Source organism: Stenotrophomonas sp. BR163, assembly GCF_047520985.2.
GTDB lineage: Bacteria > Pseudomonadota > Gammaproteobacteria > Xanthomonadales > Xanthomonadaceae > Stenotrophomonas > Stenotrophomonas sepilia.
In genome coordinates this window covers 69,750-124,606 of sequence record NZ_JAXBRE020000014.1, presented here as the reverse complement: position 1 = coordinate 124,606, position 54,857 = coordinate 69,750, and the positions used below count along the sequence as shown (strand labels likewise).

Below are 54,857 nucleotides of genomic sequence, written 5' to 3'. Positions count from 1 at the left end.
CGGAAAGCGCGATCCCGCGTGCCAGCGAACTGGTCTGCTACACCCGTGCCGGTGCCGAGATCGGCGTGGCATCGACCAAGGCCTTCACCACCCAGCTGGCGGCACTGTTCCAGCTGACCGTGGTGCTTGGCAAGCTGCATGGCCGCATCGACGCGGCGCAGGAAGCGGACTACCTGGAGCAGCTGCGCTTCCTGCCGGGCAGCGTGCAGCACGCCCTGAACATGGAGCCACAGATCGCCGCCTGGGCCGAGCGTTTCGCGCGCAAGAGCAGCGCATTGTTCCTGGGCCGCGGCCTGCATTACCCGATCGCGCTGGAAGGCGCGCTCAAGCTCAAGGAAATCTCCTACATCCATGCCGAGGCCTACCCGGCCGGTGAGCTGAAGCATGGTCCGCTGGCGCTGGTGGACGAGGACATGCCGGTGGTGGTGATCGCGCCGAACGACAGCCTGCTGGAGAAGGTGAAGTCGAACATGCAGGAAGTGCGTGCGCGTGGTGGCGAGCTGTTCGTGTTCGCCGACCAGGACAGCAACTTCAACGCGTCCGAAGGCGTACATGTGATCCGCACGCCGCGCCATGCGGGCGTGCTCAGCCCGATCGTGCACACCATCCCGGTGCAGCTGCTGGCCTACCACACCGCGCTGGCACGCGGCACCGACGTGGACAAGCCGCGCAACCTGGCCAAGAGCGTGACGGTGGAGTAAGGCATTCCCGGATCTGTGGGATGCTGCATGCGAAAGGGGCCTGCGAGGCCCCTTTCGTTTGTGCCGGACGCAGTGCGAAGTGGGACAGCTGCCGGGCGTTCTGTCCGTCGTCGGCAGCAGGCAATCATTCTTTAATGCGCGAAGCCGCCTGTATTCAGCGGCGGTTTCAGCCACGGTGCCATTCTCTGGATCGTCAGTTGGTTCCCACGACGAACTGTCCTATCGATGCCGGTAGTGACCGAGGGTCGCAGTCGTAGAATCGATCTGGCCGAGGTTCGGGTTGAGCGATTGAACCCGCCTCGTTCGCGTTGCAGCACATCGTCTGCCGAGTCATTCCAAGCGGCAGCCGGGTGCGCCAGACGTGCGCTGAAAGGTCTGTTCCCGGGGAGGGGGCGTATCGGAAGAGCACACTTTTTGACTTAGTGACCTGCACCAGGAAACAAGAATGAACGTCCGCGAACTCCTGCAATCCAAGAAAGAAGCTGTCATCACCATCGATGCCGAAGACACGATCGGTGCCGCCGCCCACAAGATGAGCGCGAACAGGATCGCTGCGCTGGTGGTGATGAAGGACGATGCCCCGGTCGGCATCATTTCCGAGAAGGACATCGTGCGCACCCTGGCCGACGACGGCCCGCAGGCCGGCCGCCGGGTGATTTCCAGCCTGCCGTCCACCGGTCTGGAGGGCATTGCGCCGGAAGCCACGCTGAAACAGGCCATGTCGTTGATGACGTACTCGCGGCGCCGTCATCTGATGGTCACCGAAGGCACCCGCCTGGTCGGCATCCTCAGCCTGGGCGATATCGTGAAGAACCTGCTGGGCGAGCTGGAACTGGAAAAGGCCGTGCTGCAGGACATCTACATGGCCGCCCACTGAGGGCCGCAGCGCTGGAAGCAGAGAAGCCGGGCATTGCCCGGCTTCTTCATTCACGGCGCCGGTGATATCAGAAAGTGACCTTCACCGAATCGGCGCTGTAGTTCGCCGGCCCGTGATAGACCACTTCGATGTTGTTGCCATCGGGGTCGAGCACGAAGGCGCCGTAGTAGCCCGGGTGGTAGGGGCGTTCGCCTGGCGCGCCATTGTCGGTACCGCCGGCGGCGATCGCGGCAGTGTGGAAGGCATCAACAGTTGCGCTGTCGCGGGCCTGGAAGGCGAGATGGTGGCGGCCGGTCAACTGGCCGGCGGCGGCACGGCTGCTGGCGCTGGAAATGAACAGCTCGTCGGCCCAGAAGAAGTCTGGCCCTTCGCCGCCCAGTGGGATGCCGATCGTATCGAACACTGCCTGGTAGAAGCGGCGGCTGGCGGCCAGGTCACGCACCACCAGCTGGATGTGGTCGATCAGGCGGCCACGGTGCAGTTCCATCGTTTCCATACGAACCTCACAGAAAAAGGGGACGGAGGGGATTAAGTCGCTTCCAGCACAATAGTGCCAGAAACGGCTTAATCCCCTCCGTCCCCTTTTCGGGGTCAGACGTTGGCGATGATCTCGACCCAGTAGCCGTCCGGGTCCTTGATGAAGGCCAGGTTCTTCATGCGGCCGTCGGTCAGGCGCTTCTGGAAGGTTACCCCGAGGTCCTCGAAGCGCTGGCAGGCCGCCTCGATGTCCGGCACCGACACGCAGATGTGGCCGAAGCCGCGCGGGTCGCTGTTGCCGTCGTGGTAGACCGCGCCGTCCTGGGTTTCGGTGCCGTGGTTGTGGGTCAGTTCCAGCACGCCCGGCAGGCCGGCCATCCACAGGCGGCGCTGGCTGTCGTCTTCCGGTACCACCACGCCGGCCGGGAGGTAGGCCAGGAAGTACAGGCTGAACTGGGCCTCCGGGAAGTCGCGCTTGTCGATCAGCTGGTAGCCGAGCACGCGGGTGTAGAAGTCCAGCGAGGCGGTGATGTCCTTCACCCGCAGCATGGTGTGGTTGAATACGAAGCCGGTGGTTTCGGCCGGGGCCTGGGCGGCGACGCCGGGGACATCGCGCAGGGCGGGAATGGTCATGGGGGGAGGTCCTTCAGACAGGGCCGTTGCCGGCCGGATGGGGGCATTCTACCGGCCAGCACCTGACGGTACCGCGACGTACAATGGCCGGATCGCACCGTTCCGTCCTGACAACGATTGCCCGCCATGTCGCAGCGTGAATGGGTGGCCGCCGCCATCCGCAAGATTGAAGCCGATTTCAACCGCTCCGCCGATACCCACCTGATCCCGCTGGCGCTGCCCGGGTTCGAGGGCATCGATGTGTACCTGAAGGATGAGTCGAGCCATCCCACCGGCAGCCTCAAGCACCGGCTGGCGCGCTCGCTGTTCCTGTATGCGCTGGCCAATGGCTGGCTGCGCGAAGGGCGACCGGTGATCGAGGCGTCCAGCGGCTCGACGGCGGTGTCCGAAGCCTATTTCGCGCGCCTGCTCGGCCTGCCGTTCATTGCAGTGATCCCGGCCACCACCTCGCCTGAAAAGATCGCCGCGATCGAGTTCCAAGGCGGCCGCTGCCACCTGGTCGAACGCGCCTGCGACCTCAACTGTGATTCGGAAAAGCTGGCCCGTGAAACCGGTGGCCACTTCATGGACCAGTTCACCTACGCTGAGCGCGCGACCGACTGGCGTGCCAACAACAACATCGCCGAGTCCATCTTCAAGCAGATGGCCGAAGAGCCCAGCCCGGTTCCGGAATGGATCGTGTGCAGCCCCGGCACCGGCGGTACCGCCGCCACCCTGGGCCGCTATGTCAGCTACCGCCGCCACGACACCCGCATCCTGTGCGCGGACCCGGAAGTGTCGGTGTTCTTCGACGGCTACCGGGCCGCCGTGGCCGGTGAACAGGACTGGCGCGACCTGACCTGCAGTGGTGGTTCGCGCGTGGAAGGCATCGGCCGGCCACGGGTGGAGCCGAGCTTCATCCCGACCAGCGTCGATGCGATGGTCAAGGTACCCGACGCACTGAGCCTGGCCGCGATGCGCCATGTCAGCCGCCAGCTCGGCCGCCGTGTCGGTGGCTCGACCGGCACCAACTTCATCGGCGTGCTGCAGGCGGCGCAATGGATGCGTGAGGCGGGCCACCAGGGCAGCATCGTCAGCATCCTGTGCGACAGCGGCGAACGCTATGCGCAGAGCTATTACGACCCGGCGTGGTACCTGCGCCAGGGTATCGATGTCGACGGCGCCGATGCGCAGCTGGCCGCTGCGGTGGCCGGGCAGGGGTTGCCCGAGCTGCCATGGTGCAGCCTGGAAGCGCTGTAGCACGGACGAAGCTCGCGCCGGGCCATGCCGGCGTCCGCGACGGTGTCTCAGTACCCCGCTGCGGTGAAGGCGTCTAGCACCGCGTCGCGAAGCGCATCAGGCAACGCCTCGATGTCCATCGCACGGTCATCCAGGTGCAGGGTGGGATCCAGGATGCTGGCGCGGCCCTGGGCCAATGCCTGCAACCACAGCAGCACGCAGATCACGAACTCGCGTTCATGGCCCAGCTGCAGCTGGCTGGCGCCGCGCTCGATCACTTCGAACGGGTACCACTCCTGGCTTTCATTGAACGTGCCGCCCTGCTGCAGCACCGCCTGCAACTGCTGCAGGTGGCGCGGGGCGTCGTCGCCGGCATCGCACAGCGCGGCGATCCAGGCCAGTTCGGCCGCGCTGGCAGACAGTGCCAGCGACCGCGCCGGTGAGGCGGATGCAACTGCAGCCAGACCATCCATGTAGGGCCTCGTTCGGTACGTGCCGCTGCGGACTCCCCCGCACCCAGAGCTTCGGCGGGCGCGCGTAAGGCCGATGTGAATGCCGTGCCCCCTTGTCAGCGATGCCTGGCAGCGCCATATCTACCGGGCTGCCCGCCTGCCGGGCCCGTACCCTGGAGACCTGCCGTGACCGTTGCCAACCCCCTGCTCGATTTTTCCGGCCTGCCGCGCTTCGAGGCGATCCGCCCCGAGCACGTGGCGCCGGCGCTGGATGTGCTGCTGGCCGAGGCCGAAGCCGCCGTCAGCGCAGCCGAGCAGGTGCAGCCGGTCACCTGGCAGACCTTCGTGACCCCGCTGGACGATGCCACCGAGCGCCTGTGGCGCGCCTGGGGCCTGGTCGGCCACCTGCAGGGCGTGGTCAACACCCCGGAGCTGCGCGAGGCCTACAACAGCAACCTGCCGCGGGTGACCCGCTTCGCCAGTGCGCTGGGGCAGAACCTGGCGCTTTACCGCCAGTACCAGGCGCTGGCCGCCAGCGCGGAGGCGGCGCATTTCGATGAAGCCCAGCGCAAGGTGCTGGACAACACCCTGCGCGACTTCCGCCTGGGCGGCGCCGAGCTGGCGCCCGAGGCGCAGCAGCGTTTTGCTGCGATCAAGGAAGAACTGTCGGCGCGGTCGGCAAAGTTCTCGCAGAACGTGCTCGACGCTACCGATGCCTGGTCGCTGATCATCGAAGACGAAGCGCGGCTGAAGGGCCTGCCGGAAGACGTGAAGGCCGCCGCGCATGCCGCAGCACAGAAGGACGGCAAGGCCGGCTGGAAACTGACCCTGCAGATGCCGTGCTACCTGCCGGTGCAGACCTGGGGCGAGGACCGCGACCTTCGCGAGATCCTGTACCGCGCCAGCGCCCAGCGTGCGTCCGAATTCGGCGATGACGCACTGGACAACAGCGGCAACATCGATCGCATCCTTGCCCTGCGCGCCGAACTGGCTGCGTTGCTCGGCTTCGATTCGTACGGCCATTACTCGGTGGCGACCAAGATGGCGCAGGACCCGGCCGAAGTGCTCGGTTTCCTGCGTGACCTGGCCGCGCGTGCCAAGCCGTTCGCCGCCAGGGACCGCGCCGAGCTGGAGCAGTTCGCGCGCGAACAGCTCGGCATCGACAGCCTGCAGGCCTGGGACCTGGCCTTCGCCGCCGACCGCCTGAAGCAGGCGCGTTACAGCTATTCCGAGCAGGAGGTGAAGCAGTATTTCACCGAGCCGAAGGTACTGGGTGGCCTGTTCTCGGTGATCGAGCAGCTGTACGGCCTGCGCGTGCAGGAGGACAGCGCGCCGGTGTGGCACGAGGATGTGCGCTTCTTCCGGTTGGTCGATGCGCAGGGCGCGCTGGTTGGCCAGTTCTACCTGGACCTGTACGCCCGCGAGGGCAAGCGCGGCGGGGCGTGGATGGATGATTGCCGCAACCGTCGCGTGCGCACCGACGGCAGCGTGCAGACGCCGCTGGTCTACCTGGTGTGCAACTTCGGCCGCGGTGCCAACGGCAAGCCGGCCACCTTCAGCCACAACGAAGTGACCACGCTGTTCCATGAGATGGGCCACGGCCTGCACCAGCTGCTGACCCGCATCGGCGAACTGGGCGTGGCTGGCATCAACGGGGTGGAATGGGATGCGGTGGAGCTGCCCAGCCAGTTCATGGAGAACTTCTGCTGGGAATGGGACCACCTGCAGGCGATGACCGCGCACGTGGACAGTGGCGAGCCGCTGCCGCGCGCGCTGTACGAGCGCATGCTGGCCGCGCGCAACTTCCACAGCGGCATGGCCACCGTCCGCCAGCTGGAGTTCGGCCTGTTCGACATGCTGCTGCACAGCCAGTTCGAACCAGCGCAGGGCAGCGTGCTGGCGCTGCTCGATCGCGTGCGCGCGGAAGTGGCGGTGAACCACCCGCCGGCCTGGAACCGCTTCCCGCACCAGTTCAGCCACATCTTTGCGGGCGGTTACGCCGCGGGTTACTACAGCTACAAGTGGGCCGAGGTACTCAGCGCCGACGCCTATGCCGCCTTCGAGGAAGCGCCGCAGGCACTGGCTGAAACCGGTGCACGCTTCCGTGATGAGATCCTGTCGCGCGGTGGCAGCCGCCCGGCGGCGGACAACTTCAAGGCCTTCCGCGGCCGTGCTCCGCAGATCGATGCGCTGCTGCGCCACTCGGGCATGGCGTAAGGCGTCGGGTAGGTGCCAACCTTGGTTGGCACTTCACCGCCATCCACGCATGGCGTGGATCTACCGGAATGCCGGCCAGCGGCCGGCACTACCGGTGGCAGGTCATTCGGCGTAGATCATCTTCCGGGTCATGCCGCCGTCGACGATGAAATCCTGGCCGGTGCTGAAACCGGACAGTGATGACAGCAGGTACACGGCCAACGCACCGATGTCCTCCGGCTGGCCGACGCGGCCGACCGGGTGTTGCGCATGGTCGGTGGCCGAATACTCCTGTGCGTGTCGGCGTGAGGGTGCCTGCCACTCGCTGGTGCCGATCCAGCCCGGGCTGATGCTGTTCACCCGCACCGCCGGGCCGGCGCTGATCGCCAGCGCATGGGTGAACGCCACCAGTCCGCCCTTGGCTGCGGCATAGGCTTCGCTGTGTGCTTCGGATTGCCAGGCGCGGGTCGAGGCGATGTTGATGATCGCACCGGCGGCGCTGGCGGTCAGCGCCGGCAACGCATGCTTGCTGCACAGGAACGCGCCGTGCAGCGAAGACAGCCGGCGCTGCCACTCGTCCCAGTCCATGTCCTGCAGCAGCGTGCCGTGCGGGCTGGCAATCCCCGCGTTGTTGACCAGGCCGTCGATGCGGCCGAAACGCTGCAGGGCCACGGCGATGAAGGCGCGCACGCTGGCTTCGTCGGTGATGTCCAGGCGCTGGAACACGGCATCCTCACCACGCTGCCATTCCGCCAGGCACGCCTCGCCGGCCTCCACGTCGAGGTCGCCGATCAGCACGCGGCCACCGGCGCCGAGCACGGCCTGCGCGATGCCACGGCCGATGCCGTTGGCGCCGCCGGTGACCAGCACCACCTTGCCCGACAGCGGCGCAGCCGGCCAAGCGGCAATCGGCGGCACCGTGCTCACGACAGGTCTTCGCCACGCAGGCGGCGATGCCAGCCGTCCACGCCGATGCGGTCCAGGGTCTGGATGTTGCGCTCGACGATCACGTCCGGATCCGGATAGACGTCCACCGCGCGCGCCACGCTGTCTTCGCGCAGCAGGTGCAGGGTGGGGAAGGGCGCGCGATTGGTGTAGTTGCTGGCGTCGTCCGCGGCCACGCCGTCGAACTGGTAGTCGGGGTGGAAGCTGGCCACCTGCAGGATGCCCTGCAGGTCCAGCGCCTCGATCGCCGCGTCGGCGTTGTCGAGGAAGTCGTTGTAGTCGAGGAAATCGGTCAGCACCTGCGGATGCACGATCAGCGTGGTATCGATCTGCTCGGCCGGCGTATCGCGCAGCAGGACCAGTTCCTCGGCCAGCTGCTCAACCAGAGCTTCCGTCGTGGTCGCATCGCTGAGCACGATGCGGACCTGGTCCTTCACGTAGACCGCCTTGGCGAACGGGCACAGGTTCAGGCCGATGACGATGCGTTCCAGCCACAGGCGGGTGGCGGCGATCGGGTCCTCGGTGGGCAGTTGGGCGTCGGTCATGGCGGGCACGTCGGCTGGGGGGAGGACATTGTAGGCGCGTCGCTTGCAACGCGCCGTCTTACCGCAGGTGCCGGCGCCGGGCCATGCCCGGCGGCCAGATCAATCGCGGAAATTGTTGAACTGCAGCGGCAGCTCGAACTTGCCGGCCTTGAGCACGGCGATGGCGTCCTGCAGGTCATCACGCTTCTTGCCCTGCACGCGCAGCTTGTCGCCATTGATCTGGCTTTCAACCTTCAGCTTGGCTTCCTTCAGCGCAGCGGCGATCTTCTTGGCGATCTTCTGCTCGATGCCCTGCTTGACGGTGATCTTCTGCCGGGCCTGGGCCAGGTTGGTCTCGATGTCGCCGAACTCCAGGCTGAGCACGTCGATGCCGCGCGCGGCCAGGCGTGCACGCAGGATGTCGTTCATCTGCTTGAGCTGGAACTCGGTCGGCGCGAACTGGTTGATCACATCGCCATCGCGTTCGAACTTGGCATCCACGCCCTTGAAATCGAAGCGGGTGGCCAGTTCGCGGTTGGCCTGGTCGATGGCGTTGGTCAGTTCGTGGGTGTCGACTTCGGACACGACGTCGAAGGAAGGCATGGGCGATGCTCCGCAGGATTCAGTGGCAGCCATTCTATCGCGAGGGCCCCATGCCCGCCCTTTGTAGAGTCGAGCCATGCTCGACTGCTCTTCACAAGGCAGTCGAGCATGGCTCGACTCTACAATCCCGTGCGGTCGGCGATAATGGGCCATGAACGTGCAACGCTCCCCCTCGCGCGCAGTGGCCTGGATGGTCGCTGCGGTCGCCTGCTTCTCGCTGATGGATGCTGGCATGAAGCAGCTGTCGGCCAGCTACCCCACCCTGGAAGTAACCTTCCTGCGCGGCGCGGCCTCGTTGCCGTTCGTGCTGGTCTGGGTGCTGGCCAGCGCCGGGCCGCGTTCACTGGTGCCGCGCCGCTGGGGGCTGCACCTGCTGCGTGGTGCGCTGGGCATGGCGATGATCGGCTGCTTCGTGTTCGCCCTGCGCGACCTGCCGCTGTCCACTGCCTACACCATCTATTTCGTTGCCCCGCTGCTGATCGCCGCATTGTCGGTGCCGCTGCTGGGCGAGCGGGTCGGGCCACGGCGCTGGGTCGCCATCGGGATTGGCCTGGTCGGTGTGCTGGTGGTGCTGCGGCCGGGCGTCGATGGCTTCATCTCGGTGCCGGGGCTGATGGTGCTGGCCGCGGCCACCGCCTATGCCATTGCGGCGATCACGGTCAGCCTGCTGACCCGCACCGATACCTCGCAGTCGATGGTGGTCTGGTTCCTGGTGATCATGGCCATCGGTGCCGGGCTGCTGGCCCTTCCCGGCTGGGTGCCACTGCAGCTGGCACATGCGCCGCTGATCGGTGGCATGGGCCTGGCCGGGGCGCTGGGCCAGATCGCCCTGACCAGGGCCTTCCAGCTGGGCGAGGCCTCGATGATCGCGCCGTTGGAGTACAGCGGGCTGGTCTGGGTGATCGGTTGGGACCTGACCTTCTGGGGCCAGCTGCCCGATGGCTATACCTGGGTGGGCGCGGCAATCATCGTGGCTTCGGGGCTTTACCTGCTGCACCGCGAGCGGGTGAACAGGCAGGAGCCGCCGAAGCCGCTGGATCATCCCTGAACCGGGGTAGGGCCGGCCGGCAACCCCTTGCGCCGGAGGCACTGCTGCAGGTGCTGGCCAGCGGCAGGCACTACCGTGGGCAGCGGCTTAGAACCAAAAGGAATAACATTCTGGCCCATGGCGCGGGCGCGCGACCGCCTGCGCTGGTAGGCTGCACGCCCCCTTCCGTCACCCAGCCGGTGAGCCACGCCCGTGATCGAGTTCCAGCGCCTGCACAAATCCTATGCCGTTGCCGGCCGCGAGATCAGCGCGCTGCAACCGTTGGACCTGACCATCGAGGCCGGTGAGGTTTTCGGCATCATCGGCCATTCCGGCGCCGGCAAGTCGACCCTGATCCGCATGATCAACCGCCTGGAAGAACCCAGCGGTGGCCGGCTGCTGATCGGTGGTGAGGATGTCACCGCGCTGGACGCGGACGGCCTGCGCGCGCTGCGCCGGCGCATCGGCATGATCTTCCAGCATTTCAATCTGCTGTCGTCGCGCACGGTGGCGGGCAATGTCGCCTTCCCGCTGGAACTGGCCGGCACGCCGAAGGCGGAAATCGACGCGCGCGTGGCCGAGCTGCTGCAGACCGTGGGCCTGGAAGCGCATGCGCAGAAGTATCCGGCGCAGCTGTCCGGTGGCCAGAAGCAGCGCGTCGGTATCGCCCGCGCGCTGGCGACCCGTCCGCAGATCCTGCTGTGCGACGAGGCCACCAGTGCGCTCGACCCGCAGACCACCGCTTCGGTGCTGTCGCTGCTGTCGAAGATCAATCGCGAGCTCGGACTGACCATCGTGCTGATCACCCACGAGATGGACGTGATCCGCCGTGTCTGCGACCGCGTTGCGGTGCTCGATGCCGGCCAGATGGTCGAAACCGGTCCGGTCACCCGGGTGTTCCTGCACCCGCAGCATCCGACCACGCGCCGGTTCGTCAGCGAGTCGGAGCATGTGGACGAGGGGGCGCTGCACCGTGATTTCGATGCCGTTGGCGGCCGTATTGTGCGCTTGACCTTCCTCGGTGGCGACACCTACGAACCCCTGCTCGGCAGCGTCGCGCGGCAGACCGGGGTCGACTACAACATCCTGTCCGGCCGTATCGACCGGATCAAGGACACCCCGTATGGCCAGCTGGTGGTCGCCCTGGTGGGCGGCGACCAGTCCGCCGCGCAGGCTGCCTTCGTGGCCGCCGGCGTGCACGTCGAGGAGCTGCGTCGATGATCATTGCTGCTGCTGGCGGCTTCTTCCGTCACCTGGATGCGGGCAAGTGGGCCGACATCGGCCAGGCCACCCTCGACACGCTGCTGATGCTGCTCGGTTCGCTGCCGCTGACGCTGGCCATCGGCCTGCCGCTGGGCGTGCTGCTGTACCTGTTTGGCGCGCCACAGATGAAGCGGAGGCCGTTCGCCTATGGCGCGCTGGCACTGGTGGTGAACCTGCTGCGCTCGGTGCCTTTCATCATCCTGATGATCGTGCTGATTCCGGTCACGTTGTTCCTGATGGGAACCTCGCTGGGCGTGCGCGGCGCGATCGTGCCGCTGGTGATCGGCGCAGCGCCGTTCTATGCGCGCCTGGTCGAGACCGCGCTGCGCGAAGTGGATCGAGGCGTCATCGAGGCGACCCAGGCGATGGGCGCCACCACCTGGCAGCTGGTGACCCGCGTGCTGCTGCCGGAAGCGCGCCCCGGCCTGATCGCCGGTGCCACCGTCACCACCGTGGCCCTGATCGGCTTCACTGCGATGGGCGGTGCGATCGGTTCCGGCGGCCTCGGCGACCTGGCGTTCCGCGATGGCTACCAGCGTTCGCACACCGACGTGGCCCTGGTCACCGTGGTCCTGCTGCTGGTCCTGGTGCAGCTGCTGCAGATGCTCGGCGACCGCCTGGTCGCGCATTACAGCCGCAAGTAACCGCTACGCATGCCGGTAGCCGGCCAGCGGCCGGCTCTACCCCATTGCCTGGAAACGGTAGTGCCGGCCGCTGGCCGGCAATTCCACGTGCGGTCAACGCGCGTTCGGTACTTCGTAGCCCAGCTTGCCGACCTGCTCCGGGTGCTGCGGCACGCGCTTGAGCTTGTCGGTGTTCACGCCGTACTCGTCACGCAGGCGCTCGGCCAGCTCCTTGTACAAGGCTTTGTCCATGTCCGGCGTGCGCGAGAAGATCCACGCCATCTCGCGGCCCGGGTAGCCGATCAGTGCCCACGAATAGTCCGGGGCGACGTCCAGCACCCGGGAGTGGGTCGGCACCACGCGGTAGAACCAGGTGCGCCAGCCGTGGTTGCCGCTGTCCGGGTCGACGCTGGCGCGTGCGCGGATCTCCTGCAGGGGTTCGCCGAAGCCGTCGCGGTAGCGGTAGGTGATGCCGACCTTGTGCTCGTCGCGCAACTCGTACTCGTTGACGCTGGCGACGTGCCCGCGTTCGATGAAGTTCGGCACGCGGCCGATCACGTACCAGGTGCCCATGAAGCGCTTGAGGTCGATCGGGGCATCCGGATCGGCGCGCGGGGCGCTGGCACGGGGTGATGGCGGCTCACCGACCGCCATGGCGGGGCCCGCCAGGGACAGGGCCAGCAACACGGCGCAGAGCGGGCGGATCGAAGTCATGCGGGAGCGGGCTCAGGAGGGCTTTGCCTGAGCATGGTCGACTGAGCGTGCGCGATCCGTCAATGGTGTCGCAATCTGTGAGAAGGGGCTTGCCCAAGCTGTGTTGCATTGTCTACCGGAGAAGGCTCATGAACACACGTTCCGTCCGTCACCCTGCAACTGAACGCATCATCGAACGCGCCGACCCGCGCCTGCTGCGTGGCGTGCGGCAACTGGCGCTGGCCGGACTGGCGCTGGTACTGGTCTGGCCAGCGGCACGTGGCAGCAGCGCGTGGTTGGGCTGGCTGCCGATGTGGCTGATCGGCATGCCGCTCGCGGCCTGGTGGGCGCTGTTGCGCTTCCCGCTGCCGCGCCTGTCGCGGCTGCCGAAGGTGCGGCGTACCGGTGGACAGGCGCGTCGCCGGTGCGGCCCGGCGGCCACGGCCTGACCTTCGACACGGGGGAGGCCGCGGCATTCCGTGCTAGCGTTCCACGGCTTATGACTGCCTGGAGCTGCAATGTCACGACTCGCTTCCGCCTGCCTGTTGGCCGGCATGATGACCGCTGCCTCGGTGGGGACCGCCGTGGCCGCTGAAGATACCGACCGCTACGCCTGGCTGGAGGACGTCACCGGCGACAAGCCGCTGTCCTGGGTCAAGGAACAGAATGCCAAGTCCGAGGCGCGCCTGGCGCAGACCCCGGCCTTCAAGCAGATGGAGACCCGCATCCGCGAGGTGCTCGACTCCGATGCCAAGATTCCGGGCGTGCAGAAGATCGGCGACTACTACTACAACTTCTGGAAGGACCAGCAGCACGAGCGCGGCCTGTGGCGGCGCACCACCCTGGCCGAGTACCGCAAGGCGTCGCCGCAGTGGGAGACCGTGCTCGACCTGGATGCGCTGAACAAGGCCGAGGGTGAGAACTGGGTCTGGCACGGCGCCGATTGCCTGCGCCCGGATTACAGCCGTTGCCTGATCGCGCTGTCGCGCGGCGGCGCCGACGCCGACGTCACCCGCGAGTTCGACCTGGCCAACAAGACCTGGATCAAGGACGGCTTCTTCCGTCCGGAGTCGAAGGGGGGCCTCAACTGGGTCGACCGCGACACCGTGTTCGTCTACACCGACTTCGGTGCCGGCACGATGACCACGTCCGGCTATCCGCGCGTGGCCAAGCTGTGGAAGCGCGGCACGCCGATGACCTCGGCCACCGTGGTGTACGAAGGCAAGCCGGAAGACATGTACATCGCGGCGATGCACGATGACACCCCGGGTTTCGAGCGCAACCTGGTCAGCCGTACGCTGGCGTTCTACAACAACGAGCTCTACCTGCGGGGCGACGACGGCACGCTGACCAAGATCGACGCGCCGAACTCGGCCGAGAAGGGCCTGCACAAGCAGTGGCTGACCCTGGAACTGCGCGATCCGTGGACCGTGGGCGGCAAGACCTATGCGTCCGGTTCGCTGCTGGCGACCAAGCTGGACGACTTCCTGGCCGGCAAGCGCGACTTCGAGGTGCTGTTCACACCGACCGCGACCACCTCGCTGGCCAGCGCCACCTGGACCAAAAGCCACCTGGTGCTGAACGTGCTGGACGACGTCAAGAACCGCCTGTCGGTGCTGACCCCGGGCGCCAATGGCTGGCAGACCAGCCGCTTCGTCGGCGCCCCGGCCTTCGGCACGCTGGGCGTGGCTGCAGTGGACAGCAATGACAGCGACGCGGTGTGGCTGACCGCCACCGACTACCTGACCCCGACCACGCTGGCGCTGGCCGAGATCGGCCAGGCCCCGGAAACACTGAAGACCATGCCGGCCTTCTTCGACGCCAAGGGCAAGGTGATCGAGCAGCACTTCGCCACCAGCAAGGACGGCACCCGCGTGCCGTACTTCGTGGTGCACGACAGGGCGATGAAGCTCGATGGCTCCAATCCGACGTTGCTGTACGGCTACGGTGGCTTCGAGATCTCGCTGACCCCGAGCTATTCCGGAGGCATGGGCCGCGCCTGGCTGGAGAAGGGCGGCGTGTACGTGGTGGCCAACATCCGTGGTGGCGGCGAGTACGGCCCGCGCTGGCACCAGGCGGCGCTGAAGCAGAACCGCCACAAGGCCTACGAAGACATGGCCGCAGTGGCGCGGGACCTGGTCAAGCGCAAGATCACCAGCGCCAAGCACCTGGGCGTGCAGGGCGGCAGCAACGGTGGCCTGCTGACCGGCAACATGCTGACCCAGTACCCGGAGCTGTTCGGTGCGGTGGTGGTGCAGGTGCCGTTGCTGGACATGAAGCGCTACAGCCACCTGTTGGCGGGTGCCTCATGGATGGCCGAGTACGGCAACCCGGATACCAGTGACTGGGAGTTCATCAAGACCTTCTCGCCGTACCACCTGTTCAACGCGAAGAAGAACTACCCGCCGGTGCTGTTCACGACCTCGACCCGCGACGATCGCGTGCACCCGGGGCATGCCCGCAAGATGGCGGCGAAGATGATCGACGCCGGCAAGGACGTGACCTACTACGAGAACATTGAAGGGGGGCACGGCGGCGCCGCCAACAACGCGCAGGCCGCGCACATGTCGGCGCTGGCCTACAGCTTCCTGTGGGAGCGGTTGGGCGGCAAGTAAGCAGAACGGAAAACGCCGCCCCAGGGCGGCGTTTTTCTTTATCCGGTGGTGCCGGCCGCTGGCCGGCAAACCGGGAATGCGTGGATGATGCCGTTGCCGGCCAGCGGCCGGCACTACCGTCAACGTGATCCCTGCCAACGCTTCAATCCGCGCGCAATCCGCGCCACCGCCTCCTGCAATCGCGGTACCTCCTGGGTATAGGCCAGGCGCACGTGCTGGTTGGCACGATGGAAGCCGAAATCCAGGCCCGGGGTGAACGCCACGTGCTCGCTTTCCAGGAAATGCGCGCAGAATGCCTGCGCGTCGTCGGTGAATGCACTGACGTCGGCGTACAGGTAGAACGCGCCCTGTGGCTCGACTTCGATACGGAAGCCCAGCTCACGCAGTGCGGGCAGCAGGAAGTCGCGACGCTGGCGGAACGCGTCGCGGCGCTGCTCGAAGATCGCCATGGATTCCTCGCTGAAGCAGGCGAGCGCGGCGTGCTGGGCGATGCTCGAGGCGCTGATGTACAGGTTCTGCGCCAGCTTCTCCAGATCCGGTACTGCGGACGGCGGCGCCACCAGCCAGCCCAGCCGCCACCCGGTCATGCCGAAGTACTTGGAAAAACTGTTCAGTACGAATGCGTTGTCGTCCACCTGCAGCACGCTGGGCGCGTCCAGGCCGTAGGTCAGGCCGTGATAGATCTCGTCCACCACCAGGTGGCCTCCCCGCGCGTGCAGGGTCTGCGACAGTGCAGCCAGTTCGTCGGCGGAGAGCACCGTGCCGGTCGGGTTGGCCGGTGAGGCAACCAGCGCGCCGACGCTGTCGGCATTCCAATGCTGTTCCACCAGGGACGGCGTGAGCTGGTACGCAGTGTCCGGGCCGACCGGCACCAGCTGTGCGCCGCCTTCGACGAGGCGCAGGAAGTGGCGGTTGCACGGGTAGCCGGGGTCGGCCAGCAGCCAGTGGCAGCCGGGATCGACCAGCAGGCTGCTGGCCAGCAGCAGCGCACCGGACCCACCCGGGGTGACCAGAATGCGTTCAGGATCGATGTCCAGACCGTAGTGGCTGCGATAGAAACCGCTGATCGCCTGGCGCAGCGCCGGCAGGCCACGCGCGGCGGTGTAGCGGGTGCGGCCGGCGGCCAGTGCAGCCTGGCCGGCACGCACGACCGGTTCGGCGGTAGTGAAGTCCGGTTCGCCGATTTCCAGGTGGATCACATCGTGGCCGGCCTGTTCCAGCGCCTGCGCGCGGGCCAGCAGGGACATCACGTGGAAGGGAGCGATTTCATGGCTGCGCCGGCTGTAGCCCGGCGTGTGGGGCAGGGTACTCATGGATCCATGGTACGCCGGTCGGCATGGCCCATGACGATCCGCAGGGTTGCCGCTTGGCTGCGATTGGGGTCAGATCCCCTTTCGGGAAAAGGGATCTGACCCCGCCGAAGACCATTGCATTGATGCGCCAGGAACCCTACTTCATGAAGTCCACCCTCTGCCTGTTGCTCGCCAGCCTGATGACCACGACTGCTACCGCCGCCACTCCGCCCGTTCCGCCGGACGCCGCCAGGCATCCGCACGTGGTCAAGGCGCCGTTCGGCGCGACCCGCAACGATGACTATTACTGGCTGCGCGATGACAAGCGCGCGGACAAGGACATGCTGGCCTACCTGCAGGCCGAGAATGCCTACGCCGACCAGCTGCTGGCACCGCTGAAGCCACTGGAAGACACCCTGTACAAGGAGATTGTCGGCCGCATCAAGCAGGACGATTCCAGCGTGCCGGCGCGCGAGCGCGGCTACTGGTACTACAGCCGTTTCGAGACCGGCCAGGACTACCCCATCCACGCGCGCCGCAAGGGCAGCATGGAGGCCGCCGAGGAAATCCTGCTGGACGTCAATACGATGGCTGCCGGCAAGGGCTACTTCAGCGTCGGCTCGATGGAGGTCAGCCAGGACAACCAGTTGCTGGCCTGGGCCGAGGATGATGTCGGCCGCCGCCAGTACACGATCCGCTTCAAGGATCTGGCCACTGGCAAGGCGCTGCCCGATGTGATCACCGGCAGCTCCGGCGACCTGGTCTGGGCCGACGACAACCGCACCGTGCTGTATGTCGAGAACGATCCGGAAACGCTGCTCACCGTGCGCGTGAAGAAGCACGTGCTGGGCACTCCAGCCAGCGCCGACACCGTCGTCTACGAAGAGAAGGACGACAGCTTCTACATGGGCATCGGCCGCACCCGCGACGATCGTTTCATCACCATCGGCGTGCACAGCACAGTGTCCTCGGAAGAGCGCTACGCACCGGCCAGCGATCCGACCACCTTCACCGTGCTGGCCCCGCGCCAGCGTGACGTCGAGTACGACGCCGACCACTACGACGGCCGCTGGGTGATCCGCACCAACGACGGTGCGAAGAACTTCAAGCTGGTCACCGCACCGACCGATGCCACCTCGCGTGCGCAGTGGAAGGACTGGATCGCGCATGACGATGCGGTGTTCATCGAAGGCTTCGAGCTGTTCGACAGCTACACCGCCATCGCCGAACGTTCCGAGGGCCTGGAGCGCATCCGCCTGCTGTTCAAGGATGGCCGCAGCGACTACGTGAAGGCCGACGAGCCGGCGTACTCGATGGGCCTGGGCGACAACACCGAGGCCGATACGCCGTGGCTGCGCTACGTCTACACCTCGATGACCACCCCGACCACCGTGTTCGAACTGAACACCGCCACCGGCGAGCGCCGCCAGCTGAAGGTGCAGCCGGTGATCGGCTATGACGCCTCGAAGTACGAAACCGACCGCGTCTGGATCACCGCGCGCGATGGCGTGAAGGTGCCGGTGTCGCTGGTCTACCGCAAGGGCTACCAGAAGGATGGCAAGGGCGCGCTGTTCCAGTACGCCTATGGCAGCTACGGGATGTCGATGGACCCGTACTTCAACCAGACCGCGGTGAGCCTGCTCGACCGCGGCGTGGTGTATGCCATTGCCCATATCCGCGGTGGCCAGGAAATGGGCCGCGACTGGTACGAGAACGGCAAGCTGCTGCACAAGCAGAACACCTTCAACGACTTCATCGATGTCACCCGCGGCTTGGTCGCACAGGGCTGGGCGGCGAAGGATCGCGTCGCTGCGTCCGGCGGCAGCGCCGGTGGCCTGCTGATGGGCGCGGTGGCCAACCAGGCCCCACAGGATTACCGGGTGATGGTGGCGCAGGTCCCGTTCGTCGACGTGGTCACCACCATGCTCGACCCGACCATTCCGCTGACCACCAACGAATACGATGAGTGGGGCAACCCGGAGCAGAAGCCGTATTACGACTACATGCTGTCTTACTCGCCCTACGACAACGTGAAGCAGCAGGCGTACCCGGCGCTGTTCGTGGGTACCGGCCTGTGGGATTCGCAGGTGCAGTACTGGGAGCCGGCCAAGTGGGTGGCCAAGCTGCGTGATCACAACACCGGCCCCTACCCGATCCTGTTCCGCACCAACATGGAAGCCGGCCACGGCGGCAAGTCGGGGCGCTTCCAGCGCTACCGCGAGCTGTCCGAGTCGTACGCGTTCGTGCTGCAGCAGCTGGGCATCGCCCAGCCGTAACGGCGAAGGGGTGCCGGGCGTTGCCGGGCACCCCGAACCGTTATCCTTGCGGCCATGAGCCTGCCCGAGCCCTCCGCATCCCGCAATACCGCCACGCCACCGCGCGTGGTGCGTTTCCGCTGGGCGTGGTGGCTGCTGGCCTACGTCAGCCTGGGCACCGGCATCGTCGGCATCTTCGTGCCAGGCCTCCCGACCACCGTATTCATCCTGATCTCGGCGTGGGCTGCATCACGTGGGTCCGAACGCCTGCACACCTGGCTGCTGCAGCACCCGCGCTTCGGCCCGGCCATCGCCAACTGGCAGGCACATGGTGCGGTCAGCCGCTACGGCAAGTGGATGGCCACGATCACCATGGCGGTGTGCGCCTGCATCATGCTGTGGTGCGTGCCGGTCGCCTGGGTGAAGTGGTTCTCGATCGGCAGCATGACCGTGGTGGCGATCTGGCTGTGGACGCGGCCGTTGCCACCGCCCGCGGATTGAGCGCCTGCGGTAGTGCCGGCCGCTGGCCGGCAACCCGATCCCCTGCACGAACCGCTCAGCCGCCAATGGCTATACTCGGGGCATGAAGATCCCCCATCGAAACGCCATCCTGATTCCGCTGGCAGCGGCCTCGCTGCTGCTCCTCGCCGCCTGCGGCAACAAGGGCCCGCTGGTACTGCCGCAGAAGCCGGTGCCGGTGGAAGAAACCGTCGAACCGGCCGCCGAGCCCGCCACCGAGGCGACCCCGGCCGAGGCCCAAGGCGCCGTTGCCCCGGCCACGACCGTCGACCCGGCTGCAACGCCCCCCCAGCCGGCACCCGCGCCAGCGAAGAAGGCGGGCAGCGGGAATGAGTAAGGCCGGTTCCAAGGCCTTGCGCTTCAGCAAGATGCATGGCGCGGGCAATGACTTCGTAGTGATCGACCTGCGTGACGGCACTGCGCCGCCCACGCCTGAACTGGCCGCGCGCCTGGCCGACCGCCACACCGGCGTCGGCTGCGATCAGATCCTGACCATCGAGGCGCCGCGTGCGCAAGGCTCGGTGGCCTCGTACCGCATCTGGAACGCCGACGGTTCCAATTCCGAGCAGTGCGGCAATGGCGCGCGCTGCATCGCGGCCTGGCTGGTGCGCGAGGGCAGTGCGCAGGGCGATGCGTTCGTCATCGACAGCCCGCTGGCCAGCCATGAAGTGAAGGTGCTCGGTGATGGGCAATTCGCGGTAACCATGGGCGTGCCCGCGTTCGAGCCGGCCAACGTGCCGCTGATGGGCTTCGCCCATCCGCGCGAGGAATACCTGCTGCCGCTGCAGGGGGAGAGCGTCCGCTTTGCTGCGGTGTCGATGGGCAACCCGCATGCGGTGATCGAAGTGGGCCTGATCGATGCCGCTCCGGTTGAACGCGTGGGTTCGCTACTGCAGCAGCACGCGTCGTTCCCGCGCTCGGTGAACGTGGGCTTCGCCCAGGTGATGGGCCCGGCGCACGCCCGCCTGCGCGTGTTCGAGCGCGGTGTCGGCGAGACCCTGGCCTGCGGCAGTGGCGCCTGCGCCGCCGCCGTGACCCTGATGCAGCGCGGCCGCCTGCAGCGCGATGCGCGCATCAGCCTGCCCGGAGGTGACCTGCGCATCCAGTGGCCGGGCGATGGCCAGCCGGTGGTGATGGCGGGCCCGACCGCATTCGTCTTCGAAGGGGAGTGGATGGCATGACCGAAACCGTCGACAAGCTCGGGGCCCATGAAGTCGCTGCCTGGTTGCGGCGACATCCCGGCTTCCTCAAGCAGTTCCCGGACCTGGCCCTGACCCTGGTGGTGCCGCGCGATGACGGCCCGACCGCATCGCTGGCCAGCTACCAGCTGGAAGTGCTGCGCGAGAAGAACCGCGAGCTGGCACGACGGTTGGCCGACCTGGGCGCCACCGCCCAGGTCAATGAACGCCTGGCAGTGCGCACGCACCAGCTGACCCTGGCACTGATGAAGCAGGACAACGCGGCCGATACCCTGCGCGCGATGGCCGCATCGCTGCAGGAAGACTTCGCCGGCGACCTGGTGCGGCTGGTGGTGCATGCGCCGGTGGCCGGGCTGGAACAGGCTGACTGGCTGCAGGTGATTGCTGCCGATGATCCGCAACTGGGCCCGTTCCGCGATTGCCTGAACGACGGCGAGCCGATCTGCGGCCGCCTGCAGCCGGAAAAGAATGCCGTCCTGTACGGCGTGCGCAGCGAGGAAGTGCAGACCACCGCGCTGCTGCCGTTGCCGGGCGTCGGCCTGATCGCAGTCGGCAGCCACGACCCGAACCGCTTCTACCCGGGCATGGGCACGCTGTTCCTGCGCATGATGGGCGACGCCCTGGCCACTGGCCTGAAGCGATTCCACGACTGAGCAGGACCGGACGACGATGAGCGCGGTACAGGCCTTCCTGCAGCACCTGCAGGTGGAGCGGCGGATGTCGGCGCATACGCTTGACGCCTACCGCCGCGACCTGGACGCGCTAGCGGTCTGGACCCAACCGCGTGGCGTAGCGGTGGAGGCGCTCGATGCCGATGCGTTGCGCCAGTTCGTCGCCGACGAGCATCGCCGCGGCCTGTCGGCCAAGAGCCTGCAACGCCGCCTGTCGGCCTGCCGCAGCTTCTATGCCTGGCTGCTCAAGCACGGGCGCATCGAGGTCAGTCCGGCAGCGACGCTGAAGGCACCGCGCGCGCCGCGCCGGTTGCCGCAGGTCCTTGACGCCGATGAGGCGGTGCAGCTGGTCGAACTGGAGCCGGAAGGTGAGCTCGGCCGCCGTGACCGCGCGCTGCTGGAACTGTTCTATTCCTCCGGCCTGCGCCTGAGCGAAGTCTGCGCGCTGACCTGGCGCGACCTGGATTTCGACAGCGGGCTGGTCAACGTGCTGGGCAAGGGCAACCGCCAGCGCCGGGTGCCGTTCGGGCGGCCGGCACGCGAAGCGCTGCAGGCGTGGCGTGCCGAAAGTGGTGGCGGCCCGGCCTCGCCGGTGTTTCCTGGCCGCAACGGGCCGATCAGCCCGCGTGCGGTGCAGATCCGCATCCGCCAGCTGGCGCAGCGCCAGGGCCTGTTCAAGCAGGTGCATCCGCACATGCTGCGGCACAGTTTTGCCAGCCATATTCTCGAATCGTCCGGCGACCTGCGCGGTGTGCAGGAGCTGCTGGGCCATGCCGACATCGCCACCACGCAGATCTATACCCACCTCGATTTCCAGCACCTTGCCAAGGTCTACGACGCCGCGCATCCGCGCGCGAAGCGCCGACGCAGCAGCGAGGGCAGCGGAGAAAGCTGAACGTTGCCCCTGCGGTGGCCGGTCGCGGGTGGCTTGAAGGGCGCAGCGCAGTCCCCACCTCTGGTTCTGTCACCCCGGAGGCATCATGGACCCCAGTCAGAACCCCAACGTTTTCCACGCCACCACCATCGTCTGCGTCCGTCGCGGCGAGCACGTGGCCATTGCCGGCGACGGCCAGGTCACGCTGGGCCACACCGTGATGAAGGGCAACGCGCGCAAGGTGCGCCGCCTTGGCCGCGACGGCCAGGTGCTGGCCGGTTTCGCCGGTGCCGCCGCCGATGCCTTCACCCTGTTCGAGCTGTTCGAGGCCAAGCTGGAAAAGCACGGCCAGCTGCAGCGCGCTGCGGTCGAGCTGGCCAAGGATTGGCGCACCGAGCGCCGCCTCGGAAAGCTTGAAGCCCTGTTGGCCGTGGCTGACAAGGAAACCTCGCTGATCATCAGCGGCACCGGCGATGTGATCGAACCGGAGGACGGCATCATCGCCATCGGCTCCGGTGGCTCGTATGCACTGTCGGCCGCGCGCGCGCTGATGGCACATACCGAACTGGATGCGCGCACGATTGCCAGTGAAGCGATCGGCATCGCCGGCGACATCTGCATCTACACCAACCGCAACGTGGTGGTCGAGGAGCTTTGAGGGTCGTGCCGGCTGCTGGCCGGCAACCTCATGTCCCCCGCACGCGTGCCTGGTTGCCGGCCAGCGGCCGGCACTACCGACAATGAATCCGTGAGCACATCCATGTCGAAGATCGAAGTTTCCTCCGCCACCATGACCCCGCGCGAGATCGTGCAGGAACTGGACCGGCATATCGTGGGCCAGCACGACGCCAAGCGTGCGGTGGCCATCGCCCTGCGCAACCGCTGGCGCCGCATGCAGCTGGCGCCGGAGCTTCGCAATGAAGTGATGCCGAAGAACATCCTGATGATCGGCCCGACCGGTGTCGGCAAGACCGAGATCGCGCGCCGCCTGGCTACGCTGGCCAACGCGCCGTTCGTGAAGGTCGAAGCCACGCGCTTCACCGAAGTGGGCTACGTCGGCAAGGACGTCGAGCAGATCATCCGCGACCTTGCTGATACCGCGGTCAAGCTGTACCGCGAACAGGCCAAGGTGCGCGTGCGTACCCAGGCCGAGGAACGCGCCGAAGACCGTATCCTCGATGCGCTGCTGCCGCGTCGTAGCGGCGGCATCGGTTTCGATCCTGAAGTCGCCCGCAACGAACCGTCAGCGCAGGACAACGAGACCCGCATCAAGTTCCGCAAGATGCTGCGCAACGGTGAGCTGGACGCGCGTGAGATCGAGCTCGACCTGGCGGCCAATGTCAGCATGGACATCATGACCCCGCCGGGCATGGAGGAAATGGGCCAGCAGCTGAAGTCGATGTTCGCCAACCTGGGTGGCGGCGCGAAGGCGCACAAGCGCACGCTGACCATCAAGGCTGCGCGCCCGCTGCTGATCGAGGAAGAAGCCGGCAAGCTGGTCAACGAAGACGATATCCGCACCGCGGCGATCGAGGCCTGCGAGCAGCACGGCATCGTCTTCATCGACGAGATCGACAAGGTTGCCAAGCGCGGCGACAACGTGGGCGGTGGCGATGTCTCCCGCGAAGGCGTGCAGCGCGACCTGCTGCCGCTGGTGGAAGGCTCGAACGTGTCCACCAAGTACGGCACGATCAAGACGGACCACATCCTGTTCATCGCGTCGGGCGCGTTCCACCTGGCCAAGCCCAGCGACCTGATTCCGGAGCTGCAGGGCCGTTTCCCGATCCGCGTGGAACTGGGTGCGCTGAGCAAGGGTGATTTCGTGCGTATCCTGACCGAGCCGAAGGCTGCGCTGACCAAGCAGTACGAAGCGTTGCTGGCCACCGAGGGCGTCAAGGTCAGTTTCACCGCCGATGCCATCGAGCGCCTGGCCGAGATCGCGTTCCAGGTGAACGAGCGCCAGGAAAACATCGGCGCGCGCCGCCTGCATACGGTGCTGGAGCGCCTGCTGGATTCGCTCAGCTACGAGGCACCGGACCGCGATGGCGAAACCCTGGCCATCGACAGCGCCTACGTCGATGCACACCTGGGTGAGCTGGTGCAGGACCCGGACCTGAGCCGCTACATCCTGTAACGCCCGATCCGGCCGGATCCCTCGCCACGGCGAGGGCCCTGACTCCATCCGCTGCAACAGAAAAGGCCGCCGCAGGGCGGCCTTTTGCGTTGGCGCTCAGCACGATTGCCGGGCGCGGTAGTCCTGCAGTACCTGGTCGATCACCGCGCTGGTGCGGGCAGCACTTACGCCGGTCGAGGGCGAACGGCCGCTGCCGCGCAACTCGTCCACCAGATGCGCGATCAACGGTTGCTGGATCGACGACGGGTTGGGAATGTCGAAGGTCTGCACACCGGCTTCGGTCTCCAGCATCACCGGTGCATCCTCGAAGGTGGCAAAGCGCAGCTGGCCGCGGTCGCCGGTGATCTCGACCTCATCCTGGCGGCGGAACGCGCAGAAGCTCCATTGCGCGATGCCATGCACGCCTGGCCCGATGCGGAAGCACATCGAGACGCTGTCCTCGGCGGCGTAAGCGCCGGCCAATGAACTGGCCAGGCCGCGCACATCGCTCAGCGGCCCCAGTAGATGATCGAGCAGGTCCAAGGTGTGCGAGCCCAGATCGACGAACAGCCCGCCGCCGGAGATCGCGGGATTGGTCCGCCAGAAGTCCGGCGATGCGGCATTCACCGAATGCGGCCGATGCAGGGTGGCGCGAACGCTGCGCGGTGTACCGATCGCGCCGCTGTCCAGCAGCTGCTTCACCTGCGCGAATCGGGGCAGGGCGCGGCGGTAGTAGGCGACGAACACGGGCACGCCACGGCGTGCACTGGCTTCCAGGATGCGCTCGCATTCGGCGAGGTCCAGGGCCATGGGTTTCTCGATATAGACCGGCTTGCCCGCCGCAATCGCCTGCAATGCGTACTGCATGTGCGTGGAGGGCGGTGTTGCAACGTACACAGCGTTCACGTCCGGATCGCCGATCAGCGCGTCGGCATCCGTGTACCAGCGTGGCACCGCGTGGCGCCGCGCATAGTCTTCGGCCAATGCGGCATTGCGGCGCATGACCGCCGCCACCCGTGAGCCGGGTGTGCTGGCCAGGGCGGGGCCGCTCTTCTTCTCGGTGACGCTGCCGCAGCCGATGAAGCCCCACACCACGTTGTCCAGGATCATGGGTCTGTCCTCACATTGGGGCTGCGGTGGCGGCAGCGACCCCGCTCATGCTTCGGGCAGCGGCTCGGGCACGGTGCCGGGAACGAACACGCCGTCCTTCACGTAGGCGGCCAGGGTCATGTCCAGTGCGAGCATGCCATCGCGCTTGAGGTCCATCAGTTCCGGTTCGACCATCGCACCGTGCAGTACGCCCAGCACGGTGGCATGCAGCATGCGTGCGGCGATCTTCGGGTCTGCACCCTCGCGCAGCTGGCCCAGGTCCTTTGCCCGGCGCAGGGCACGTTCCATCCGGTCCAGTCCATCGCGGAAACCGGCCTGCTGCAGTTCGGTCAGCACCCGGGTATCAGCCGACGCATCGCTGCGCAGCATGATCTCCATGGTCTTGCGCAGGCGCTCGTCCTCGGACAGTTCGATGAACGAGTGGATCATCACCGCGCGCAGGTCGTGCACCGGCGTGTCGCGCTGGTCGGTCGAGGTGCGCTCCAGCTCCTGCATGAAAGGCAGATGCACGCGCTCGACGATCGCGGCCAGCACCTCGCTCTTGTTCTTGAAGTGCCAGTAGACCGCACCGCGGGTATAGCCGGCGCGGGCACCGATCATCTCCAGCGTGGTACGGGCCACGCCGTGTTCATGGAAGCAGGCTTCGGCGGCGTCAAGGATGCCTTCCCGGGTTGCCTGGGTGTCCTCTTTGGTCTTGCGGGCCATGGATGGGTACGAGTGCGGGTGAAACGTGGCTGAATTGTACCGGTTTACAAACAAACAATCATGTATGTATATTTCGCTCCCATCATTCCCGTCGTGTGCGTGGCAGGCCGGTCAGGCTCCCACTCTCCGCTGGTGAGCGTTGCCTGCTGGCGCTTTCGGCCTGTATCAGCGCGATTTGAGATTCCTTCCCCTAAGAGCCTTTCCGTCATGTTGCTGAGCCGAATCCGACCCTTTGCGCTGTCGCTGGCGATCGCCGCGACCGTGGCTGCCTGCGGCGGCCAACCCCAGGCCCCCGAGCAGGGCCCGGGTGATGTCACTGTGGTCACGCTGAAGTCCGAGACCGTGGGCCTGACCCGCGAACTGCCGGGCCGTACCAACGCCTTCCTGGTCGCCGAAGTGCGGCCGCAGGTCAATGGCATCGTCGCCAAGCGCCTGTTCACCGAAGGTGGCATGGTCAAGGCCGGCGAGTCGCTGTACCAGATCGAGGACGCCAGCTACCGCGCCCAGGCCAACAGTGCCCGCGCCCAGCTGGCCCGCGCCGAGGCCACCGCCAACGCCGCCCGGCTGAGCGCCAAGCGCATCACCGAGCTGGCCAAGGTCGATGCGGTCAGCCAGCAGGACCTGGAAAATGCCGTGGCCGCGCAGAAGCAGGCCGAGGCGGATGTCGGTGCCGCGAAGGCATCGCTGGACGCAGCCAACGTCACCCTGGGCTACGCCCGCATCACCGCGCCGATCAGCGGCCGCATCGGCAAGTCCAGCGTCACCCAGGGTGCGCTGGTCAGCGCCGGCCAGGCCAATGCACTGGCGACCGTGCAGCAGCTGGATCCGATCTATGTCGACCTGACCCAGTCCTCCGCCGAACTGCTGCAGCTGCGCCGCGAACTGGCTGCCGGCCGCCTGCAGGATAACCAGGCGCTGCCGGTCAGCATCCTGATGGAAGACGGCAGCACCTTCGAGCACAAGGGCACGCTGGAGTTCTCCGAAGTCAGCGTCGATCCGGCCACCGGCAGCTTCGGCCTGCGCGTGAAGGTGGACAACCCGGACGGCCTGCTGATGCCGGGCATGTACGTGCGTGCGGTGATCGGCGGCGGCGTGCGCAGTGATGCCGTGCTGGTGCCGATGCAGGGCATCGCCCGCGATCCAAAGGGCGACACCACCGCGATGGTGGTCGGCAAGGACAACAAGGTCGAAGTACGCCCGGTCAAGGTCAGCCGCACGGTTGGCGACAAGTGGCTGGTCGAGGACGGCCTGAAGGCCGGTGACAAGGTCATCGTCGAAGGCCTGCAGAAGATCGGCCCCGGCATGCCGGTCAAGGCCACCGAGAAGGGCGCTGCTCCGGCCAAGCCGGCGGCAGCCGCCCAGCCTGCCGCCCCGGCCGGCGACGCGAAGTAAGCGGAGAACTCCATGGCACGCTTTTTCATCGATCGACCCATCTTTGCGTGGGTGATCGCCATCATCATCATGCTCGCCGGCGGCCTGGCCCTGTTCAAGCTGCCGGTCTCGATGTACCCCAACGTCGCACCGCCGGCGGTGGAAATCAGCGCCACCTACCCGGGTGCATCGGCCAAGGTGGTCGAGGACTCGGTGACGCAGATCATCGAGCAGAACATGAAGGGCCTTGATGGCCTGATCTACTTCTCCTCCAACAGCTCGTCCAACGGCCAGGCCACCATCACCCTGACCTTCGAGAGCGGCACCAACCCGGACATCGCCCAGGTGCAGGTGCAGAACAAGCTGCAGCTGGCCATGCCGCTGCTGCCGCAGGAAGTGCAGCGGCAGGGCATCAACGTGGCCAAGTCCAGCTCGGGCTTCCTGAACGTCATCGCGTTCGTGTCCGAGAACGGCAGCATGGACGCCAACGACATCGCCGACTACGTCGGTTCCAATGTCGTCGACCGCCTCAGCCGCGTGCCGGGCGTGGGCAACATCCAGGTATTCGGTGGCAAGTACGCCATGCGCATCTGGCTGGACCCGAACAAGCTGCATACCTATGGCCTGTCCGTCGCGGAAGTGACTGCGGCAATCAAGGCACAAAATGCCCAGGTGGCGATCGGCCAGCTCGGCGGTGCGCCGTCGGTGAAGGGCCAGCAGCTCAACGCCACCATCAACGCGCAGTCACGCCTGCAGACCCCGGAACAGTTCCGCAACATCATCGTGCGCGGCGCGCAGGACGGTGCCGAGCTGCGCCTGGGTGATGTCGCCCGCGTCGAACTGGGTGCCGAGTCCTACGACTTCGTCACCCGCTACAACGGCCAGCCGGCCAGCGGCCTGGCGGTCACCCTGGCGACCGGCGCCAATGCGCTGGATACCGCTGCCGGCGTGGATGCTGCGCTGGACGACATGAAGAGCTTCTTCCCGGCCGGATTGAAGGCCGAGATCCCGTACGACACCACCCCCTTCGTGCGCGTGTCGATCAAGGGCGTGGTGCAGACCCTGCTCGAAGCGATCGTGCTGGTGTTCGTGGTGATGTACCTGTTCCTGCAGAACTTCCGCGCCACCCTGATCCCGACCATCGCCGTGCCGGTGGTGCTGCTGGGTACCTTCGGCGTGCTGGCGATGCTGGGCTTCTCGGTGAACATGCTGACCATGTTCGCGATGGTGCTGGCGATCGGCCTGCTGGTGGACGATGCCATCGTGGTGGTGGAGAACGTCGAGCGCATCATGTCCGAGGAAGGACTGTCGCCGCTTGAAGCGACCCGCAAGTCGATGGGCCAGATCACCGGTGCGCTGGTGGGTATCGGCCTGGTGCTGTCGGCGGTGTTCGTGCCGATGGCCTTCATGAGCGGATCCACCGGCGTGATCTACCGGCAGTTCTCGGCCACGATTGTCTCTGCAATGGCGTTGTCGGTACTGGTGGCGATCGTGCTGACGCCGGCACTGTGCGCGACCATGCTCAAGCCGTTGAAGAAGGGCGAGCATCATGTTGCCCACCGCGGCCTGGCCGGTCGCTTCTTCAACGGTTTCAACCGCGGCTTCGACCGCACCAGCGAAAGTTACCAGCGTGGTGTGCGCGGCATCATCCATCGTCCGTGGCGCTTCATGGGCATCGTGGCGGCACTGTTCGTGCTGATGGGCGTGCTGTTCGTGCGCCTGCCCAGCTCGTTCCTGCCCAACGAAGACCAGGGCGTGCTGATGGCGCTGGTGCAGGCCCCGGTCGGCGCCACCCAGGAGCGCACGCTGGAATCGATCGCGGCACTGGAAAACCACTTCCTGCAGAACGAGAAGGATGCGGTGGATTCGGTGTTCTCCGTGCAGGGCTTCAGCTTCGCCGGCATGGGCCAGAACGCCGGCATGGCGTTCGTCAAGCTGAAGGACTGGAGCGAGCGTGACGCCAACAATGGCGTGATGCCGATCACCGGTCGTGCGATGGCAGCCCTGGGCCAGATCAAGGATGCCTTCATCTTCGCCTTCCCGCCGCCGGCCATTCCAGAGCTGGGTACCGCTTCGGGTTACACCTTCTTCCTGAAGGACAACAGCGGCCAGGGCCACGAGGCACTGGTGGCCGCACGCAACCAGCTGCTGGGCCTCGCTGCGGGCAGCAAGAAGCTGGCCAACGTGCGCCCGAACGGCCAGGAGGACACACCGCAGTTCCGTATCGACATCGATGCGGCCAAGGCGACCTCGCTGGGGTTGTCGATCGACCAGATCAACGGCACGCTGGCCGCTGCGTGGGGCAGCTCGTACATCGACGACTTCGTCGATCGTGGCCGCGTCAAGCGCGTGTTCGTGCAGGCCGACCAGCCGTTCCGCATGGTCCCGGAGGACTTCGACCTCTGGTCCGTGAAGAACGACAAGGGCGAGATGGTGCCGTTCAGCGCGTTCGCCACCAAGCACTGGGATTACGGTTCGCCGCGCCTGGAGCGCTACAACGGTGTGTCGGCGATGGAGATCCAGGGCGAACCGGCCCCGGGTGTTGCCTCCGGCGATGCCATGGCCGAGATCGAGCAACTGGCCAAGCAGCTGCCCGCGGGCTTCGGCATCGAGTGGACGGCGATGTCCTACCAGGAACGCCAGGCGGGCTCGCAGACGCCGTTGCTGTACACGCTGTCGCTGATGATCGTGTTCCTGTGCCTGGCCGCGATGTACGAAAGCTGGAGCGTGCCGACGGCGGTGCTGCTGGCGGCCCCGCTGGGTATCCTCGGCGCAGTGCTGGCCAATACCTTCAAGGGCCTGGAGCGCGACATCTATTTCCAGGTGGCGATGCTGACCACGGTAGGCCTGACCAGCAAGAACGCGATCCTGATCGTCGAGTTCGCCAAGGAAAACCTGGAGAAGGGCGCGGGCCTGATCGAGGCGATCATGCATGCGGTGCGCGACCGCCTGCGCCCGATCGTGATGACCTCGCTGGCCTTCGGCATGGGCGTGGTACCGCTGGCGATCTCCACCGGTGCCGGCTCCGGCGCCAAGCAGGCGATCGGCACCGGCGTGCTCGGCGGCATGATCGTCGGCACCGTGCTCGGCGTGTTCTTCGTGCCGCTGTTCTTCGTGGTGGTGCAGCGCGTGTTCAAGCGCAAATCCGCGACGTGATCGAAACGGTAGTGCCGGCCGCCGGCCGGCACTGCCTCCTGCCATCCGGCAGTACCGATGGAAGTCATTCCCATGAAAAGTGCATCCCTGTTCCTTTCCATTGCCGCCGCGCTCGCGCTGGCCGGCTGCTCCACTCTGGTGCCGAAGAACACCGCCGTCGCTCCGGCAATTCCGGCGCAGTGGCCGGCCGAGGCTGTACAGGGCCAGGCGGCCGATGTCGCCGCCGTAGGCTGGCGCGACTTCTTCACCGATGCGCGCCTGCAGCAGGTGATCGAGCAGTCGCTGCAGAACAACCGCGACCTGCGCGTGGCCGTGCTCAACGTTGAACGCGCGCGCGGCCAGTACCGCGTACAGCGCGCCGACCGCGTGCCCGGTGTGGCCGTCACCGGCCAGATGCAGCGCCAAGGCACCGAGGCCGGCGTCACCGAGCAGTTCACCGCCGGTGTCGGAGTGGCCGAGTTCGAGCTGGACCTGTTCGGCCGCGTGCGCAACCTCAGCGAAGCGGCACTGCAGCAGTACTTTGCCGTAGCTGCCAATCGTCGCAACGCGCAGCTGAGCCTGGTGGCCGAGACAGCGACGGCGTGGCTGACCTACGGTGCCGATGCCCAGCGTCTGAAGATCGCCGATGCCACGCTGAAGACCTACGAGGATTCGTTGCGCCTGGCCGAGGCCCGCCACGAGCGTGGTGGTAGCTCGGCGCTGGAGCTGACCCAGACCCGCACGCTGGTGGAAACCGCGCGTACCGACGCCGCGCGCCTGCGTGGCCAGCTGGCCCAGGACCGCAACGCGCTGGCGCTGCTGGCCGGTGGCCAGTTGGATCCGGCGCTGCTGCCGGACGGCATCGAACCGCAGTTGCTGGCACTGGCGCCTCCGCCGGCCGGCCTGCCCAGCGATGTGCTGCTGCAGCGCCCGGACATCATGGCCGCCGAACACCAGCTGCTGGCCGCCAATGCCAACATCGGCGCGGCACGTGCCGCGTTCTTCCCGAGCATCTCGCTGACCGGCAGCATTGGCAGTGGCTCCAGCGAATTGTCCAGCCTGTTCGACAGCGGCACCCGCGTATGGAGTTTCCTGCCGAAGATCACCCTGCCGATCTTCCAGGGCGGCAAGCTGCGCGCCAACCTGGCCGTCGCCAACGCTGATCGTGATATCGCACTGGCGCAGTACGAGAAGTCGATCCAGGTGGGCTTCCGCGAAACCGCCGATGCGCTGGCGTTGAATGTCAGCCTGGATGAACAGGTGAGTTCACAGCAGCGCCTGGTGGAAGCGGCCGAACAGGCCAACCGCCTGTCGCAGGCACGTTACGACGCCGGCCTGGACAGCTTCGTGAGCCTGCTGGACGCACGACGTACTGCCTACAACGCGCAGCAGACCCAGTTGCAGGCGCAGTTGGCCCAGCAGGCCAACCGCATCACCCTGTACAAGGTGCTGGGCGGTGGCTGGCACGAGCGCGGATGAAAGAAAGCCGGCCGGCGGCCGGCTCTACCTGGATGATCGATGGTAGTGCCGGCCGCTGGCCGGCATTGTCATTCCGGGGCCTGCTACACCGCTTCATCGTCGCGCCGCGCCGCATGGCAGGCACGGACGCGCGCCAGCGCATCGCCTGCTTCGCGGGCCATCTGCTCGTACTCGGCACGGATCTCTTCCAGGCGCGCTTCGTCCAGTTCTTCCAGATCCAGCAGTTCGTTGTTGGCTTCGGCCGTCGCCCGGATCAGCTCGTCCAGCTTGATCTGCATCGCGGCGGTGTCCGCGTTCTGCGTGTGCTGGATCAGGAACACCATCAGGAAGGTGATGATGGTGGTGCCGGTATTGATCACCAGCTGCCAGGTGTCGTTGAAACCGAACACCGGGCCGGTGATGCCCCAGATCACCACGATCGCTACTGCAGCCAGGAAGGTCCACGGTGAGCCGGTGGCTGTCGCGGCCTTCTTGGCGATCGTATTGAACAGGTTGCGTGCTTTCATCGTCGTCGTGTGCCCACTCAGGTGACGAGGATGATCGGCAGTGACCCGTGCAGGTGCCGTGCAGCGCCGGTCAGGCGCGCATGCGCTGCAGTCGTGGCGCCTGCAGGCTGCGCACCGGGCTGCTCTGGTAGACGTGCTGCCAGCAACGGTCGACGAACTCACGGGCCTGGGCTTCGCTCAGCCGCGGCATGATCTGCAGGGCGTACTGGGTCTGGAACATCTCGTCACGTTCGGCCTCGCTGGCGCGCGGCTGGGTGATCAGCGAATCGCAGGCGAACTTGATCCACGGCACGTACGAGCCGAACGAGTTGTGCGGCAGTGCGCCTTCGGCATGCTGGCGGCGCCAGTGGTCAAGCTCGGCGTCTACGTTGATGACCGGAGGAATGGTGGGGACTTCAGCGTGCATGACAATCCAGTTCGGTTGAGTGGAAAGGGAGTGGGGGTTCATCGGAGTGTGGCGTATGTGGCGGTGCATGCCGCGTCAGCGGGATGTGGAGCCGGCGTGGCGATTGCCGATCAATTGCGCATGCTCGACCGCACCGAGGTCCTCGGCCATGTCGGCCATCGCATTGCACAGGCGCTCCTGGTCGAGCGGGTGGCGGCGGACCAGCTCCAGTTGCATGTGCTGATAGGCAGTCCAGAACAGCGCGCCGCGCCGGTGCAGTGCATATTGCTGCTGCAGGCGCTCGCGGATGGCATCGAGGATCGGGTCGGGCGGGGGACGTACGGCGTGCGCGCACATGGCTGGCTCCGCCGGGGAAAGGGACCCCGGTAACCCCACCCTAGGCGCCTCGGCCGGGTGGGGTGTTACCGCAGTGTATGCACGCAGCGCAGCTGACTGTGCACGGGTTCACGGCATCGGCCGCAAACGCTGCGGGCACTAGAACGTGCCCGCGCTGAAGCGTTCATTAAACGGGTTCAACGACACGTTGCACGGTGCTTATTCACCGATGTCTTCATTCCAGATCTCCGGATGCTGCGCAATGAAGCCACCCAACAGGTCAACGCATTCCTGGCTGTCGAGGTCGATCACGTTGACACCGTTCTCGCGCAGCCAGTCGATGCCGCCCTGGAACGTGCGCGATTCGCCCACCACCACGGTGCCGATGTTGAACTGGCGCACCAGACCCGAGCAGTACCAGCACGGCGCCAGGGTGGTGACCATGATGGTGTCCTGGTAGCGGCGCTGGCGGCCGGCCTTGCGGAAGGCGTCGGTTTCGCCGTGCACCGATGGGTCGCCTTCCTGCACGCGGCGGTTGTGGCCGCAGCCGAGCAGGCGGCCGTCGTTGTGGTACAGCGCCGCGCCGATCGGCACGCCGCCCTCGGCCAGGCCCTGGCGGGCTTCGGCGATGGCGGTCTGCAGCAGGGCCTGGTAGTCGGGCGTGGTGATCATGCGGGGGCTCCGGTCAGTCGTGGCCCGCCATCATACGGGCAGGGGGTGCCGCTGGCCCCCGGCGGTGCGATAATCGGGGCCATGAGCGAATCCCCCTACAAAGCCGGTACCACCCATTTCGGGTTCCGCGACGTCGCCGCCAAGGACAAGCAGAAGCTGGTCGGCCAGGTGTTCACCTCGGTCGCGCGCAACTACGACCTGATGAACGACCTGATGAGCCTGGGCGTGCACCGGGCGTGGAAGCGCTACTACGTCGCGACCGCGCAGGTGAAGCCGGGCGACCGCGTGCTCGATCTGGCCGGCGGCACCGGCGACATCGCCGCCCTGCTGAAGGAACGCGTCGGCGCCGAGGGCTCGGTGGTGCTGGGCGACATCAACGCCGGCATGCTGTCGGTCGGTCGGGACCGCCTGACCAACCGCGGCCTGGTGCTTGGCCTGGACTACGTGCAGTGCAACGCCGAAGCCCTGCCGTTCCCGGACAACAGCTTCGACCTGGTCACCATTGCCTTCGGCCTGCGCAACGTGACCGACAAGGACGCCGGCCTGCGCGAGATGTACCGCGTGCTGAAGGTGGGCGGCCAGGCCCGCGTGCTGGAGTTCTCCGAAGTCACTGCCGACTGGTTCAAGCCGATCTACGACTTCCACTCGTTCAAGATCCTGCCCAGGCTGGGCAAGTTGTTCGCCAACGATTCGGACAGCTACCAGTACCTGGCCGAGAGCATCCGCAAGCATCCGCCGCAGGACGAACTGAAGGCGATGATGGGGCAGGCCGGCTTCGAGCGCTGCCACTACAAGAACCTGACCGGCGGCATCGTCTCGATCCACTCCGGCTACAAGCTGTAAGCCCGGTGTTCCGGTAGTGCCGGCCGCTGGCCGGCACCTGCGCGGGCAACCACCGGGCGACGGGGTTGCCGGCCAGCGGCAAGCACTACCGGCGCTGTGCCTGCCATTACCCCGCACCGCGCAACGCCTGCCGGGCCCGAGGGAGGTACCATTGGGGTTTGATCCCCGTAACGGTCCCGATTCATGCGTAATCCGCTGATGCTCCTTCCGCTGGCCGTGGCCCTGGCCGCCGGCTGCTCCCAGGAGGCGGCCGCGCCCGCCGCCGCCCCGACTGCCGCAAAGGCCCCTGCCGCCCCCGTGAACGCCGAGAACCGCAGCCACGACGAGAGCTCGTACGCCGAGCCGGACAAGGTCGTCATCAAGGACATCGCGCTGGATCTGAAGCTGGACTTCGACCAGAAGCAGATCGGCGGTACCGCCACCTACACCCTGGAATGGAAACAGAAGGACGCCAGGCAGCTGGTGCTCGACACCCGCGAGCTGACCGTGTCCAAGGTCGAGGCCGTTGCCGCCGACGGCGCGCGCAGCCCGCTGAAGTTCGAACTGGCCCCGGCCGACAAGGTGTTCGGCAGCAAGCTGACCATCGAGGCTGCGGAACAGCCGGCCAAGGTGGAAGTGACCTACCACACCGCACCGACCGCCTCGGGCCTGCAGTGGCTGGCGCCGTCGATGACCGAGGGCAAGAAGCTGCCCTTCATGTTCAGCCAGTCGCAGGCCATCCATGCCCGTTCCTGGGTGCCGCTGCAGGACACCCCGAGCGTGCGCTTCACCTACAGCGCGCACGTGGTCTCGCGCCCGGACGTGATGGTGCTGATGAGCGCCGACAACGATCCGAAGGCCGCGCGTGATGGTGACTACACCTTCAAGATGCCGCAGCCGATTCCGTCCTATCTGCTGGCCATCGCCGCTGGCGACCTGGTGTTCGAGCCGATCTCCGGCCGCTCCGGCGTCTGGGCCGAGCCGACCATGGTCAACAAGGCCGCCAAGGAATTCGAGGACACCGAGAAGATGATCGGTGCCGCCGAGAAGCTGTACGGCGAATACCGCTGGGGCCGCTACGACATGCTGGTGCTGCCGCCGTCGTTCCCGTTCGGTGGCATGGAGAACCCGCGCCTGACCTTCGCCACCCCGACCGTGATCGTCGGCGACAAGTCGCTGGTCTCGCTGGTCGCCCACGAACTGGCGCACAGCTGGTCGGGCAACCTGGTGACCAACGCCAGCTGGAAGGACATCTGGCTCAATGAAGGCTTCACCACCTACGTCCAGGGCCGCATCACCGAAGCCCTGTACGGCAAGGAAATGGCCGAGATGGAGAAGCAGATCGACCAGACCGACCTGCTGGCCGAAGTGAAGGACATGAGCCCGGCCGACCAGGCGCTGGCGCTGCCGCCGCTGAACGAGCGTGATCCCGACGAAGCCCTCAGCCAGGTGGCCTACGTCAAGGGTGCGTGGTTCCTGGAATTCCTGGAGCAGCGCTTCGGCCGCGAGACCTTCGATCCGTTCCTGCGTGGCTGGTTCGATGACCATGCTTTCCAGAGCGCGAACACCGACCAGTTCGTCGACTACATGAAGAAGAACCTGCTGCCGAAGAATCCGTCGGCAGTGACCGAGGCCGAACTGAAGGCATGGCTGGACGAGCCGGGCATTCCGGCGTTCGCGGCCAAGGCGCAGTCGCGCAACTTCAGCAGCGTCGATACCGCGCGCATCGCCTTCGCCAGCGCCGGCACCGTGCCGAGCAGCCAGGTCATCGCCGACTGGAGCACGCAGGAATGGGTGCGCTTCATCGATGGCTTGGGCGCGACCCAGCCGCTGGACAAGCTGGCCACGCTGGACAAGGCCTTCCACTTCACCGGCACCCCGAATGGCGAGATCGCCATGCGCTGGTACCCGCTGGCGATCCGCAGCGGCTACGAGCAGGCCAATGAAGGCGCGGCGGCATTCATCGAGCGCGTCGGCCGTCGCAAGCTGATCCTGCCGATCTACGCCGAACTGGTGAAGACCCCGAAGGGGCTGGAGCTGGCCAAGCAGGCCTTCGAAAAGGCCAAGCCGGGCTACCACCCGATCACCACCGCCTCGGTCCAGGACATGCTGGCCAAGGCTGAAGCCAAGTAAGCGGTAGTGCCGGCCGCTGGCCGGCAACCGGTCACTGCTTCACCACCAACGGCGGGGAAACCCGCCGTTGGTGTATCCGCTTTTCGCTGCCGATAGAATCGGGATGCACTCGCAAAGGACCTCCGCCATGAAACGACTGATCCTGCTCACCGCCTGCACCCTGGCGCTGGCCGCCTGCAGCAACCCCGAGGAAGAACGCAAGGCGCAGGAAGCCGCCGCAGCCGCCGTGCAGGCGCAGAAGGAGGCCAAGGCCGAAGACGTGGCCAAGCAGTACGACATGGCCGTGGCCGCGCAGGACTGGGAGCGCGCGCGCCTGCACGGCGCCTCGCTGCTGGACCAGTACAAGGACACCGCCGCCGCCGAGCGCATCGCTGCAGGCTTCGACGAGGTCAAGGCCAAGGGCGATGCCGCGCGCGACCTGCGCCGCATGCAGGCGCTGTGGCAGTACAACCAGATCCCGGTGGGCAACAAGGGCAACCAGGTTTCGGCGCAGATCTACAGCAAGGAACGGGTGGACGTGGATGGCAGCGGCGCGAAGACGGTGCAGCTGGTGTTCCGCGATCATCCGGAGTGGAAGCGGCATGCCTACCTGGTGCTGCAGGCCGGCGATTTCCGTTGCCCGCAGTGCACGGTGAAAGTGACCGTGGACGACGGCAAGCCGGTGTCGATGGCCGCGTGGCGCCCGAAGACCGATGAAGCCATCGCCCTGTTCATCACCGACCAGAAGGCGCTGTGGAAGCTGGCGCGCAAGGGCAGGTCGATCAGCATCGAGTTCCCGGTCAAGGCCGGCGGCACCCGCACGGCGGTGTTCGAGACCGGCGGTGTCGACGCCAGCCGCATGCCGCAGTGGTGGCAGTGATGGTCGCGACGGGCAGCGCGGTGCACGCGTTGTCCGCGATCCGGCACTGGGTGTTCGACATGGATGGCACGCTGACCGTCGCCGTGCATGATTTCGCCGCGATCCGCCGCGCGCTGGAGATCGCGGCCGAGGAAGACATCCTTGATCATATTGCGGCGTTGCCGGACGCACCGGGGCAGGCCAAGCGCGAGTGGCTGCTGGATCATGAGCGCGCGCTGGCCGAGGACGCACTGCCTGCACCGGGTGCGGTGAAGCTGCTGCGCGCGTTGTCGGCGGCAGGCTGCCGGCTCGGCATCCTGACCCGCAATGATCATGCGCTGGCGAAGCTGACGTTGGACGCGATCGGGGTCGGGGCGTTGTTCGACGATGCCGACATCATTGGTCGCGATGAAGCGGTGCCCAAGCCCTCGCCGGAGGGCCTGCAGCAGCATCTGCGGCGATGGGGCATCGGGCCTGCGCAGGCGGTGATGGTGGGTGACCACGCCTACGACCTGGAGTGCGGCCGCGCCGCGGGCGCCCATACCGTACTGGTCAACCTGCCGGAAAACCCGTGGCCGGGCCGCGCCGACTGGCATTTCGCCGATTGCCGCGCGCTGTTGGCTGCCTGGCAGGCCGCATGACCGGCGCGCGCAAGCCGAGCATGGGCTCGGCTCTACAGAGAGCAGGCAACGTGTCGGTCGGAAGTTCCGGTAGTGCCGGCCGCTGGCCGGCAGTGTCGACCAAGGTCGACACCTACCCACAGCATTCCCAGCGGCGCATCGGGTGGAAAGCCCCCTTGTTGTTCAAGGGGGCGCGCCGAAGGCGCGGGGATAAGGTGGAATGCGCGGGCAGTTCGGTTTACGCGCCCAGCGCGTAACCGAACTGCTGCTTGAACTGCTCGTTGAACTCGTCGAAGGTGAAGCGCTGGTTCTGCGTGCCCGGATGCTCGACCTTCAGCGCGCCCATCAGGTTGCCCATGCGGCCGATGGTCAGCCAGTCGTAGCCTTTCTGGATGCCGTAGATCAGGCCGGCGCGGAAGGCGTCGCCACAGCCGGTCGGGTCGACCACGCGGCGCTCGTGCGCCGGCGGGATGTCATAGCTCTTTTCCGGGGTGTGGATGACCGCGCCTTTCGGGCCACGGGTGGTGATGTAGGCCTTGACCCGGCTGACGATCTCCTTTTCGTCCCAGCCGGTGCGCTCCTGCAGCAGGTTCGACTCGTAGTCGTTGACCACCACGTAGTCGGCCTGCTCGATGAAGGCGCGCAGTTCCGGGCCGTTGAACAGCGGCATGGCCTGGCCCGGGTCGAAGATGAACGGGATGCCGTCTTCGTGGAATTCCTGCGCGTTCTGGATCATGCCTTCGCGGCCGTCCGGGCCGACCAGGCCCAGGGTCACGCCCGGCACCCCACGCACGTGGTTCTCGTAGGAACGCATCATCGCGCCCGGGTGGAAGGCGGTGATCTGGTTGTTGTCGTGGTCGGTGGTGATGAACGCCTGCGGGGTGAACAGCTCATCGATCACGCGCACGCGCGACAGGTCGATGCCCAGGCCTTCGAAGTATTCGCGGTACGGGCCGAAGTCCGAACCCACGGTGCCCATCGGGATCGGCTGGCCGCCCAGCAGGTGCAGGTTGTAGGCGATGTTGCCTGCGCAGCCGCCGAACTCGCGGCGCATGCGCGGCACCAGGAAGGACACGTTCAGGATGTGCACCTTGTCCGGCAGGATGTGATTCTTGAACTGGTCCGGGAACACCATGATGGTGTCGAAGGCAAGAGAACCACAGATCAGAGCGGACATCGATGTAAGCCTATGCGGTGAATTTTGGGGTGGGCCGGCCCGGTTCATCGGGCAAGCAAACGGCGCCCTTGGGCGCCCGACGGCGCAAAGGTTACCCGCTGGTGCCGCTCAGGGCCAGAACCGGGTGAGACCCGATCAGGCCGAAAGCCTGTGAAGACGCGGGTTCAGCTAGTTTTTTCCTTGCTCGGCGGCAGGCGGGTTGCTAGGCTTGTCGGCCTCGATTTCTGCCCATTTTTTCGCCATCCCGCGGCGGGCACGACACCCCTCAGGACTCCTTCCTCAGATGTTCAAGAAACTCCGTGGCATGTTCTCCAACGACCTGTCCATCGACCTGGGCACGGCCAACACCCTCATCTACGTGCGCGGGCAGGGGATCGTGCTGAACGAGCCGTCGGTCGTGGCCGTGCGCCAGGACCGTGCCATCGGTGGCACCCGCTCGGTGGCAGCCGTCGGCGCCGAAGCCAAGCAGATGCTGGGCCGTACCCCGGGCCACATCACCACCATCCGCCCGATGAAGGATGGCGTCATCGCCGACTTCACCTATACCGAGGCGATGCTCAAGCACTTCATCAAGAAGGTGCACAAGTCGCGCGTGCTGCGCCCGAGCCCGCGCGTGCTGGTCTGCGTGCCGGCCGGCTCGACCCAGGTCGAGCGCCGCGCGATCAAGGAATCGGCCGAGGAAGCCGGTGCCCGTGACGTGTTCCTGATCGAAGAACCGATGGCCGCCGCGATCGGCGCCGGCATGCCGGTCACCGAAGCCCGTGGCTCGATGGTCATCGACATCGGCGGCGGCACCACCGAAGTGGCGGTGATCTCGCTCAACGGCATCGTCTATTCGGCCTCGGTCCGCATCGGCGGCGACCGCTTCGACGAGTCCATCACCAACTACGTGCGCCGCAACCACGGCATGCTGATCGGTGAAGCCACCGCCGAGCGCATCAAGGTCGAGCTGGGCTGCGCCTACCCGCAGGCGGAAGTGATCGAGATGGAAATCTCCGGCCGCAACCTCGCCGAGGGCGTGCCGAAGATGATCAAGATCAGCTCCAACGAGGTGCTCGAGGCCTTGCACGAGCCGCTGTCGGGCATCGTCAGCGCGGTCAAGCTGGCGCTGGAGCAGACCCCGCCGGAATTGTGCGCCGACGTCGCCGAGCGCGGCATCGTGCTGACCGGTGGTGGCGCCCTGCTGCGCGACCTGGACCGCCTGATCTCCGAGGAGACCGGCCTGCACGTGCAGGTGGCCGACGATCCGCTGACCTGCGTGGCCCGCGGTGGCGGTCGTGCGCTGGAGCTGGTGGACATGCACGGCAACGAGTTCTTTGCGCCGGAATAAGCCGTCCCGGCCGTTCCTGCCCGCCGCGCCCTTCCGGGGTGCGGCCCGCCGTGATGGCGGGCCGGCACCGGCGGGGCGCCCGCGTGTTTCCCTTCCGCCTTCTGCCAGTTGAATCGTTGCCGTGCCGCCCTACGCCGGTCCTCCCGTCGCCTCCCGATCCGGTGATGCCGCCAGCCCCCTGCGGTTGCTGGCCTATCTCGCGTTGGCCATCACCCTGATCGTGCTTGATGACCAGGCCGGCTGGTTGGCACGCCTGCGCGAGCAGGCCAACAGCCTGGTACAGCCGGTGTGGGCACTGGCTGGCCTGCCCGGCAAGCTCGGCAACCAGGTCAAGGACTCCGCCGCCAGCCATACCCAGCTGGTCGCCGAAAACCGTGAACTGCGCAACCAGCTGCTGCTGGCCAACGCGCGCCTGACTCGCCTGCAGACCGCCGCGCTGGACAACGCCCAGCTGCGCGAACTGCTGAACGTGGCCGAGCGCAGTGGCCTGGACGTGCAGCTGGCGCCGATCCTGGACATCGACCTGGACCCGGTGAAGCAGCGCCTGGTGCTCGACGCAGGCAGCCGCGAGGGCGTGCACGTCGGCCAGGCGGTGATCGACGCCGGCGGCCTGATGGGGCAGGTGATCAGCGTCACCGGTGGCACCTCCACCGTGCTGCTGCTGACCGATCCCGACCACGCGGTGCCGGTCACCGTGGCCCGCAACGGCGTGCGCCTGATCGTCTATGGCCGCGGCGACACGCTGGAACTGCGCGACATCCCGCTCAGCGCCGGGGTGGAAGTGGGCGATGAGATCGTCACCTCCGGTCTTGGCGGGCGTTTCCCGGCCGGCTTCCCGGTCGGCACCATCACCGGCCTGCGCCCGGACGACACCCATGCGTTTCTGGTCGGCGAACTGAAGCCGGCGGCACAGCTCGACCGCGGCCGCGACGTGCTGCTGCTGCGCCCGGGCGCGGCGATCCGCATTCCGCCGGAGCTGCGCCTGCAGCTGGAAGAAACCGCCCCGGGTGGCCCGGCCACCGGCGCCACCGTGCCCGTGGGAACCGCGCCAGCGGCATCGACGCCAGCTCCGGTCAGCGCCCCGGTAGTGCCGGCCGCTGGCCGGCAACCGACCACGCCGGAGGCGCAGCGATGAGCCGCCTGCGCGACAACCCGTGGGTGCTGCCGGCCAGCCTGGTGGTGGCGCTGCTGCTGGGCCTGCTGCCGCTGCCGGCGCTGCTGCAGCCGCTGCGCCCATACTGGCTGGCGCTGGTGCTGGCGTACTGGGTGATCGAAGCTCCCGAGCGCGTCGGCCTGGGCATCGCCTTCGCCAGCGGCGTGGTGGCCGACCTGCTGTACGGCGGCGTGCTGGGCGAACAGGCACTGCGGCTGGTGATGCTGGCCTTCATCCTGCAGCGCTTCCGTGCCCGCATCCGCTTCTTCCCGATGTCCCAGCAGATGCTGGCCATCGGCGGCCTGCTGTTCAACGATCGCATCGTCAGCGCGCTGGTCCACATCGTGGTGGATGAGCCAACGCTGCCCTGGTCGTACTGGTGGGCGCCTCTGCTGGGCATGGGCCTGTGGCCGCTGGTGTTCGTGCTGCTGGACGCGGTGCGCTTCGGCAAGCGCGGGCGCTGAGCCATGATCCCGCGCCGCCAGGTCAAGAACCCGCACGCCGAAGCCGAACAGTTCCGCCGCCGCGCGGCGCTGGGTTTCCTGGGCGTGCTGGTCTGCCTTCTGGGCCTGGGCGGCTGGTACTTCAAGCTGCAGGTGCTGGACCACGACGTCTACGCCACGCGCTCGGAGGCCAACCGCATCAAGCCGCGACCGGTGGTGCCGGGGCGCGGCATGATCTACGACCGCAACGGTCGCCTGCTGGCCGAAAACGTGCCGGCCTTCCGCCTGGACGTGACCCCGGACAAGGTCAAGGACATGGATGCCACCCTGGAAGGGCTGGCGAAGATCATCAACATCAGCCCGGAAGAGCTGGAAGCATTCAACAGGTCGCGCAAGGCGCGCCGCAAGTTCCTGCCGGTCACGCTGAAGCTGCGCATGAGCGATGAGGAGATGGCGCGCTTCGCCGTCGACCGCTGGCGCTTCCCCGGTGTCGAGCTCGAACCCTACCTGACCCGGCGCTACCCGTACGGCGATCTGTTCGCGCACATCATCGGCTACGTCGGCCGCGTTGATGACAAGGATCTGGAGATCCTCGGCGAAGGCAATGCCGCGCTGACCCACATCGGCAAATCCGGCCTGGAGCGCTATTACGAGCAGCAGCTGCGCGGCAAGGTCGGCTACGAGCAGGTCGAGACCAACGTGCAGGGTCGCGCGATCCGCACCATCGGCCGCGTCGCCGCGCAGTCCGGCGCCGACCTGCGGCTGTCGATCGACGCCGACCTGCAGCGCGCGATGGTGGCCGCGTTCGGCGACCAGGAAGGTTCGGCGGTGGCGATGGATCCGCGCACTGGCGAAGTGCTGGCGATGGTCAGCCTGCCGTCCTACGACCCCAACCTGTTCGTCAACGGCATTTCCCATGCCGACTTCAAGGCCTTGAACGAAAACCCGTCGCGGCCACAGTTCAATCGCCTGGTACTCGGTGGCGTCGCTCCCGGTTCCACGCTGAAGCCGCTGATCGGCCTGGCGGGACTGGACTCCGGCGTGCGCCGCCCGGAAGACAAGGTGCTGTCCACCGGCATGTTCTACCTGCCGGGCACCTCGCGCGGCTGGGGTGACGCCCACCGTGGCGGCCATGGCTGGACGGATCTGCGCAAGTCCATCGCCGAATCGGTCAACACCTATTACTACAAGCTGGCGCTGGACCTGGGCATCGAGCGCTTCGACTATTACATGGAGTACTACGGCTTCGGCCAGCCGACCGGCATCGACCTCACCGGCGAGATCGGCGGCATCCTGCCTTCGCCGGCCTACAAACGGAAGACCCGCAAGGAAGCCTGGTATCCCGGCGACACGGTCAACATCAGCATCGGCCAGGGTGACTGGAAGGTCACCCCGCTGCAGCTGGCGCGCGGCGTCAGCGGCCTGGCCGACGGCCAGCTGCGCACCCCGCACCTGGTGATCCAGCAGCGCGACGGCTTCGACAGCGACTGGACGGCAATGCCGGCCGGCGAAAGCAAGCCGGTCAGCCCCAACCCCAACAACGTGCAGGCCGTGCGTGAGGGCATGATGGCGACCATGCGGCCCGGCGGCAGCGGCTGGCGCGTCGCGGTCGGTGCGCCGTACGTGATGGCCGGCAAGACCGGTACCGCACAGGTCATCAGCCGCAAGGGCACTGCTGCAGTGAACCCGAAGAGCCTGCCGATGCACCTGCGCCACCGCGCGCTGTTCGTTGGCTTCGCGCCGGTCGAAAACCCGGTCATCGCGATTGCGGTGGCAGTGGAAGGTGGTGGCTATGGTGGTTCGGCCGCGGCGCCGATCGCGCGCAAGGTGTTCGACGCTTACCTGTTGGGCAAGATGCCCGAAGGCATGCAGCCGCTGGACAGCGAGCGCGGCACCACCGCCATCGGCGCCACCGCGTTCGACAACGAAGACGCGGGCGCACGTCAGGCCGGTGACCTCGCCGCTGCACAGGTGGGAGAGCATCCGGTGCTGATCGGTGCACCCGCACCGGAGCCGGCGCCTGCGCCGCAGCCGGGTGCGCCGACCGCCGCGCTGCCCGCCACGCCCCGCCCGACCCCTGCGGAGCCTGCACGATGAGAGTGTTCCTGCGCTGGGCCGGCGACATGCTGCGCCGCTTTTTCAGCACGCTGGACTGGGTGCTGTGCCTGGCCCTGGGCGCGCTGATGGTGATTGGCCTGGCGACCCTGAAGAGCGCTGGTGGCGACAGCCTGGTGATGGCGCAGGGCGCGCGTTTCGCGGTGGGCATGGCCGCACTGTGGGGCATCTCGCGGGTGCCGATCCTGCGCATCCGCTCGACCACGCCGATGATCTACGCGATCTCGATGATCCCGCTGCTGGCGGTGTTCGTGCTGGGCACCGGTAAATATGGCCGGCAGTGGCTGGACCTGAAGTTCTTCTACCTGCAGCCGGCCGAGCTGCTGAAGGTCAGCCTGCCGATGATGGTGGCGTGGTACCTGCACAAGATGCCGCTGCCGCCGCGCTTCAATACCGTGCTCGTGGCCTTGATCATCATCGGTGTACCCACCGGCCTGGTGATGTTGCAGCCGGACTTCGGTACCGGCGTGCTGATCGCCGCCAGCGGCGTGTTCGTGCTGCTGCTGGCGGGCCTGCCGTGGTGGTGGGTTGGGCTGGGCGTGGGCGGCGTGGCTGCGGTTGCGCCGGTGGCCTGGTTCTGGTTGCTGCGGCCGTACCAGAAGGACCGCATCATGATGTTCCTGGACCCGGAGATGGACGCGCTGGGCGCCGGCTGGAACATCATCCAGTCGAAGATCGCGATCGGTTCCGGCGGCTTCGATGGCAAGGGCTGGGGCGAAGGCTCGCAGTCGCACCTGAACTTCATTCCCGAGCAGACCACCGACTTCGCGTTCTCGGTCTTGAGCGAGGAATTCGGCTGGATCGGCGTGGCTACCGTGCTGGTTTTGTACCTGGTGGTGATCGGGCGCTGCCTGTGGATCGCCAGCCAGTCACGCGATTCCTATTCGCGCCTGCTGGCTGGTGCCACCGGCCTGGCGTTCTTCGTCTACGTGCTGGTGAATGGCGGGATGATTTCCGGCCTGCTGCCGGTGGTAGGCGTGCCGATGCCGCTGATCAGCTACGGTGGTACTTCGGCGGTGTCGCTGCTGGCCGGTTTCGGCCTGGTAATGGCGGTGCGCAGCCACAACCCGGTGCACGGGGGGTACGGGTAACACCGGTTGCGCGCTTCTGTAGAGTCGAGCCATGCTCGACTGCCGGAAATGCAGTCGAGCATGGCTCGACTCTACAAACGCAGGACCACAATGACAGCTTCACGCAAGCACCCGTTGCTACCGTGCCCGCGTGAAATGGAAACGACTGCTTGGCGGCTGCCGTGAGGCGCTGCGCACGATCGATCTGCCGTTGCTGGGCGCGTTGTTGATCCTGATGGGCGCCGGCCTGGCGGTGCTGCACAGCGTGTCCGGCCCGGTGGCCGGGCAGGCGGCACGCTTTGCCGGTGGGCTGTTGGCGATGTGGCTGCTGTCGCGTGTTTCGCTGCTGCGATTGCGTGCATGGACCCCTGCCATCTACGCGCTGTCGATGCTGCCGCTGATGGCGGTGTACGTCATCGGCACCGGCAAGTACGGGCAGCGCTGGCTGAACCTCGGCGTGTTCTACCTGCAGCCGTCCGAGCTGCTCAAGCTCAGCCTGCCGCTGATGATGGCGTGGTACCTGCATCGGCAACCACTGCCGCCCTCGCCGCGCACGGTATTGACTGCCGCGCTGCTGATCGGCATGCCGGCGGTACTGATCCTCATGCAGCCCAACCTCGGCACCGCCACGTTGGTCACTGCCAGTGGCGTGTTCGCGTTGTTGCTGGCGGGCTTGCACTGGGGCTGGTTGGCGATCGGGGCGGCAGGGCTGGCAGTGGCCGCACCCCTGGCGTGGTTCGGCTTGCTGCGGCAATACCAGAAGGATCGTGTGCTGACCTTCCTCGACCCGGCGGCCGACCCGCTTGGTACCGGCTGGAACATCCTGCAATCGCGCATCGCGATCGGTTCCGGGGGCTGGCAAGGACGTGGCTGGGGGCAGGGCACACAGGCCACGCTGGATTTCCTGCCCGAGTACACCACCGACTTTGCCTTCTCGGTGCTGGCCGAAGAGTTTGGCTGGATCGGCGTGGCGACGCTGTTCGCGCTGTACCTGTTCGTGGTGGGGCGTTGCCTGTGGATTGCGATGCACGCGCGCGACACGCACGCGCGATTGCTGGCCGGTAGCCTGGGGCTGGCGTTCTTCGTCTACGTGCTGGTGAACGGCGGAATGATTTCCGGCCTGCTGCCGGTGGTGGGCATTCCGATGCCGTTGATCAGTTATGGCGGTACCTCGGCGGTGTCGCTGCTGGCGGGTATCGGGCTGGTGATGGCGGTGCGCGGGCACCGACCTGTGCACGGGGGATAGGGTTTCCAGCCAACGGCGCAGCCCCTCGTGGATGACCGCGCAAAGCAGTTCATGGGTGGGGCCGGGTAGATGGGCCGCGCAGGGGACGCTGCAAGTACATCCATGTAAGCTCGGTCGCCGCATCCATGCGGCTCACGCCCCTGCGCAGCCCATCTACCCGGCCACGGACAGGTTCCGTGCGCGTCTCCCCCGGAGAAGAAAAAGAAGATCAAAAGCAAAGGCGGCCTGGCGGGTCGCTTCATTGCCTTGTGTAGAGCCGATCCATGCTCGGGTCACGAGCAAGCGCAGCGTCGCGATCTTTTGATCTTCTTTTTCTTCTCCGTGGGTGGCAGACCTCCGAAATCTGTCAGAGGCCGGTCGGGTTGGGTACGCGGGGGTGTCAGCCGCATGGATGCGGCTGCCAAGCCTCCAGGGACGGATTCACGGCGTCCCCCGCGTACCCAACCCGACCGGCCCACCCGCGGCTTCTCCTTTCCGCGACCACCCAGACACCACCCACGAGGGGCTGCGCCGATGGCTGGAAACTTCCTGACTCTGCGCAACGCCAGTTATGGAAGCGTTCTCACAACGCTGCACGACAGCACACCCGCTGACCAAAGTCCGCAAAAAACGTTAGCTGGTTCACACTTTTACGCCGCGTTGATCTTGATCAATGGACTTGTCGTAATCGGCCTGCACAATGGCGGCCCGTTCGGCACGGCGCGCCGTCAATCGATGCAGCGCGAGGGGGCGTCGGGCGGGAGCAGTACTGATCCAACGGGTACAGGGAGCGCGGGGAACTGCCACTGGGGAGCGGCAGCCGCGCAGGTACCGACCGGATCCGGTCGCCGGTTGCGTCTGCGGGGATGGGGACGCAACCGGCCACCTCTATCTGAATGGGGAAGCTCGATCACGACGTCTTCACATTTCCCGCTGAACGCGGGCAAATCGTTGTGATTCATGGTGTTAGGGGTTTTAATTCATCCATGACCTGCTAACCTGCGACGATGATTCGACGCACTCTGGCCTGCATGCTCACCCTCGGCCTGGTCGCCTGCGCGACCCAGCCGAAGTCCCCACCGTCTCCGCCCCAGGCCAGCAGTACGCCGCGCCAGCCCGCCACCAAGGCCCACGGCCCGGCCGAGGCCGCGCCCGAAGCGGCCGCTGCTACAGCGCCGCCGGTCGATCTCACCCCGGTGCCGTTCGAGGTCGCACGGGCCCGCTTTGTTGCCGATACGGCCAAGCGCTATGGCCTGAAGCCAGAGCAGATCAGCAGCGTGCTCGACCAGGCGCAGGTGCGCCAGCCGATCATCGCCGCCATGTCGCGCCCCGCCGAACGGGTCAAACCGTGGAACGAATACCGTCCGATGTTCATCAGCAAGGCACGCATCGATGGCGGCCGCGCGTTCCTGGCCCAGCATCGTGCCGAACTGGATCGCGTGCAGCAGCGCACCGGCGTGCCGGCCGAAGTGATCGTGGCGATCATTGGCGTGGAGACCAGTTACGGGAAAAATGCTGGCAACCACCGCGTGCTCGATGCGCTGTACACGCTGGCGTTCTACTACCCGCGCAGTGGCGACCCGGCCAAGCTGGAACGCGAAGTGCGCCGCGAGCTGTTCTTCCGCGATGAGCTGGCCAAGCTGTTCGAGCTGGGCCGTGAGGAAAAGCTGGACATCACCACGCTCAAGGGCAGCTATGCCGGTGCGATGGGGATGGGCCAGTTCATGCCGTCCAGCTATCTCGATTACGCCGTGGACGGTAATGGCGATGGCCGTCGCGACCTGTTCACCAGCTACGACGATGTGTTCTCGTCCATCGCCAATTATTTCGTGAAGAAGGGCGGCTGGGTCCGTGGTGGCCAGGTGGCCGTACCGGCCACGCTGGCGCCGGGTCGCGAGGAGTTCAACCCGACCGAATGGATGCCGACCTGGTCGCTGGCCGACCTGGCGCAGCGCGGCTACCAGCCCAGCGCTGCGGTGCAGCCGGGCGCCACCGCAACGCCGATCACGCTTGAGGGCAGCACCGGCAAGCAGTACTGGCTGGGCTTCCAGAATTACTACGCGATCACCCGCTACAACCTCTCGAAGATGTACGCGATGGCCGTGTTCCAGTTGTCGCAGGCCATCGCCGGACAGGAGCTGCCCCCGGCATGAACATCAGATGGCTGGTCCCGAGCTTGATCGTCCTCGCGCTGGCTGCCTGCAGCAGTGCGCCGAAGAAGCCGGCCACGGCCGGCCACGGTGGCAAGCCCAGCGGCACGGTGGTGCAGGGTCGCGGCTCGCGCCCGGCGCATTGCCCGGAGGGCTCGCCCTATGCCGCAGCCAAGGAAGACCCGAACACGCGCGGCAACTACACCGCCGGGGGGCTGTACAAGCCAGGCGTGCGTGACAGCACCCCGGACTACATTCCCAACGTCGCCTGCATTCCCGAGCCGGAAGTGACCGCCGAAGAGCGTTCGGCCATCGGCAACAAGTCGCCGTACGTGGTGCTGGGCAAGTCGTACAAGGTGCTCGACGACACCCGCAACTATGTCGAGCGCGGTACGGCGTCGTACTACGGCGCCAAGTTCCACGGCCGCCTGACCTCCAACCGCGAGGTCTACGACATGTACCAGTTCACCGCCGCGCACAAGACGCTGCCGCTGCCCAGCTTCGCCCGTGTGACCAACCTGGACAACGGCGAGTCGGTGATCGTGCGCGTCAACGACCGTGGCCCGTTCCATGATGGTCGCGTGGTCGACCTCAGTTATGCCGCCGCGGTACGCCTGGGCATCACCCAGCGCGGTACCGGCAACGTGGAAGTGCGTGCGCTGCAACCGGGCGAGAGCAACCTGCTGGCCCAAAAGCCGTCGCGCCGCGAGCGCCGTGCCGCCGAAACGGCTGTCGCGGCGGCCAGTACGCGCCCGGTAACGGCTGCGCGTGCCACCCCCGACAGCGACATTGATCGCCTGGTCAAGCGCCTGCCGGCCGACGCCATGCCTGCGCGTGGCCAGCCGGCCACCACCCAGGGCGTGGCCAGCGCCGTGCCGGACGTGGCGGTCAGCAGCCTGCCGCCGAGCGCACCGCCGGCGCGCAGCGCCCCTGTGGCACCGGTTGCCGTCGCCAGCGCGGCGCCGCGCGCGGTCACGCCGGCGCCGGCGCGTACGACGCCGGCCACACCGACGGCCCCCAGCCTGTCGCAGCAGATGGTAGGCGCGGTGATGGTGCAGGTCGCCAGCTTCTCCAGCCGCGACAATGCCAACCGCGCAATGGGCCAGCTCAACGCCGCCGGCATCGTTGGCGCGACCATCAGCGACATCGCCGCCGGTGGCCGCACCCTGTTCCGCCTGCGCGTTCCCGCCAGCGACCATGCCAGTGCCGCGGAACTTGTCGGCCGCATTGCCGGTCTGGGCCTGGGTTCGCCGCAGATCGTCAAGGATTGACCCGCCCGGGCCGGTGCTGCCGGCCCATGCCGCCCCGGCCTTACAATGGCCACTACGTTCCACCCTCCATTCCTGGCCGTCCCCTGGAGCCTGCTGTCCAATGAATTTCCGTTCCGCCGCCACCGCCCTGGCCGCCACCCTGGTGGTGGGCCTGGCTTCCGCCCAGACCCCGCTGCCGACCCCGGCCACGCCGGCGCCCGCCGCCGCCGCTGCCGCCCCGGCCACCGTTGCCACCCCGCCGGCGCCGGTGCCGAGCGTATCCAAGGCCTGGGTGCTGATGGACTACGCCACCGGCCAGGTGCTGGCCGGCGAGAACATCCACGAGCAGCTCGCGCCGGCCAGCATCACCAAGGTGATGACGTCCTACGTGGTTGCCGCCGAGGTCAAGAACGGCAAGGTCCGTGCGGATGACCAGGTGATGATGAGCGAGCGCGCCTGGCGCGAAGGCGGCGCCGGCACCGATGGCAGCTACAGCGGCTTCCCGGTCAACCAGACCGCACGCCTGGAAGACATGGAAAAGGGCATGGCGATCCAGTCCGGCAATGACGCTGCGATCGCCCTGGCCGAGCACGTGGCCGGCAGCGAAGAAGCCTTTGCGTCGCTGATGAACAGCTACGCCGCCAAGATCGGCATGAAGAACTCGCACTTCGTCAACGCCCACGGCCTGACTGCCGAAGGCCACCACAGCACCGCCTACGACCTGGCGCTGCTGGGCCGCGCGATGGTGCGTGATTACCCGGAAACCTACGCGTACAACAAGATCAAGGAATTCCAGGTCGGCAATATCAAGCAGCCGAACCGCAACCTGTTGTTGTGGCGCGACGGCAGCGTGGACGGTATCAAGACCGGCCACACCTCCGAAGCCGGTTACTGCCTGATGAGTTCGGCGCAGCGTGGCGACCAGCGCCTGATCGCCGTGGTATTGGGCGGTGCGTCGGAAAAGCAGCGCGCCGATGACAGCCTGGCCTTGCTGAACTGGGGCTTCCGCTTCTTCGAGACCCACCGCCTGTACGAGCCGGGCAAGGCCGTGGCCGAGCACAAGGTCTGGAAGGGCACCACCGACAAGGTGCAGCTGGGCGTGGCCCAGCCGATGCTGGTGAGCGTGCCGCGCGGCCGCTACAACGACCTGAAGCCGAGCATCGATGTGCCCAAGACCCTGGAAGCACCGTTCACCGCCGGCCAGCAGATCGGTACCGTGAAGGTCACCCTGGATGGCAAGGTCGTCGCCGAAGCGCCGCTGGTGGCCGTGGCCGCCGTCGAGCAGGCCGGCTTCTTCAAGCGCCTGTGGGACAGCTTCTGGATGTGGTGGGAATCGGAATGATCCACGCCCCGGCGTGGTGAACGAAAAGGCCGGCGAATGCCGGCCTTTTCTGTTTCGGGATGCCGGTTGCGTGCGGATGCTGGTAGTGCCGGCCGCTGGCCGGCTCCGCTTGAACCCATCCGGATGTGCCAACAGCCGGCCAGCGGCCGGCACTACCCTCAGCCGCTCGCTTACAGCAAGCGATGCAATAACCGGTGTGCCGACCAACGGTCGGCACCTACCCGCTTCAGCATCAGCCCCTCGCCTACAGCGACCGGCTGATGGTGAAGCTGCCGAACACCGGCGCCTCGCGCTGGCCGTTGAATTCGCGCGTGCTGTGGTAGCGCGCGGCGGCGAACTTCCAGCGGCCGTACATCACCGCCACGCCGTACCCGCCGTAGGCCACCACATGGCGCTTGTCCACGCTGTGACTGTTGCGGAAGGTGTTGCCATCCAGGGTGATATCGCGGATCACCCAGGCAGCGTCCGAGGTCGCGAACAGGTGCCAGGACCACCCACTGGCGCGGCCGCGGCGGGTCGGCGCCGTGTTCTCACCGGCCGGGCGCAACGGCGTGCTGCCGAAGTCGTCCGGCAGCTTCCAGCCAAAGCGCACTTCACCGCCGAAATTGGCCTTGGTTTCCAGGTTGCCGATCGACCCGCCGTAGTGGCTGATCGCGTCCCAACCCCAACCATCGGCATTGACGCTGGCATCGCCCGGCCAGCGGCGCATGCGCTCATGGGTCAGCATGAACAGTGGTTCGTTGTGCAGCTGGTTGTCCCAACCCTTGAATTTTTCGTCGCCCAGCACGTCGTGCACGGCATTCTGCACCTGCTTGCCCTGTGCCCAGGGGCCGACCACGCCCAGTGTCAGCTGGGTGGTCTGCAGGCGGTCGCCGCTGCGCGCATTGAAACCGAAGTTCGCGATCAGCACGCCGGCGTAAGGGCGGTCGTCCTCGATCAGGTCCCTGCGAGTGAAATCGGTCGGGGTGAAGATCCCCTGGCCGATGCTGAAGATCATGTTCTGCTGTTCGAACTTGCCCGGATGCAGCCCTTCCAGGTACCGGTTTACCCAGCGCGCCATGCGCGGCAGGCAGGGGTCGTCGGTGTAATCGACCAGATTGGGGGAGACCAGGGTCAACAGCGCACCGTTGGTATAGCCCTGATCCTGGTGGCGGCCGCCGAACAGGTCGTTGTCGACGCGGAAATTGACCTGCGGCGGGTGGTCGCGCATGGCGTCCGGGCCACATTGTTCGGCCGCCTGGGCGGCAAGGGGGAGGGCAGAGGCCAGCAGGCCGGCGAGCCCGAGAGCTGCGACACTACGCATGGATGGAATGCTCATGGGGAAGGGGGTGGTTTTCAGTCGTTTTCTGCAACGCTACGGTACTCGTGCCCGCGCGTCGGAACGAGCACGTCCAGATCACTTGTCTGTTCCGAAAACAACATTGTCCGGCGGGCACAATTTGTTACCCGCGTACGCGCCGCGGGCCTGGCGTGAAGGCGGTCGCGGGCCGCCCGTACGATGTTCGCGCTGGTGATGGTCAGGAGATTGCAGTCAGCTGCCGTTGGGCCTCAGGCCCGTCCCTTTGGGCCGCCTGCAACGCAGCAGACCGCCGGTGCGGTCCTGGCGTTGATGAATACTCTTGGGTTTGTTGCCCTGCGGCCCGATAATGGGGCCATGGAAATCAAGTCCGACAACCCCGACCACGGCTTCCAGTTCCCCGGCCAGTTCGAGCTCAGCGCCATGGGCCCGGCCAACCGCGGCCTGGAGCATGAGCTTCCCCGCCTGTTGCTGGCCGCCGGCATCGATGTGGTGAACGAGCGCATCAGCTGGAAGCACTCCTCCAACGGCAAGTACGTGTCCGTCCGCATCGTGTTCAAGGCCGAGAGCCGCGAACAGTACGACCTGGCGCACCAGGCGCTGCGTGACCACCCGGAAGTGAAGTGGACGCTGTAGCCGACTCCTGCCCGGCCGAAGCCGCCCCGGAGGACCGTGCGCCGCGTCCGGCGCTGGTCCGTGACCTCGGCCGCCAGCCCTATGAACCGGTGTGGCGCGCCATGCAGCGCTTCACCGACCAGCGCAGCGACGCCGATGCCGACGAGCTGTGGGTGGTCGAGCACGATCCGGTGTTCACCCTGGGCCAGGCCGGCAAGGACGAGCATGTGCTGGCGCCGGGCGACATCCCCGTGCTGCACGTGGACCGCGGCGGCCAGGTGACCTATCACGGTCCCGGCCAGATCGTGATCTATCCGTTGCTGCGCCTGCCACGGCTGGGTATCGGTGTGCGCGACTACGTGTGCCGCATCGAGCAGGCGCTCATCGATACCCTGGCCGAGTGGAACATCGGCGCCGAACGCCGCGAGGGCGCCCCGGGCGTCTACGTCGGTGGTGCCAAGATCGCCGCACTCGGCATCCGTGTGCGCCGCGGCTGCACCTTCCACGGGCTGGCCTTCAACGTGGCCATGGACCTGGAACCCTTCCACCGCATCAACCCCTGTGGCTATCAGGGGTTGCAGGTGACCTCGGTGCTGGACTTGGGCGGCCCCTCCGGGATGGAGGCCGTCAAGCCGGTGCTGCTGGACCACCTGGCCCGCCAGTTTGGCCTGCTGCTGCAGCACACGCCCGAACTGCCCGATCTTTCTGCGGCCGCCTGACCGCCCCCCGGAACTGCCATGACTGAAACCACCGCCCGTTCCATTCCCCTGCAGATCGTGCAGGGCGATTCTCCGTCCGCCGCGCCGTTGCAGGCCGGGGTCAAGCAGCTGGGCGGTGACAAGATCAACCGTTCGCCGGTGCAGTTCGCCGATGCGCCGGTACTGCGCAAGCCGTCCTGGATCCGCGTGCGCATTCCTTCGGGCAATGCCGTGCAGAACCTGAAGGCCAAGCTGCGCGAGAACCGCCTGGTGACGGTATGCGAGGAAGCCAGCTGCCCGAACATCCACGAATGTTTCGGTCATGGCACCGCCACCTTCATGATCCTCGGTGAAGTCTGCACCCGGCGCTGCTCGTTCTGCGACGTGGCCCATGGCCGCCCGAAGCCGCCGGATGCCAACGAGCCGGCCAGCCTCGGCCAGACCGTGGCCGACATGGGCCTGAAGTACGTGGTGGTGACCAGCGTCGACCGCGATGACCTGCGCGACGGGGGGGCCCAGCACTTCGTTGACTGCATCACCGCCATCCGCGAGAAGTCGCCGGGTACCCGCATCGAGGTGCTGACCCCGGACTTCCGCGGCAAGGGCCGCATGGAACGTGCGCTGGAGATCCTGGCGCAGAACCCGCCGGATGTGTTCAACCACAACATCGAGACCGTGCCGGACCTGTACCGCAACGTGCGCCCGGGTGCGGACTACCAGTGGTCGCTGAACCTGCTGAAGAACTTCAAGGCGCAGCACCCGGACGTGCCGACCAAGAGCGGCATCATGCTGGGCCTGGGCGAGGACTTCGAACAGATCAAGGCCACGATGCGTGACCTGCGCGCGCACGACGTGGACATGATCACCATCGGCCAGTACCTGCAGCCGACCGCGCACCACCACCCGGTGCTGAAGTACTGGACCCCCGAGGACTACAAGGCACTGGAAGACTACGGTTACGAGCTGGGCTTCAGCCATGTGGCGTCCGGCCCGATGGTGCGCTCCTCGTACCACGCCGACGTGCAGGCCAAGGGCGCCGGCGTTTCCTGACATCCTGCCGGTGGGTGGGAGCTGCTTCTCCTGTGGGTGCGGACCGTTGGTCCGCACACC

At 66.8% G+C, this 54,857-nt stretch carries 52 protein-coding genes; 36 read left to right on the top strand and 16 right to left on the bottom strand.

What is annotated here, in order from left to right; genetic code table 11:
• Together ACM0PY_RS13315 and ACM0PY_RS13310 are read left to right on the top strand one after the other, a co-directional pair.
• Positions 1–701, top strand: a 701-nt coding sequence (locus ACM0PY_RS13315) for an SIS domain-containing protein (protein ID WP_495493264.1), incomplete at its 5' end; no start/stop codon positions are given.
• A gap of 445 nt (positions 702–1,146) precedes the next feature.
• Positions 1,147–1,578 (top strand): CBS domain-containing protein, encoded by a 432-nt coding sequence (locus ACM0PY_RS13310; protein ID WP_005411115.1) that lies wholly within the window; start codon positions 1,147–1,149, stop codon positions 1,576–1,578.
• Positions 1,579–1,645: 67 nt separating this feature from the next.
• Here ACM0PY_RS13310 and ACM0PY_RS13305 read toward each other — a convergent pair whose 3' ends face one another.
• Entirely contained in the window at positions 1,646–2,074 is a 429-nt protein-coding gene (locus ACM0PY_RS13305) for a VOC family protein (protein WP_019660719.1), read from the bottom strand.
• A 95-nt stretch (positions 2,075–2,169) separates the two neighbouring features.
• Positions 2,170–2,688 carry a lactoylglutathione lyase gene (gene gloA / locus ACM0PY_RS13300; protein ID WP_019660718.1) on the bottom strand — a complete coding sequence of 173 codons (519 nt, stop codon included), beginning with the start codon at positions 2,686–2,688 and terminating at the stop codon, positions 2,170–2,172.
• A 126-nt stretch (positions 2,689–2,814) separates the two neighbouring features.
• On the opposite strand from gloA, the gene ACM0PY_RS13295 reads away from it, so the two are divergent.
• Positions 2,815–3,927 (top strand): PLP-dependent cysteine synthase family protein, encoded by a 1,113-nt coding sequence (locus ACM0PY_RS13295; protein ID WP_065178017.1) that lies wholly within the window; start codon positions 2,815–2,817, stop codon positions 3,925–3,927.
• 47 nt (positions 3,928–3,974) lie between these two features.
• Here ACM0PY_RS13295 and ACM0PY_RS13290 read toward each other — a convergent pair whose 3' ends face one another.
• On the bottom strand, positions 3,975–4,379 hold the full coding sequence (locus ACM0PY_RS13290) for a hypothetical protein (protein ID WP_134972094.1): 405 nt from the start codon (positions 4,377–4,379) through the stop codon (positions 3,975–3,977).
• A 165-nt stretch (positions 4,380–4,544) separates the two neighbouring features.
• Here ACM0PY_RS13290 and ACM0PY_RS13285 point away from each other — a divergent pair, with 165 nt between their 5' ends.
• Positions 4,545–6,575: a M3 family metallopeptidase gene (locus ACM0PY_RS13285; protein WP_180885244.1), complete on the top strand. Its 2,031-nt coding sequence runs from the start codon at positions 4,545–4,547 to the stop codon at positions 6,573–6,575.
• A 102-nt stretch (positions 6,576–6,677) separates the two neighbouring features.
• On the opposite strand, the gene ACM0PY_RS13280 is transcribed toward ACM0PY_RS13285, so the two are convergent.
• The 3 genes from ACM0PY_RS13280 to ACM0PY_RS13270 all read right to left on the bottom strand — a co-directional run bounded on the left by ACM0PY_RS13280 (position 6,678) and on the right by ACM0PY_RS13270 (position 8,626).
• A complete protein-coding gene (locus ACM0PY_RS13280; RefSeq protein ID WP_180885246.1) occupies positions 6,678–7,481 on the bottom strand; it encodes an SDR family oxidoreductase in 804 nt (267 codons plus the stop codon).
• A complete protein-coding gene (locus ACM0PY_RS13275; RefSeq protein WP_061479870.1) occupies positions 7,478–8,044 on the bottom strand; it encodes a DUF1415 domain-containing protein in 567 nt (188 codons plus the stop codon). The genes ACM0PY_RS13280 and ACM0PY_RS13275 overlap by 4 nt, the downstream gene beginning before the upstream one ends.
• Positions 8,045–8,143: 99 nt before the next feature.
• Positions 8,144–8,626 carry a YajQ family cyclic di-GMP-binding protein gene (locus tag ACM0PY_RS13270; RefSeq protein WP_005419468.1) on the bottom strand — a complete coding sequence of 161 codons (483 nt, stop codon included), beginning with the start codon at positions 8,624–8,626 and terminating at the stop codon, positions 8,144–8,146.
• Between the two features lie 151 nt (positions 8,627–8,777).
• Between ACM0PY_RS13270 and ACM0PY_RS13265 the strand changes: the two genes are divergently transcribed.
• From ACM0PY_RS13265 to ACM0PY_RS13255, 3 genes are all read left to right on the top strand, one after another.
• Positions 8,778–9,674, top strand: a complete 897-nt coding sequence (locus tag ACM0PY_RS13265) for a DMT family transporter (RefSeq protein ID WP_134972096.1) — start codon at positions 8,778–8,780, stop codon at positions 9,672–9,674.
• A 192-nt stretch (positions 9,675–9,866) separates the two neighbouring features.
• Positions 9,867–10,874 (top strand): methionine ABC transporter ATP-binding protein, encoded by a 1,008-nt coding sequence (locus ACM0PY_RS13260; protein WP_005419464.1) that lies wholly within the window; start codon positions 9,867–9,869, stop codon positions 10,872–10,874.
• On the top strand, positions 10,871–11,560 hold the full coding sequence (locus tag ACM0PY_RS13255) for a methionine ABC transporter permease (RefSeq protein ID WP_065196496.1): 690 nt from the start codon (positions 10,871–10,873) through the stop codon (positions 11,558–11,560). Before ACM0PY_RS13260 ends, ACM0PY_RS13255 begins: the two co-directional genes overlap by 4 nt.
• 93 nt (positions 11,561–11,653) lie before the next feature.
• On the opposite strand, the gene ACM0PY_RS13250 is transcribed toward ACM0PY_RS13255, so the two are convergent.
• The gene (locus tag ACM0PY_RS13250; protein ID WP_049438993.1) at positions 11,654–12,253 is read right to left on the bottom strand and encodes a lipocalin family protein; all 600 of its coding nucleotides are present in this window, start codon (positions 12,251–12,253) and stop codon (positions 11,654–11,656) included.
• A gap of 128 nt (positions 12,254–12,381) precedes the next feature.
• Here ACM0PY_RS13250 and ACM0PY_RS13245 point away from each other — a divergent pair, with 128 nt between their 5' ends.
• Positions 12,382–12,681, top strand: coding sequence for a hypothetical protein (locus ACM0PY_RS13245; protein ID WP_180885248.1), 300 nt, complete (start codon positions 12,382–12,384; stop codon positions 12,679–12,681).
• A gap of 69 nt (positions 12,682–12,750) precedes the next feature.
• Positions 12,751–14,847, top strand: a complete 2,097-nt coding sequence (locus tag ACM0PY_RS13240) for a prolyl oligopeptidase family serine peptidase (RefSeq protein WP_134972700.1) — start codon at positions 12,751–12,753, stop codon at positions 14,845–14,847.
• A 119-nt stretch (positions 14,848–14,966) separates the two neighbouring features.
• On the opposite strand, the gene ACM0PY_RS13235 is transcribed toward ACM0PY_RS13240, so the two are convergent.
• Positions 14,967–16,160: a pyridoxal phosphate-dependent aminotransferase gene (locus tag ACM0PY_RS13235; RefSeq protein ID WP_134972701.1), complete on the bottom strand. Its 1,194-nt coding sequence runs from the start codon at positions 16,158–16,160 to the stop codon at positions 14,967–14,969.
• Positions 16,161–16,303: 143 nt separating this feature from the next.
• Here ACM0PY_RS13235 and ACM0PY_RS13230 point away from each other — a divergent pair, with 143 nt between their 5' ends.
• From ACM0PY_RS13230 to hslU, 8 genes are all read left to right on the top strand, one after another.
• Complete coding sequence (locus ACM0PY_RS13230) at positions 16,304–18,415, top strand: S9 family peptidase (protein WP_180895452.1); 2,112 nt, start codon at positions 16,304–16,306, stop codon at positions 18,413–18,415.
• 54 nt (positions 18,416–18,469) lie between these two features.
• Positions 18,470–18,895 (top strand): YbaN family protein, encoded by a 426-nt coding sequence (locus ACM0PY_RS13225; RefSeq protein WP_072167205.1) that lies wholly within the window; start codon positions 18,470–18,472, stop codon positions 18,893–18,895.
• Between the two features lie 82 nt (positions 18,896–18,977).
• Complete coding sequence (gene lptM, locus ACM0PY_RS13220) at positions 18,978–19,250, top strand: LPS translocon maturation chaperone LptM (RefSeq protein WP_180885252.1); 273 nt, start codon at positions 18,978–18,980, stop codon at positions 19,248–19,250.
• The gene (gene dapF, locus ACM0PY_RS13215; RefSeq protein WP_180885254.1) at positions 19,243–20,094 is read left to right on the top strand and encodes a diaminopimelate epimerase; all 852 of its coding nucleotides are present in this window, start codon (positions 19,243–19,245) and stop codon (positions 20,092–20,094) included. Before lptM ends, dapF begins: the two co-directional genes overlap by 8 nt.
• Positions 20,091–20,765 (top strand): DUF484 family protein, encoded by a 675-nt coding sequence (locus ACM0PY_RS13210; protein WP_005419445.1) that lies wholly within the window; start codon positions 20,091–20,093, stop codon positions 20,763–20,765. Before dapF ends, ACM0PY_RS13210 begins: the two co-directional genes overlap by 4 nt.
• Positions 20,766–20,781: 16 nt before the next feature.
• Positions 20,782–21,678, top strand: coding sequence for a tyrosine recombinase XerC (gene xerC, locus ACM0PY_RS13205; RefSeq protein WP_180885256.1), 897 nt, complete (start codon positions 20,782–20,784; stop codon positions 21,676–21,678).
• 85 nt (positions 21,679–21,763) lie between these two features.
• Positions 21,764–22,315 (top strand): ATP-dependent protease subunit HslV, encoded by a 552-nt coding sequence (gene hslV / locus ACM0PY_RS13200; protein ID WP_005411093.1) that lies wholly within the window; start codon positions 21,764–21,766, stop codon positions 22,313–22,315.
• A gap of 102 nt (positions 22,316–22,417) precedes the next feature.
• Complete coding sequence (gene hslU, locus ACM0PY_RS13195) at positions 22,418–23,791, top strand: ATP-dependent protease ATPase subunit HslU (RefSeq protein WP_088496537.1); 1,374 nt, start codon at positions 22,418–22,420, stop codon at positions 23,789–23,791.
• A 96-nt stretch (positions 23,792–23,887) separates the two neighbouring features.
• On the opposite strand, the gene ACM0PY_RS13190 is transcribed toward hslU, so the two are convergent.
• Both ACM0PY_RS13190 and smeT read right to left on the bottom strand, forming a co-directional pair.
• Positions 23,888–24,880: a Gfo/Idh/MocA family protein gene (locus ACM0PY_RS13190; RefSeq protein ID WP_180885258.1), complete on the bottom strand. Its 993-nt coding sequence runs from the start codon at positions 24,878–24,880 to the stop codon at positions 23,888–23,890.
• A 45-nt stretch (positions 24,881–24,925) separates the two neighbouring features.
• On the bottom strand, positions 24,926–25,585 hold the full coding sequence (smeT, locus tag ACM0PY_RS13185) for an efflux transporter SmeDEF transcriptional repressor SmeT (protein WP_088496536.1): 660 nt from the start codon (positions 25,583–25,585) through the stop codon (positions 24,926–24,928).
• A gap of 207 nt (positions 25,586–25,792) precedes the next feature.
• On the opposite strand from smeT, the gene smeD reads away from it, so the two are divergent.
• From smeD to smeF, 3 genes are read left to right on the top strand one after another with little or no spacing between them, the layout of a single operon-like run.
• On the top strand, positions 25,793–26,977 hold the full coding sequence (gene smeD, locus ACM0PY_RS13180; protein ID WP_180885260.1) for a multidrug efflux RND transporter periplasmic adaptor subunit SmeD: 1,185 nt from the start codon (positions 25,793–25,795) through the stop codon (positions 26,975–26,977).
• A 12-nt stretch (positions 26,978–26,989) separates the two neighbouring features.
• On the top strand, positions 26,990–30,112 hold the full coding sequence (gene smeE / locus ACM0PY_RS13175) for a multidrug efflux RND transporter permease subunit SmeE (RefSeq protein WP_069139165.1): 3,123 nt from the start codon (positions 26,990–26,992) through the stop codon (positions 30,110–30,112).
• Positions 30,113–30,169: 57 nt separating this feature from the next.
• Positions 30,170–31,570, top strand: a complete 1,401-nt coding sequence (smeF, locus tag ACM0PY_RS13170) for a multidrug efflux RND transporter outer membrane subunit SmeF (protein WP_414609393.1) — start codon at positions 30,170–30,172, stop codon at positions 31,568–31,570.
• An 83-nt stretch (positions 31,571–31,653) separates the two neighbouring features.
• Here smeF and ACM0PY_RS13165 read toward each other — a convergent pair whose 3' ends face one another.
• The 4 genes from ACM0PY_RS13165 to ACM0PY_RS13150 form a co-directional block, all read right to left on the bottom strand.
• Positions 31,654–32,076, bottom strand: coding sequence for a low affinity iron permease family protein (locus ACM0PY_RS13165; protein ID WP_065186225.1), 423 nt, complete (start codon positions 32,074–32,076; stop codon positions 31,654–31,656).
• Positions 32,077–32,146: 70 nt separating this feature from the next.
• Positions 32,147–32,482, bottom strand: coding sequence for a hypothetical protein (locus ACM0PY_RS13160; protein ID WP_005411085.1), 336 nt, complete (start codon positions 32,480–32,482; stop codon positions 32,147–32,149).
• 75 nt (positions 32,483–32,557) lie between these two features.
• On the bottom strand, positions 32,558–32,818 hold the full coding sequence (locus ACM0PY_RS13155; protein WP_065186226.1) for a hypothetical protein: 261 nt from the start codon (positions 32,816–32,818) through the stop codon (positions 32,558–32,560).
• Between the two features lie 198 nt (positions 32,819–33,016).
• Positions 33,017–33,469 (bottom strand): nucleoside deaminase, encoded by a 453-nt coding sequence (locus ACM0PY_RS13150; protein WP_005411083.1) that lies wholly within the window; start codon positions 33,467–33,469, stop codon positions 33,017–33,019.
• 81 nt (positions 33,470–33,550) lie between these two features.
• Between ACM0PY_RS13150 and ubiE the strand changes: the two genes are divergently transcribed.
• From ubiE to ACM0PY_RS13130, 4 genes are all read left to right on the top strand, one after another.
• Positions 33,551–34,312, top strand: coding sequence for a bifunctional demethylmenaquinone methyltransferase/2-methoxy-6-polyprenyl-1,4-benzoquinol methylase UbiE (gene ubiE / locus ACM0PY_RS13145; RefSeq protein WP_005419407.1), 762 nt, complete (start codon positions 33,551–33,553; stop codon positions 34,310–34,312).
• A gap of 183 nt (positions 34,313–34,495) precedes the next feature.
• Positions 34,496–36,424, top strand: coding sequence for a M1 family metallopeptidase (locus ACM0PY_RS13140; protein WP_111098682.1), 1,929 nt, complete (start codon positions 34,496–34,498; stop codon positions 36,422–36,424).
• Positions 36,425–36,551: 127 nt separating this feature from the next.
• Positions 36,552–37,283 carry a hypothetical protein gene (locus ACM0PY_RS13135; RefSeq protein ID WP_134971865.1) on the top strand — a complete coding sequence of 244 codons (732 nt, stop codon included), beginning with the start codon at positions 36,552–36,554 and terminating at the stop codon, positions 37,281–37,283.
• Positions 37,283–37,903: an HAD family hydrolase gene (locus ACM0PY_RS13130; RefSeq protein WP_134971863.1), complete on the top strand. Its 621-nt coding sequence runs from the start codon at positions 37,283–37,285 to the stop codon at positions 37,901–37,903. Before ACM0PY_RS13135 ends, ACM0PY_RS13130 begins: the two co-directional genes overlap by 1 nt.
• Positions 37,904–38,120: 217 nt before the next feature.
• Here the strand turns inward: ACM0PY_RS13130 and ACM0PY_RS13125 are convergent, their stop codons facing one another.
• A complete protein-coding gene (locus tag ACM0PY_RS13125) occupies positions 38,121–39,059 on the bottom strand; it encodes a carbohydrate kinase family protein (protein ID WP_005419403.1) in 939 nt (312 codons plus the stop codon).
• Positions 39,060–39,342: 283 nt separating this feature from the next.
• Here ACM0PY_RS13125 and ACM0PY_RS13120 point away from each other — a divergent pair, with 283 nt between their 5' ends.
• The 9 genes from ACM0PY_RS13120 (at position 39,343) to ACM0PY_RS13080 (ending at position 51,137) form a co-directional block, all read left to right on the top strand.
• Entirely contained in the window at positions 39,343–40,389 is a 1,047-nt protein-coding gene (locus ACM0PY_RS13120; protein WP_005419402.1) for a rod shape-determining protein, read from the top strand.
• Positions 40,390–40,510: 121 nt separating this feature from the next.
• On the top strand, positions 40,511–41,524 hold the full coding sequence (mreC, locus tag ACM0PY_RS13115; RefSeq protein ID WP_180885264.1) for a rod shape-determining protein MreC: 1,014 nt from the start codon (positions 40,511–40,513) through the stop codon (positions 41,522–41,524).
• Entirely contained in the window at positions 41,521–42,006 is a 486-nt protein-coding gene (mreD, locus tag ACM0PY_RS13110; RefSeq protein ID WP_005419400.1) for a rod shape-determining protein MreD, read from the top strand. The genes mreC and mreD overlap by 4 nt, the downstream gene beginning before the upstream one ends.
• 3 nt (positions 42,007–42,009) lie before the next feature.
• On the top strand, positions 42,010–44,082 hold the full coding sequence (gene mrdA, locus ACM0PY_RS13105) for a penicillin-binding protein 2 (protein WP_180885266.1): 2,073 nt from the start codon (positions 42,010–42,012) through the stop codon (positions 44,080–44,082).
• Positions 44,079–45,191, top strand: coding sequence for a rod shape-determining protein RodA (gene rodA / locus ACM0PY_RS13100; protein WP_134972748.1), 1,113 nt, complete (start codon positions 44,079–44,081; stop codon positions 45,189–45,191). Before mrdA ends, rodA (ACM0PY_RS13100) begins: the two co-directional genes overlap by 4 nt.
• Positions 45,192–45,321: 130 nt before the next feature.
• Positions 45,322–46,416, top strand: coding sequence for a rod shape-determining protein RodA (rodA, locus tag ACM0PY_RS13095; RefSeq protein WP_134972747.1), 1,095 nt, complete (start codon positions 45,322–45,324; stop codon positions 46,414–46,416).
• A 986-nt stretch (positions 46,417–47,402) separates the two neighbouring features.
• Positions 47,403–48,548: a lytic murein transglycosylase B gene (gene mltB / locus ACM0PY_RS13090; RefSeq protein WP_061479687.1), complete on the top strand. Its 1,146-nt coding sequence runs from the start codon at positions 47,403–47,405 to the stop codon at positions 48,546–48,548.
• Positions 48,545–49,816, top strand: coding sequence for a septal ring lytic transglycosylase RlpA family protein (locus tag ACM0PY_RS13085; protein WP_111202320.1), 1,272 nt, complete (start codon positions 48,545–48,547; stop codon positions 49,814–49,816). The genes mltB and ACM0PY_RS13085 overlap by 4 nt, the downstream gene beginning before the upstream one ends.
• A 100-nt stretch (positions 49,817–49,916) precedes the next feature.
• A complete protein-coding gene (locus tag ACM0PY_RS13080; RefSeq protein ID WP_061479685.1) occupies positions 49,917–51,137 on the top strand; it encodes a D-alanyl-D-alanine carboxypeptidase family protein in 1,221 nt (406 codons plus the stop codon).
• A gap of 244 nt (positions 51,138–51,381) precedes the next feature.
• Here the strand turns inward: ACM0PY_RS13080 and ACM0PY_RS13075 are convergent, their stop codons facing one another.
• On the bottom strand, positions 51,382–52,440 hold the full coding sequence (locus ACM0PY_RS13075) for a lipid A deacylase LpxR family protein (RefSeq protein WP_180885269.1): 1,059 nt from the start codon (positions 52,438–52,440) through the stop codon (positions 51,382–51,384).
• Positions 52,441–52,791: 351 nt separating this feature from the next.
• Here ACM0PY_RS13075 and ACM0PY_RS13070 point away from each other — a divergent pair, with 351 nt between their 5' ends.
• From ACM0PY_RS13070 to lipA, 3 genes are read left to right on the top strand one after another with little or no spacing between them, the layout of a single operon-like run.
• Positions 52,792–53,070, top strand: a complete 279-nt coding sequence (locus tag ACM0PY_RS13070; protein ID WP_005411067.1) for a YbeD family protein — start codon at positions 52,792–52,794, stop codon at positions 53,068–53,070.
• Positions 53,058–53,768 (top strand): lipoyl(octanoyl) transferase LipB, encoded by a 711-nt coding sequence (gene lipB / locus ACM0PY_RS13065; protein ID WP_065186232.1) that lies wholly within the window; start codon positions 53,058–53,060, stop codon positions 53,766–53,768. Before ACM0PY_RS13070 ends, lipB begins: the two co-directional genes overlap by 13 nt.
• Before the next feature lie 18 nt (positions 53,769–53,786).
• Entirely contained in the window at positions 53,787–54,797 is a 1,011-nt protein-coding gene (lipA, locus tag ACM0PY_RS13060; protein ID WP_111173743.1) for a lipoyl synthase, read from the top strand.
• The last annotated feature ends 60 nt before the right edge of the window (positions 54,798–54,857 follow it).

What these genes read in the sequence shown, in the direction of transcription:
- ACM0PY_RS13310 (WP_005411115.1), top strand. Translation starts at nt 1,147, where the DNA reads ATGAACGTCCGCGAACTCCTGCAATCCAAGAAAGAAGCTGTCATCACC.
- ACM0PY_RS13305 (WP_019660719.1), bottom strand. Translation starts at nt 2,074, where the DNA reads ATGGAAACGATGGAACTGCACCGTGGCCGCCTGATCGACCACATCCAG.
- gloA (WP_019660718.1), bottom strand. Translation starts at nt 2,688, where the DNA reads ATGACCATTCCCGCCCTGCGCGATGTCCCCGGCGTCGCCGCCCAGGCC.
- ACM0PY_RS13295 (WP_065178017.1), top strand. Translation starts at nt 2,815, where the DNA reads ATGTCGCAGCGTGAATGGGTGGCCGCCGCCATCCGCAAGATTGAAGCC.
- ACM0PY_RS13290 (WP_134972094.1), bottom strand. Translation starts at nt 4,379, where the DNA reads ATGGATGGTCTGGCTGCAGTTGCATCCGCCTCACCGGCGCGGTCGCTG.
- ACM0PY_RS13275 (WP_061479870.1), bottom strand. Translation starts at nt 8,044, where the DNA reads ATGACCGACGCCCAACTGCCCACCGAGGACCCGATCGCCGCCACCCGC.
- ACM0PY_RS13270 (WP_005419468.1), bottom strand. Translation starts at nt 8,626, where the DNA reads ATGCCTTCCTTCGACGTCGTGTCCGAAGTCGACACCCACGAACTGACC.
- ACM0PY_RS13265 (WP_134972096.1), top strand. Translation starts at nt 8,778, where the DNA reads ATGAACGTGCAACGCTCCCCCTCGCGCGCAGTGGCCTGGATGGTCGCT.
- ACM0PY_RS13255 (WP_065196496.1), top strand. Translation starts at nt 10,871, where the DNA reads ATGATCATTGCTGCTGCTGGCGGCTTCTTCCGTCACCTGGATGCGGGC.
- ACM0PY_RS13250 (WP_049438993.1), bottom strand. Translation starts at nt 12,253, where the DNA reads ATGACTTCGATCCGCCCGCTCTGCGCCGTGTTGCTGGCCCTGTCCCTG.
- ACM0PY_RS13245 (WP_180885248.1), top strand. Translation starts at nt 12,382, where the DNA reads ATGAACACACGTTCCGTCCGTCACCCTGCAACTGAACGCATCATCGAA.
- ACM0PY_RS13240 (WP_134972700.1), top strand. Translation starts at nt 12,751, where the DNA reads ATGTCACGACTCGCTTCCGCCTGCCTGTTGGCCGGCATGATGACCGCT.
- ACM0PY_RS13235 (WP_134972701.1), bottom strand. Translation starts at nt 16,160, where the DNA reads ATGAGTACCCTGCCCCACACGCCGGGCTACAGCCGGCGCAGCCATGAA.
- ACM0PY_RS13230 (WP_180895452.1), top strand. Translation starts at nt 16,304, where the DNA reads ATGAAGTCCACCCTCTGCCTGTTGCTCGCCAGCCTGATGACCACGACT.
- ACM0PY_RS13225 (WP_072167205.1), top strand. Translation starts at nt 18,470, where the DNA reads ATGAGCCTGCCCGAGCCCTCCGCATCCCGCAATACCGCCACGCCACCG.
- lptM (WP_180885252.1), top strand. Translation starts at nt 18,978, where the DNA reads ATGAAGATCCCCCATCGAAACGCCATCCTGATTCCGCTGGCAGCGGCC.
- dapF (WP_180885254.1), top strand. Translation starts at nt 19,243, where the DNA reads ATGAGTAAGGCCGGTTCCAAGGCCTTGCGCTTCAGCAAGATGCATGGC.
- ACM0PY_RS13210 (WP_005419445.1), top strand. Translation starts at nt 20,091, where the DNA reads ATGACCGAAACCGTCGACAAGCTCGGGGCCCATGAAGTCGCTGCCTGG.
- xerC (WP_180885256.1), top strand. Translation starts at nt 20,782, where the DNA reads ATGAGCGCGGTACAGGCCTTCCTGCAGCACCTGCAGGTGGAGCGGCGG.
- hslV (WP_005411093.1), top strand. Translation starts at nt 21,764, where the DNA reads ATGGACCCCAGTCAGAACCCCAACGTTTTCCACGCCACCACCATCGTC.
- hslU (WP_088496537.1), top strand. Translation starts at nt 22,418, where the DNA reads ATGTCGAAGATCGAAGTTTCCTCCGCCACCATGACCCCGCGCGAGATC.
- ACM0PY_RS13190 (WP_180885258.1), bottom strand. Translation starts at nt 24,880, where the DNA reads ATGATCCTGGACAACGTGGTGTGGGGCTTCATCGGCTGCGGCAGCGTC.
- smeT (WP_088496536.1), bottom strand. Translation starts at nt 25,585, where the DNA reads ATGGCCCGCAAGACCAAAGAGGACACCCAGGCAACCCGGGAAGGCATC.
- smeD (WP_180885260.1), top strand. Translation starts at nt 25,793, where the DNA reads ATGTTGCTGAGCCGAATCCGACCCTTTGCGCTGTCGCTGGCGATCGCC.
- smeE (WP_069139165.1), top strand. Translation starts at nt 26,990, where the DNA reads ATGGCACGCTTTTTCATCGATCGACCCATCTTTGCGTGGGTGATCGCC.
- smeF (WP_414609393.1), top strand. Translation starts at nt 30,170, where the DNA reads ATGGAAGTCATTCCCATGAAAAGTGCATCCCTGTTCCTTTCCATTGCC.
- ACM0PY_RS13165 (WP_065186225.1), bottom strand. Translation starts at nt 32,076, where the DNA reads ATGAAAGCACGCAACCTGTTCAATACGATCGCCAAGAAGGCCGCGACA.
- ACM0PY_RS13160 (WP_005411085.1), bottom strand. Translation starts at nt 32,482, where the DNA reads ATGCACGCTGAAGTCCCCACCATTCCTCCGGTCATCAACGTAGACGCC.
- ACM0PY_RS13155 (WP_065186226.1), bottom strand. Translation starts at nt 32,818, where the DNA reads ATGTGCGCGCACGCCGTACGTCCCCCGCCCGACCCGATCCTCGATGCC.
- ACM0PY_RS13150 (WP_005411083.1), bottom strand. Translation starts at nt 33,469, where the DNA reads ATGATCACCACGCCCGACTACCAGGCCCTGCTGCAGACCGCCATCGCC.
- ubiE (WP_005419407.1), top strand. Translation starts at nt 33,551, where the DNA reads ATGAGCGAATCCCCCTACAAAGCCGGTACCACCCATTTCGGGTTCCGC.
- ACM0PY_RS13140 (WP_111098682.1), top strand. Translation starts at nt 34,496, where the DNA reads ATGCGTAATCCGCTGATGCTCCTTCCGCTGGCCGTGGCCCTGGCCGCC.
- ACM0PY_RS13135 (WP_134971865.1), top strand. Translation starts at nt 36,552, where the DNA reads ATGAAACGACTGATCCTGCTCACCGCCTGCACCCTGGCGCTGGCCGCC.
- ACM0PY_RS13130 (WP_134971863.1), top strand. Translation starts at nt 37,283, where the DNA reads ATGGTCGCGACGGGCAGCGCGGTGCACGCGTTGTCCGCGATCCGGCAC.
- ACM0PY_RS13125 (WP_005419403.1), bottom strand. Translation starts at nt 39,059, where the DNA reads ATGTCCGCTCTGATCTGTGGTTCTCTTGCCTTCGACACCATCATGGTG.
- ACM0PY_RS13120 (WP_005419402.1), top strand. Translation starts at nt 39,343, where the DNA reads ATGTTCAAGAAACTCCGTGGCATGTTCTCCAACGACCTGTCCATCGAC.
- mreD (WP_005419400.1), top strand. Translation starts at nt 41,521, where the DNA reads ATGAGCCGCCTGCGCGACAACCCGTGGGTGCTGCCGGCCAGCCTGGTG.
- mrdA (WP_180885266.1), top strand. Translation starts at nt 42,010, where the DNA reads ATGATCCCGCGCCGCCAGGTCAAGAACCCGCACGCCGAAGCCGAACAG.
- rodA (WP_134972748.1), top strand. Translation starts at nt 44,079, where the DNA reads ATGAGAGTGTTCCTGCGCTGGGCCGGCGACATGCTGCGCCGCTTTTTC.
- mltB (WP_061479687.1), top strand. Translation starts at nt 47,403, where the DNA reads ATGATTCGACGCACTCTGGCCTGCATGCTCACCCTCGGCCTGGTCGCC.
- ACM0PY_RS13085 (WP_111202320.1), top strand. Translation starts at nt 48,545, where the DNA reads ATGAACATCAGATGGCTGGTCCCGAGCTTGATCGTCCTCGCGCTGGCT.
- ACM0PY_RS13080 (WP_061479685.1), top strand. Translation starts at nt 49,917, where the DNA reads ATGAATTTCCGTTCCGCCGCCACCGCCCTGGCCGCCACCCTGGTGGTG.
- ACM0PY_RS13075 (WP_180885269.1), bottom strand. Translation starts at nt 52,440, where the DNA reads ATGCGTAGTGTCGCAGCTCTCGGGCTCGCCGGCCTGCTGGCCTCTGCC.
- ACM0PY_RS13070 (WP_005411067.1), top strand. Translation starts at nt 52,792, where the DNA reads ATGGAAATCAAGTCCGACAACCCCGACCACGGCTTCCAGTTCCCCGGC.
- lipA (WP_111173743.1), top strand. Translation starts at nt 53,787, where the DNA reads ATGACTGAAACCACCGCCCGTTCCATTCCCCTGCAGATCGTGCAGGGC.